The 55,495-nt window shown below is 59.8% G+C and carries 61 protein-coding genes and 2 rRNA genes (1 of these 63 cut by a window edge); 29 read left to right on the top strand and 34 right to left on the bottom strand.

The genetic code is table 11. From position 1 onward, the window contains the following. The 3 genes in view from A3709_RS08165 to A3709_RS08155 are tightly spaced (at most 40 nt apart) and all read right to left on the bottom strand, a layout consistent with a single transcriptional unit that may run on beyond the window. Positions 1 to 465, bottom strand: the beginning of a protein-coding gene (locus A3709_RS08165) for an N-acetylmuramoyl-L-alanine amidase (RefSeq protein ID WP_066052828.1). 855 nt of this gene lie to the left of the window's left edge; the window shows 465 of its 1,320 coding nt (coding positions 1-465); it begins with the start codon at positions 463 to 465; its stop codon lies beyond the left edge, outside the window. A 40-nt stretch (positions 466 to 505) separates the two neighbouring features. Further along, complete coding sequence (tsaE, locus tag A3709_RS08160) at positions 506 to 979, bottom strand: tRNA (adenosine(37)-N6)-threonylcarbamoyltransferase complex ATPase subunit type 1 TsaE (protein ID WP_082849988.1); 474 nt, start codon at positions 977 to 979, stop codon at positions 506 to 508. Continuing rightward, on the bottom strand, positions 976 to 2,457 hold the full coding sequence (locus A3709_RS08155) for a bifunctional ADP-dependent NAD(P)H-hydrate dehydratase/NAD(P)H-hydrate epimerase (protein ID WP_066052825.1): 1,482 nt from the start codon (positions 2,455 to 2,457) through the stop codon (positions 976 to 978). Before A3709_RS08155 ends, tsaE begins: the two co-directional genes overlap by 4 nt. A gap of 40 nt (positions 2,458 to 2,497) precedes the next feature. Between A3709_RS08155 and queG the strand changes: the two genes are divergently transcribed. Further along, complete coding sequence (queG, locus tag A3709_RS08150; protein ID WP_066052822.1) at positions 2,498 to 3,556, top strand: tRNA epoxyqueuosine(34) reductase QueG; 1,059 nt, start codon at positions 2,498 to 2,500, stop codon at positions 3,554 to 3,556. 149 nt (positions 3,557 to 3,705) lie between these two features. After that, positions 3,706 to 4,545 carry a transposase gene (locus tag A3709_RS08145; protein ID WP_066052819.1) on the top strand — a complete coding sequence of 280 codons (840 nt, stop codon included), beginning with the start codon at positions 3,706 to 3,708 and terminating at the stop codon, positions 4,543 to 4,545. A 20-nt stretch (positions 4,546 to 4,565) separates the two neighbouring features. Here the strand turns inward: A3709_RS08145 and orn are convergent, their stop codons facing one another. After that, positions 4,566 to 5,129, bottom strand: coding sequence for an oligoribonuclease (gene orn / locus A3709_RS08140; protein WP_066052815.1), 564 nt, complete (start codon positions 5,127 to 5,129; stop codon positions 4,566 to 4,568). 131 nt (positions 5,130 to 5,260) lie between these two features. Between orn and rsgA the strand changes: the two genes are divergently transcribed. Continuing rightward, entirely contained in the window at positions 5,261 to 6,271 is a 1,011-nt protein-coding gene (gene rsgA, locus A3709_RS08135) for a small ribosomal subunit biogenesis GTPase RsgA (RefSeq protein ID WP_066052813.1), read from the top strand. Position 6,272: 1 nt separating this feature from the next. Here rsgA and asd read toward each other — a convergent pair whose 3' ends face one another. Beyond that, positions 6,273 to 7,124: an archaetidylserine decarboxylase gene (gene asd, locus A3709_RS08130; protein ID WP_066052808.1), complete on the bottom strand. Its 852-nt coding sequence runs from the start codon at positions 7,122 to 7,124 to the stop codon at positions 6,273 to 6,275. A 46-nt stretch (positions 7,125 to 7,170) separates the two neighbouring features. Between asd and A3709_RS08125 the strand changes: the two genes are divergently transcribed. Then, complete coding sequence (locus A3709_RS08125) at positions 7,171 to 8,193, top strand: hypothetical protein (protein WP_156507620.1); 1,023 nt, start codon at positions 7,171 to 7,173, stop codon at positions 8,191 to 8,193. A 30-nt stretch (positions 8,194 to 8,223) separates the two neighbouring features. On the opposite strand, the gene A3709_RS08120 is transcribed toward A3709_RS08125, so the two are convergent. Continuing rightward, positions 8,224 to 9,669 carry a PhoH family protein gene (locus tag A3709_RS08120; RefSeq protein ID WP_066052802.1) on the bottom strand — a complete coding sequence of 482 codons (1,446 nt, stop codon included), beginning with the start codon at positions 9,667 to 9,669 and terminating at the stop codon, positions 8,224 to 8,226. Between the two features lie 511 nt (positions 9,670 to 10,180). Between A3709_RS08120 and A3709_RS08115 the strand changes: the two genes are divergently transcribed. After that, the gene (locus A3709_RS08115; RefSeq protein ID WP_066052799.1) at positions 10,181 to 12,175 is read left to right on the top strand and encodes a ribonuclease R family protein; all 1,995 of its coding nucleotides are present in this window, start codon (positions 10,181 to 10,183) and stop codon (positions 12,173 to 12,175) included. A gap of 4 nt (positions 12,176 to 12,179) precedes the next feature. Here A3709_RS08115 and A3709_RS08110 read toward each other — a convergent pair whose 3' ends face one another. The 4 genes from A3709_RS08110 to A3709_RS08095 all read right to left on the bottom strand — a co-directional run bounded on the left by A3709_RS08110 (position 12,180) and on the right by A3709_RS08095 (position 15,691). Next, on the bottom strand, positions 12,180 to 12,506 hold the full coding sequence (locus A3709_RS08110; protein ID WP_156507619.1) for a hypothetical protein: 327 nt from the start codon (positions 12,504 to 12,506) through the stop codon (positions 12,180 to 12,182). Positions 12,507 to 12,650: 144 nt separating this feature from the next. Continuing rightward, a complete protein-coding gene (gene asnS, locus A3709_RS08105) occupies positions 12,651 to 14,048 on the bottom strand; it encodes an asparagine--tRNA ligase (protein ID WP_066052794.1) in 1,398 nt (465 codons plus the stop codon). 139 nt (positions 14,049 to 14,187) lie between these two features. Next, positions 14,188 to 14,730 carry a YSC84-related protein gene (locus A3709_RS08100; RefSeq protein WP_066052791.1) on the bottom strand — a complete coding sequence of 181 codons (543 nt, stop codon included), beginning with the start codon at positions 14,728 to 14,730 and terminating at the stop codon, positions 14,188 to 14,190. A 13-nt stretch (positions 14,731 to 14,743) separates the two neighbouring features. Beyond that, complete coding sequence (locus A3709_RS08095) at positions 14,744 to 15,691, bottom strand: SDR family NAD(P)-dependent oxidoreductase (protein WP_066052789.1); 948 nt, start codon at positions 15,689 to 15,691, stop codon at positions 14,744 to 14,746. Positions 15,692 to 15,804: 113 nt separating this feature from the next. Between A3709_RS08095 and A3709_RS08090 the strand changes: the two genes are divergently transcribed. Then, positions 15,805 to 16,194, top strand: a complete 390-nt coding sequence (locus A3709_RS08090; RefSeq protein WP_066052787.1) for a PPOX class F420-dependent oxidoreductase — start codon at positions 15,805 to 15,807, stop codon at positions 16,192 to 16,194. Here A3709_RS08090 and A3709_RS08085 read toward each other — a convergent pair. Then, positions 16,188 to 17,225 carry a tetratricopeptide repeat protein gene (locus A3709_RS08085; protein ID WP_231871141.1) on the bottom strand — a complete coding sequence of 346 codons (1,038 nt, stop codon included), beginning with the start codon at positions 17,223 to 17,225 and terminating at the stop codon, positions 16,188 to 16,190. The genes A3709_RS08090 and A3709_RS08085 overlap by 7 nt on opposite strands. Before the next feature lie 281 nt (positions 17,226 to 17,506). Here A3709_RS08085 and A3709_RS24810 point away from each other — a divergent pair, with 281 nt between their 5' ends. Further along, positions 17,507 to 17,638, top strand: a complete 132-nt coding sequence (locus A3709_RS24810; RefSeq protein ID WP_255359728.1) for a hypothetical protein — start codon at positions 17,507 to 17,509, stop codon at positions 17,636 to 17,638. 17 nt (positions 17,639 to 17,655) lie between these two features. Here the strand turns inward: A3709_RS24810 and A3709_RS08080 are convergent, their stop codons facing one another. The 3 genes from A3709_RS08080 to A3709_RS08070 all read right to left on the bottom strand — a co-directional run bounded on the left by A3709_RS08080 (position 17,656) and on the right by A3709_RS08070 (position 19,989). Further along, entirely contained in the window at positions 17,656 to 18,285 is a 630-nt protein-coding gene (locus A3709_RS08080; RefSeq protein WP_231871139.1) for a phosphoadenosine phosphosulfate reductase family protein, read from the bottom strand. A gap of 134 nt (positions 18,286 to 18,419) precedes the next feature. Continuing rightward, positions 18,420 to 19,220 (bottom strand): ParA family protein, encoded by an 801-nt coding sequence (locus tag A3709_RS08075; protein WP_066052784.1) that lies wholly within the window; start codon positions 19,218 to 19,220, stop codon positions 18,420 to 18,422. A gap of 139 nt (positions 19,221 to 19,359) precedes the next feature. After that, on the bottom strand, positions 19,360 to 19,989 hold the full coding sequence (locus A3709_RS08070) for an FKBP-type peptidyl-prolyl cis-trans isomerase (RefSeq protein WP_066052781.1): 630 nt from the start codon (positions 19,987 to 19,989) through the stop codon (positions 19,360 to 19,362). 81 nt (positions 19,990 to 20,070) lie between these two features. Between A3709_RS08070 and A3709_RS08065 the strand changes: the two genes are divergently transcribed. Beyond that, positions 20,071 to 20,661 carry a DUF924 family protein gene (locus tag A3709_RS08065; protein ID WP_066052778.1) on the top strand — a complete coding sequence of 197 codons (591 nt, stop codon included), beginning with the start codon at positions 20,071 to 20,073 and terminating at the stop codon, positions 20,659 to 20,661. Further along, positions 20,661 to 20,981 carry a hypothetical protein gene (locus A3709_RS08060; RefSeq protein WP_066052775.1) on the top strand — a complete coding sequence of 107 codons (321 nt, stop codon included), beginning with the start codon at positions 20,661 to 20,663 and terminating at the stop codon, positions 20,979 to 20,981. The genes A3709_RS08065 and A3709_RS08060 overlap by 1 nt, the downstream gene beginning before the upstream one ends. A 270-nt stretch (positions 20,982 to 21,251) precedes the next feature. Here the strand turns inward: A3709_RS08060 and A3709_RS08055 are convergent, their stop codons facing one another. Continuing rightward, on the bottom strand, positions 21,252 to 21,836 hold the full coding sequence (locus A3709_RS08055; protein ID WP_156507618.1) for an NUDIX domain-containing protein: 585 nt from the start codon (positions 21,834 to 21,836) through the stop codon (positions 21,252 to 21,254). 108 nt (positions 21,837 to 21,944) lie between these two features. Here A3709_RS08055 and A3709_RS08050 point away from each other — a divergent pair, with 108 nt between their 5' ends. After that, complete coding sequence (locus A3709_RS08050) at positions 21,945 to 23,240, top strand: CinA family nicotinamide mononucleotide deamidase-related protein (RefSeq protein ID WP_066052768.1); 1,296 nt, start codon at positions 21,945 to 21,947, stop codon at positions 23,238 to 23,240. A gap of 35 nt (positions 23,241 to 23,275) precedes the next feature. On the opposite strand, the gene A3709_RS08045 is transcribed toward A3709_RS08050, so the two are convergent. Both A3709_RS08045 and pdxH read right to left on the bottom strand, forming a co-directional pair. Further along, on the bottom strand, positions 23,276 to 23,740 hold the full coding sequence (locus tag A3709_RS08045; RefSeq protein ID WP_066052765.1) for a lipocalin-like domain-containing protein: 465 nt from the start codon (positions 23,738 to 23,740) through the stop codon (positions 23,276 to 23,278). Between the two features lie 11 nt (positions 23,741 to 23,751). Then, a complete protein-coding gene (pdxH, locus tag A3709_RS08040) occupies positions 23,752 to 24,387 on the bottom strand; it encodes a pyridoxamine 5'-phosphate oxidase (RefSeq protein ID WP_082849986.1) in 636 nt (211 codons plus the stop codon). Positions 24,388 to 24,481: 94 nt separating this feature from the next. Between pdxH and A3709_RS08035 the strand changes: the two genes are divergently transcribed. Next, on the top strand, positions 24,482 to 25,114 hold the full coding sequence (locus A3709_RS08035; protein WP_066052763.1) for an N-acetyltransferase: 633 nt from the start codon (positions 24,482 to 24,484) through the stop codon (positions 25,112 to 25,114). Here A3709_RS08035 and A3709_RS08030 read toward each other — a convergent pair. Beyond that, a complete protein-coding gene (locus tag A3709_RS08030) occupies positions 25,086 to 25,649 on the bottom strand; it encodes a DUF4136 domain-containing protein (RefSeq protein WP_066052760.1) in 564 nt (187 codons plus the stop codon). The two genes, A3709_RS08035 and A3709_RS08030, sit on opposite strands and share 29 nt — an antisense overlap. 33 nt (positions 25,650 to 25,682) lie before the next feature. After that, positions 25,683 to 25,982, bottom strand: coding sequence for a hypothetical protein (locus A3709_RS08025; RefSeq protein WP_156507617.1), 300 nt, complete (start codon positions 25,980 to 25,982; stop codon positions 25,683 to 25,685). 103 nt (positions 25,983 to 26,085) lie between these two features. On the opposite strand from A3709_RS08025, the gene A3709_RS08020 reads away from it, so the two are divergent. Next, a complete protein-coding gene (locus tag A3709_RS08020; RefSeq protein ID WP_066052754.1) occupies positions 26,086 to 27,333 on the top strand; it encodes a hypothetical protein in 1,248 nt (415 codons plus the stop codon). Here the strand turns inward: A3709_RS08020 and A3709_RS23105 are convergent. Further along, positions 27,235 to 27,702: a hypothetical protein gene (locus A3709_RS23105; RefSeq protein WP_156507616.1), complete on the bottom strand. Its 468-nt coding sequence runs from the start codon at positions 27,700 to 27,702 to the stop codon at positions 27,235 to 27,237. The two genes, A3709_RS08020 and A3709_RS23105, sit on opposite strands and share 99 nt — an antisense overlap. Further along, positions 27,671 to 28,153, bottom strand: coding sequence for a hypothetical protein (locus A3709_RS23100; protein WP_156507615.1), 483 nt, complete (start codon positions 28,151 to 28,153; stop codon positions 27,671 to 27,673). Before A3709_RS23100 ends, A3709_RS23105 begins: the two co-directional genes overlap by 32 nt. Here A3709_RS23100 and A3709_RS23095 point away from each other — a divergent pair, their 5' ends adjacent. The 10 genes from A3709_RS23095 to A3709_RS07960 all read left to right on the top strand — a co-directional run bounded on the left by A3709_RS23095 (position 28,154) and on the right by A3709_RS07960 (position 40,551). Continuing rightward, positions 28,154 to 28,570 carry a hypothetical protein gene (locus tag A3709_RS23095; RefSeq protein ID WP_156507614.1) on the top strand — a complete coding sequence of 139 codons (417 nt, stop codon included), beginning with the start codon at positions 28,154 to 28,156 and terminating at the stop codon, positions 28,568 to 28,570. Continuing rightward, positions 28,567 to 29,793: a hypothetical protein gene (locus A3709_RS08010; RefSeq protein WP_231871133.1), complete on the top strand. Its 1,227-nt coding sequence runs from the start codon at positions 28,567 to 28,569 to the stop codon at positions 29,791 to 29,793. Before A3709_RS23095 ends, A3709_RS08010 begins: the two co-directional genes overlap by 4 nt. Positions 29,794 to 31,327: 1,534 nt before the next feature. Continuing rightward, positions 31,328 to 33,403 carry a PEGA domain-containing protein gene (locus A3709_RS08000; protein ID WP_066052744.1) on the top strand — a complete coding sequence of 692 codons (2,076 nt, stop codon included), beginning with the start codon at positions 31,328 to 31,330 and terminating at the stop codon, positions 33,401 to 33,403. A 40-nt stretch (positions 33,404 to 33,443) separates the two neighbouring features. After that, the gene (locus tag A3709_RS07995) at positions 33,444 to 33,653 is read left to right on the top strand and encodes a hypothetical protein (RefSeq protein ID WP_156507613.1); all 210 of its coding nucleotides are present in this window, start codon (positions 33,444 to 33,446) and stop codon (positions 33,651 to 33,653) included. A 9-nt stretch (positions 33,654 to 33,662) separates the two neighbouring features. Continuing rightward, a complete protein-coding gene (locus A3709_RS07990) occupies positions 33,663 to 34,457 on the top strand; it encodes a MotA/TolQ/ExbB proton channel family protein (RefSeq protein ID WP_066052738.1) in 795 nt (264 codons plus the stop codon). A 1,327-nt stretch (positions 34,458 to 35,784) separates the two neighbouring features. Next, positions 35,785 to 36,876 (top strand): VWA domain-containing protein, encoded by a 1,092-nt coding sequence (locus tag A3709_RS07980; RefSeq protein ID WP_066052732.1) that lies wholly within the window; start codon positions 35,785 to 35,787, stop codon positions 36,874 to 36,876. Beyond that, complete coding sequence (locus A3709_RS07975; RefSeq protein WP_066052730.1) at positions 36,876 to 37,874, top strand: hypothetical protein; 999 nt, start codon at positions 36,876 to 36,878, stop codon at positions 37,872 to 37,874. The genes A3709_RS07980 and A3709_RS07975 overlap by 1 nt, the downstream gene beginning before the upstream one ends. After that, on the top strand, positions 37,846 to 38,505 hold the full coding sequence (locus A3709_RS07970) for a hypothetical protein (RefSeq protein WP_231871132.1): 660 nt from the start codon (positions 37,846 to 37,848) through the stop codon (positions 38,503 to 38,505). Before A3709_RS07975 ends, A3709_RS07970 begins: the two co-directional genes overlap by 29 nt. Before the next feature lie 86 nt (positions 38,506 to 38,591). After that, complete coding sequence (locus A3709_RS07965; protein ID WP_229801909.1) at positions 38,592 to 39,176, top strand: hypothetical protein; 585 nt, start codon at positions 38,592 to 38,594, stop codon at positions 39,174 to 39,176. Between the two features lie 4 nt (positions 39,177 to 39,180). Then, the gene (locus tag A3709_RS07960; RefSeq protein WP_066052719.1) at positions 39,181 to 40,551 is read left to right on the top strand and encodes a M48 family metalloprotease; all 1,371 of its coding nucleotides are present in this window, start codon (positions 39,181 to 39,183) and stop codon (positions 40,549 to 40,551) included. A 46-nt stretch (positions 40,552 to 40,597) separates the two neighbouring features. Here the strand turns inward: A3709_RS07960 and A3709_RS07955 are convergent, their stop codons facing one another. The 5 genes from A3709_RS07955 to A3709_RS07935 all read right to left on the bottom strand — a co-directional run bounded on the left by A3709_RS07955 (position 40,598) and on the right by A3709_RS07935 (position 43,756). Next, positions 40,598 to 40,939 carry a DUF2288 domain-containing protein gene (locus A3709_RS07955; protein ID WP_066052716.1) on the bottom strand — a complete coding sequence of 114 codons (342 nt, stop codon included), beginning with the start codon at positions 40,937 to 40,939 and terminating at the stop codon, positions 40,598 to 40,600. Beyond that, positions 40,932 to 41,582 carry an MBL fold metallo-hydrolase gene (locus A3709_RS07950; protein ID WP_066052857.1) on the bottom strand — a complete coding sequence of 217 codons (651 nt, stop codon included), beginning with the start codon at positions 41,580 to 41,582 and terminating at the stop codon, positions 40,932 to 40,934. Before A3709_RS07950 ends, A3709_RS07955 begins: the two co-directional genes overlap by 8 nt. Positions 41,583 to 41,654: 72 nt before the next feature. Further along, positions 41,655 to 42,959, bottom strand: a complete 1,305-nt coding sequence (locus A3709_RS07945) for a dicarboxylate/amino acid:cation symporter (protein ID WP_066052712.1) — start codon at positions 42,957 to 42,959, stop codon at positions 41,655 to 41,657. After that, positions 42,956 to 43,192, bottom strand: coding sequence for a hypothetical protein (locus tag A3709_RS07940; protein ID WP_066052710.1), 237 nt, complete (start codon positions 43,190 to 43,192; stop codon positions 42,956 to 42,958). Before A3709_RS07940 ends, A3709_RS07945 begins: the two co-directional genes overlap by 4 nt. Positions 43,193 to 43,252: 60 nt before the next feature. Further along, complete coding sequence (locus A3709_RS07935) at positions 43,253 to 43,756, bottom strand: histidine phosphatase family protein (protein WP_066052709.1); 504 nt, start codon at positions 43,754 to 43,756, stop codon at positions 43,253 to 43,255. A gap of 68 nt (positions 43,757 to 43,824) precedes the next feature. Between A3709_RS07935 and A3709_RS07930 the strand changes: the two genes are divergently transcribed. Beyond that, positions 43,825 to 44,226, top strand: coding sequence for a CBS domain-containing protein (locus A3709_RS07930; RefSeq protein WP_066052706.1), 402 nt, complete (start codon positions 43,825 to 43,827; stop codon positions 44,224 to 44,226). 99 nt (positions 44,227 to 44,325) lie between these two features. After that, positions 44,326 to 46,638 (top strand): Tex family protein, encoded by a 2,313-nt coding sequence (locus tag A3709_RS07925; RefSeq protein WP_197484121.1) that lies wholly within the window; start codon positions 44,326 to 44,328, stop codon positions 46,636 to 46,638. A 37-nt stretch (positions 46,639 to 46,675) separates the two neighbouring features. Here A3709_RS07925 and A3709_RS07920 read toward each other — a convergent pair whose 3' ends face one another. Genes A3709_RS07920 through A3709_RS07910 form a run of 3 tightly spaced genes read right to left on the bottom strand, consistent with a single transcriptional unit; the run spans position 46,676 to position 48,716 of the window. Further along, positions 46,676 to 47,341 (bottom strand): TIGR00730 family Rossman fold protein, encoded by a 666-nt coding sequence (locus tag A3709_RS07920; RefSeq protein ID WP_066052705.1) that lies wholly within the window; start codon positions 47,339 to 47,341, stop codon positions 46,676 to 46,678. Between the two features lie 51 nt (positions 47,342 to 47,392). Beyond that, positions 47,393 to 48,334, bottom strand: a complete 942-nt coding sequence (locus A3709_RS07915) for a hypothetical protein (protein WP_066052702.1) — start codon at positions 48,332 to 48,334, stop codon at positions 47,393 to 47,395. Positions 48,335 to 48,344: 10 nt separating this feature from the next. Beyond that, positions 48,345 to 48,716, bottom strand: a complete 372-nt coding sequence (locus tag A3709_RS07910) for a VOC family protein (RefSeq protein WP_066052698.1) — start codon at positions 48,714 to 48,716, stop codon at positions 48,345 to 48,347. A gap of 155 nt (positions 48,717 to 48,871) precedes the next feature. On the opposite strand from A3709_RS07910, the gene A3709_RS07905 reads away from it, so the two are divergent. From A3709_RS07905 to A3709_RS07890, 5 genes are all read left to right on the top strand, one after another. After that, complete coding sequence (locus tag A3709_RS07905) at positions 48,872 to 49,123, top strand: hypothetical protein (RefSeq protein WP_066052693.1); 252 nt, start codon at positions 48,872 to 48,874, stop codon at positions 49,121 to 49,123. A 353-nt stretch (positions 49,124 to 49,476) separates the two neighbouring features. Next, positions 49,477 to 49,740, top strand: coding sequence for a hypothetical protein (locus tag A3709_RS23630; RefSeq protein WP_197484120.1), 264 nt, complete (start codon positions 49,477 to 49,479; stop codon positions 49,738 to 49,740). Between the two features lie 6 nt (positions 49,741 to 49,746). Further along, entirely contained in the window at positions 49,747 to 50,148 is a 402-nt protein-coding gene (locus tag A3709_RS23625) for a Fe2+-dependent dioxygenase (protein ID WP_197484119.1), read from the top strand. 103 nt (positions 50,149 to 50,251) lie between these two features. Next, positions 50,252 to 52,507 carry a patatin-like phospholipase family protein gene (locus tag A3709_RS07895; protein WP_066052690.1) on the top strand — a complete coding sequence of 752 codons (2,256 nt, stop codon included), beginning with the start codon at positions 50,252 to 50,254 and terminating at the stop codon, positions 52,505 to 52,507. Positions 52,508 to 52,620: 113 nt separating this feature from the next. Next, the gene (locus tag A3709_RS07890; RefSeq protein WP_066052688.1) at positions 52,621 to 52,830 is read left to right on the top strand and encodes a hypothetical protein; all 210 of its coding nucleotides are present in this window, start codon (positions 52,621 to 52,623) and stop codon (positions 52,828 to 52,830) included. A 79-nt stretch (positions 52,831 to 52,909) separates the two neighbouring features. Here the strand turns inward: A3709_RS07890 and A3709_RS07885 are convergent, their stop codons facing one another. From A3709_RS07885 to A3709_RS07865, 5 genes are all read right to left on the bottom strand, one after another. Further along, positions 52,910 to 53,224, bottom strand: a complete 315-nt coding sequence (locus A3709_RS07885; protein WP_066052685.1) for a hypothetical protein — start codon at positions 53,222 to 53,224, stop codon at positions 52,910 to 52,912. Continuing rightward, positions 53,215 to 53,607 carry a succinate dehydrogenase, cytochrome b556 subunit gene (gene sdhC / locus A3709_RS07880; RefSeq protein WP_066052683.1) on the bottom strand — a complete coding sequence of 131 codons (393 nt, stop codon included), beginning with the start codon at positions 53,605 to 53,607 and terminating at the stop codon, positions 53,215 to 53,217. Before sdhC ends, A3709_RS07885 begins: the two co-directional genes overlap by 10 nt. Before the next feature lie 219 nt (positions 53,608 to 53,826). Further along, positions 53,827 to 54,294 (bottom strand): RNA polymerase-binding protein DksA, encoded by a 468-nt coding sequence (gene dksA, locus A3709_RS07875; protein ID WP_066052680.1) that lies wholly within the window; start codon positions 54,292 to 54,294, stop codon positions 53,827 to 53,829. Positions 54,295 to 54,869: 575 nt separating this feature from the next. Beyond that, positions 54,870 to 54,985 (bottom strand): 5S ribosomal RNA (gene rrf / locus A3709_RS07870). A 170-nt stretch (positions 54,986 to 55,155) separates the two neighbouring features. Continuing rightward, a 23S ribosomal RNA gene (locus A3709_RS07865) occupies positions 55,156 to 55,495 on the bottom strand; the annotation flags it as partial.

Genomic DNA, 55,495 nt, shown 5'->3' with positions numbered 1-55,495 from the left:
GATAATGTCGCGCTTGCCCGCCGCCGTGGCGGATTTTTTCACCACGGGTTTGCTGACCTGTGTGCCTTTATCGTAGAGATCGAGGACGAGGCGGTCGCCGGCCTGGTCATTGGCTTTAAGCGCAAAGCTGCGGGGATCTACTGCAGCGCTGATATCGAGCACGACGCGCAGGTCGTCGCCGTCACGCACGCCGGAGCGCACCTGGCGGATGGGTGTGTTATCGAGCTTGAGGTCGGAGAAATCGGTGCGCAGGCGAGTGTCTTCCACATCCAGCACAATACGCGAGGGGTTACTCAGCACCATGAGCTTGTGATCGGCCGGGCCGGTTAGGTCGAATACCACACGGGTATGATCTGGCGCGCGCCACAGGCGCACGTCCTTGACGTCAGCCGCACTTGCCGTCGATACCGCAAGCGTTGCCGCTACCAGAAAACTTAGGGTCGCCCCGATCCACGCCCTGTCCATGTCACTCCCGCACCTTGAGGTACTTGTTATGTCCCGTGGCTCAAAGAGCCAGACGCAGTCTTTCCAACACCCTGTTGCCCTGATCGGTATTGGAGTGCACCTGCAGTTGCCTGCCGGCACCGTCACGGTCTATGTTAATCACTAAATCTGCCGGGGGCAAAACACCTGCGCCGCGCTCTGGCCATTCCACCAGGCAAATGCTGTCGCGGGTGAAGTAATCACGAATCCCCATAAACTCGAGCTCTTCGGGATCCCCCAGACGATATAGATCGAAGTGGTAGAGATTTAGTTCCCCGAAATTGTAAGGTTCGACGATCGTGTAGGTGGGGCTCTTTACCGCGCCCTTGTGGCCGTGCGCCTGCACGATGCCGCGGCTGAGGGTGGTTTTGCCCATACCCAGATCACCCACCAGGTGTACGACGGTGCCGGGCTCGATCGCGCGCGCCAGCAGCTTGCCGCACTGCACCATGGCGTCTTCATCGGGGGCTTCAAGCTGCAGATAAGGCTCACTCACTCGAGCAATTCCCGCAGCCAGGGCATGAGGTCAGAAGCGAGTAAGCCGTGCATGCCGTCCTCGGCAGCCAGATCCGCTGCGGCGCCATGCAGGCACACACCGAGGGCCGCAGCTTCATCAAATTCCAAACCCTGGGCAACGAACGAGCCGATGACGCCACTGAGCACATCACCCATACCACCACTGGCCATGCCAGGGTTACCGTAATCTGACAGCATGATGGGACCCGTGCCGGTAATCAGGGTGCCGTTACCTTTAAGCACAACCACGCCGCCCAGCTTTTCCTGCAAGGCGCGGGCGGAGGCAAATCTATCGTGCTGCACTTCGGCATTGGCGCAGTCCAAAAGCCGCGCAGCCTCCCCGGGGTGCGGGGTGAGGATATGGTCGGTGCCGATTAATGTGAGCTCACCGGCAGCGAGTAAATTCAGTACATCGGCATCGAGCACCAGCGGCTTGCCACTGGCGAGCGCCGCCTGGGCGAGAATCCGGGACCAGTCCGATTGACCCAAGCCTGGGCCCACCACAATCACGTCAGCGGCGGCGAGCATGGGCGCCAGATTATCGCCCGACTCCACTCCTATGGGCATTACTTCGGGCGCGCGCGCCACCAGAGCAGACACGTGCTCTGGCCGAGTTGCCACCTGCACCAACCCAGCCCCGCAGCGCAGTGCGGCCTCTGCAGCCAGTGCTGCAGCGCCAGCCATGCCGTAGTCACCGCCCACGACCAACACCGTGCCGTACATGCCCTTATGGGCATTGGCCGGCCGGTGCGGCAAAGTCTCCAGCAGTTCTGCAACGTCGAGGCCGAACACGCCGGCATCCACCTGCAGATAGATCTCAGGGGGCACCATCAGGTCGTCAAACTGTAGCTCACCGACATAGTCAGGCGCCGCGGCGGTGAACAGGCCGCGTTTCATGCCAATGAATGTCACCGTGAGATCCGCCACTACCGCACAGCCCAGCACGCGGCCGGTATCAGCGCAGAGCCCTGAGGGGATATCGACGGCCACTACGGGGACGCCCACCGCGTTCACTGTTTCGATTGCCTCGACATAGGGGCCACGCACATCGCCTCCGAGGCCGGTGCCCAGCATGGCGTCTACGACAATGCCCAATGGGATGAGCTGGGTATCCTCAAAGGGCTGAATATCCACGCCATTGGCCTCGGCCTGCTGGCGCGCCAGTAATGCATCACCACTGATTTTGGCAGCGTCACCCAATTGATAGACGACGACAGGAATACCTCGCTTGAGGGCTAGATCAGCAATCAGGAAACCGTCGCCGCCGTTGTTCCCCGTGCCGCACAGCACCTGTACCTGTTCCGGCTCTGGCCAGAGGTCGAGCATGGCATCAAACGTGGCATGGGCCGCCCGCGACATCAGTGTAATGCCGGGAACGCGATGGCCATCTATCGCACTGCGGTCGAGGGCGCGAGTTTGCTCGGCGGTGTAGAGCCTGTCGGCGTAGCTTAAATCCAACGGTGTTGTCCTCACTGAGTTGTGGGAGAATTATACCCACATGTCTGATCAGCCTTCACAACTTCTCGCCGATATCCGCGCCCACGCGGCGCAACTGGGTTTCCAGCAATTGGGCGTGACAGACGTGAATCTGGCGGAGCACGAAGCCTATCTGCAAAAGTGGCTCGATGCCGGGTACCACGGCAGCATGGATTATATGGCCAAGCACGGCACGAAACGTTCACGGCCCGACGAATTGGTGCCCGGCACCTGCCGGGTGCTGTCGCTGCGCATGGATTACCACGTACCGGAGGCCGGCGCCGAAGACGTGCTGGCCAGTAGCGAAAAGGCCTATATATCCCGCTATACGCTAGGGCGTGATTATCACAAGTTGATTCGCAAGCGTCTGTCGCAGCTGGCGAAATATATCCAGGAGAAAGCGGGTGGCGGCCACTACCGCGCGTTTGTAGACAGCGCCCCGGTGCTGGAGCGGGCCATCGCCGAGCAGGCGGGGCTGGGATGGATTGCCAAAAACACGATGCTGATCAATTCCGACGCTGGCTCCTGGTTCTTCCTCGGTGAGATATACACCGATCTGCCATTGCCGGCCGACCCGCCGCAACCCAGCAAACACTGCGGCACTTGTACAGCGTGCCTGGAAGCCTGTCCCACGGACGCCTTCGTGGGCCCCTTCGAGCTCGACGCCCGCAAGTGTATTTCCTATCTCACCATTGAACACCACGGCTCGATTGACGAAGCGCTGCGGCCGCTCATGGGCAACCGCGTGTTCGGCTGTGACGACTGCCAGTTGGTGTGCCCTTGGAACAAATTCGCTCAACCCACAGACAAGGACGATTTCAAACCGCGCCACGGTCTGGAATCAGCCGACCTGGTGACGTTGTTCGAATGGGATGAAGAGACGTTCCTCACTCGCACCGAAGGCTCGGCGATCCGCCGAATCGGCTACGAGCGCTGGCTGCGCAACCTGGCCATTGGCCTGGGCAACGGCCCTGCCAGCCCAGCCGCCATCAGCGCCCTGAAACACCGCAGCGACCACCCCTCCCCCCTCGTCCGCGAGCACATCGCCTGGGCCCTCAAAACCCTGGGGTCAGGTCTCTAACTTCTCAGACAACCCTGGGGTCAGGTCTTATTTTTCTCAGACAAGCCTGAGGCCGGGTCTGGAGCATCTTGATGAAATTTGGCTGGATGTGACGTGGCGCGAGCATCTCACGTCAGGCTAGGGTATATGAAAAACTAGGCTAAACGCTTATGGCCAGACCGCTTAGAATCGAATTTCCCGGTGCGCTCTATCACGTCACCTCCCGCGGTGACCGCAAGCAGTCAATCTTCGAGGACGATCGCGACCGACATATTTTCCTCAACACGCTGGGAGATGCCGCTGACACCTACCAATGGCAAGTGTTCGCCTATTGTTTGATGGGTAACCACTACCATTTGCTGGTCAGGACGCCTGACGCAAACTTGTCGCGCGGGATGCGGCATCTCAATGGCGTATTTACCCAAGCTACCAACAGACGCCACGAGCGGGTTGGGCATGTGTTTCAAGGGCGGTACAAATCGATTCTCGTCGACGGTCAGGCTTACCTACTGGAAGTCGCGCGATACATCCTGCTCAACCCTGTGCGAGCGGGGCTGATTGCGCACCCGGCGCGGTGGTCATGGAGCAGCTATCAGGCCACGTTTGGCACGGCGCCCGCACCCCACTGGCTGCACCAGGAGGCGCTGCTAGGCAGGTTCGAAGGAAACAACAGTGCGTTTGAACAGTTCGTGCTCCGCGGAATCGAGCACCCTATCTGGGACAAGCTGAACCAACAGATTTACCTAGGGGATGACGCATTTATTGCCCAGATGCAACGCTGTGCCCCACACCATGAAGCCAGTGTGCCCAAGGTGCAGTGTCGCCCCCCGGCACCAACAATACCCAAGGTAGAAAGAAATACATCCGGCAGGAATGACGCTATTCGAAAGGCACACGCGTCAGGCGCGTACACTTATCGGCAACTTGCCGCACGCTTTGGGCTACACCCATCAACCATTGGGTACATCGTGACGCGCAAAACGTCACCGAATCATACAAATCAGACCTGAACCCAGGGTTGTCTGAGAAATTAGAGACCGGACCCCGAGGTGGTGAGCTGCAGGAAGTGCTCGCGGTAGTAGCGCATTTCGTCGATTGACTCGCGAATGTCATCTAGCGCCAGGTGGGTGGCGGTTTTGCGAAAGCCGCCTTCCAGATCCGGGCGCCAGCGCTGCATGAGAATTTTCAGCGTGCTCACATCTAGGTTGCGGTAATGGAAGTAGGCTTCCAGACGCGGCATATGGCGCGCCATAAAGCGGCGATCCTGGCAGATGGTGTTGCCGCACATGGGGGACGCATTCTCAGGCACCCATTCCTGCAGGAAGGCGATGGTTTCATCCGTCGCGCCATCGGCATCGTGGACGCTGGCACGAACCCGGTCCACCAGCCCTGAGCGGGTGTGGTGCGTGGTATTCCACTCGTCCATGGCATCCAGGCGCTTATCACTGGTGTGAATGGCTATCACCGGGCCCTCAGCGAGGGTGTTCAGGTCACTGTCAGTCACAATCGTGGCAATTTCGATCACCACATCATTGTCGGGGTCCAGCCCGGTCATTTCCAGATCGACCCAAATCAGATTATTCGCGTCCGGCATGCGCTTGCCTTTGTTGCTTGTCTGAGAAATTTGAGACCTGACCCCATGGTTGTCTTAGAAATTTGAGACCTGATCCCGTGGTTGGGAGTTTATCACTTGTAGGGAGGGGGCGGGGGCTCAATAATGGCGGAATGTCCAAGCGTAAACTCAGCCGGCAACAGGCCTGGCGGGTCGAGAAAATTCAGCAGGAGCGGGCCAAGCGGGCTGCGCGGCGTGCCGAGGTGGCGGAAGAGTCACTGGCGGGCGGTGAACTGGGGCCTGAACAGGAAGGCACAGTGATCGCTCATTACGGCACGCAGGTGGCTGTGGAGTCCGGTGTGGGCGCGGTGCAGCGCTGCCATATTCGCGCCAATATCGAGGGGCTGGTCACTGGCGACCGAGTGGTCTGGTGCGAAGGTGAGCCCACCGGTGTGGTGGTGGCGCAACTGGAGCGCGACAGCGTGCTGTCGCGGCCCGACCCTCACGGGAAGCTGAAAGCGGTGGCGGCCAATATTGACCAGATCCTGATTGTAATAGCGCCCTACCCTGAGCCCCATGCCAACCTGGTGGACCGCTACCTGGTAGCAAGCGAAGTGGTGGGCATTGAACCGGTGCTGGTGGTGAACAAGACAGACCTGTTGGCCAAGGACCCGGCCCAACAGACGCTCATGGACATGTTGCTGGAGGGTTATCCGGAGCTCGGCTACCGCATTCTGCATACCTCGAGTAAAGAAGGTGGCCTGGAGCAGCTACAGGATGCGCTGCGCGAGCGAACCAGTGTTTTTGTCGGACAGTCCGGCGTGGGCAAGTCGTCGCTGGTGAACACGCTGCTGCCGGAGGCCGACTTACGCGTCGGTGCGCTGTCGGAGAACACCCTCAAGGGCACGCATACCACCACAACGGCCCAGCTGTTTCACCTCGATTGCGGCGGTAGCCTGATCGATTCACCTGGCATCCGCGAGTTCGGCCTGTGGCATATGAGCCGCGAGGAAGTTGAGCAGGGGTTTCGGGAGTTTCGGCCTTGGCTGGGTACATGCAAGTTTCGCGATTGCCAGCACGAGTCAGAGCCGGGCTGCGCAATTCTGGAAGCGCTGGAGCAAGGCGCCATCAGCGATGAGCGCCTGCACAGCTACCGGCACATTGTGGCCAGCCTGAACCAGTAGATCAGTCGACGGCGCTCGCCAAAGCCTGGCCCAGCGTGGTCGATGTACCTGACTGGTATTGCTCATCCCATTCCACACTGTTTTCCGGGAACAGCAAGATGACCGTCGAGCCCAGCTTGAAGCGGCCCATTTCATCCCCGCGCGCCAGCTCAACCGGATCTACCTGGCCGTCGAAGCGCTGTGATTGCGGTGTCTTCGGCGGCGGTGCGACCTGGCCGCCCCACACGGTTTCAATGCCAGCTACGACCATCGCACCCACCAGAATCATGGCCATAGGGCCAAAGCCGGTTTCGAAATAGCACACCAATCGCTCGTTGCGGGCGAACAAGCGATCAACATTTTCTGCGGTGGTGCCATTTACCGAAAATAAATCGCCGGGCACATAAGTGGTGGCCAGCAGTCGCCCTGCCACCGGCATGTGCACGCGGTGATAGTCACGGGGCGAAAGGTAGATGGTGGCAAATTTGCCGCCGGCAAAGCGCTCCGCCCATTCGGCATCGCCACCGAGGAGTTCAAAAGCTGAATAGTCCTGGCCTTTGGCCTGAAAGATTCGCCCGCCAACGATATCCCCCAGTTGGCTAATCGCGCCGTCGGCCGGGCAGACGACATCCGCCGATGCCAGCGGCCGCGCACCCTCCAGCAACGGCCGGGTGAAGAACGCATTGAAATTGGGATATTTCTCGTGGTCGGGCTCGGCGGCCTCTAACATATCCACCTTGAAATGGTTAATAAACAGGCCGATGACCCAGTTCTTGAGCCAGACCGGGTGTTCAAGTTCCGCCAGCCAGCCGGTCATCCGCGACAGGAGATGCTGGGGCACGATGTACTGCAAAAAGATGAAAATTTTGTCCATGAGGCGTAGTGTATCGCTTATCAGGGGAAACGCGGTATTCAATGGCGTGAAGATTTGGCTTGCATTGCTGGTAATGTTGCCCACAGTGGCAATGGCCCAGGCACCTGCTGTCGACAGCCCCGATCCTGACAAAACCGCCTCGCCCGAGGCGATTCCAGAGCTCAGCGACACCCCCGTTCCCACGGCAACCACCGACGGGGGCGAACCGCCTGCCAACTGGATTGACAGCTCTCACACCGCGGCCGCTGAATCTGCTCAGGCGCTGGTGGAATGGATGGACGATTTTTTTGGCGATTCGAACTACGACCTGGAGAAGGCAGAATCCTTCCTGCGGCTGGAGTTTGAAAACGAGTGGGACCAGGAAGACGGCAACGATTTTGGCGTTCGCCTGCGCGGTAAGGTTCAGCTGCCCAAAATCAGCCAGCGCGTAAACCTGCTGTTCAGCGACGACGACACCGCCGACGGCGACCGCGAAGAACGCGGCGATCAAGACAAAATCTCACTCAACGTGAACGTGCGCGAGAGTAGACGATCGCGCCTGGACGGCACTTTGAGCTGGTCCTCTGGCGCGCCCAAACCCGGCATTCGCTTTCGAAACGAGGGTGATATTCGCGAAGGCCGCAGCTATCGCTACGTACAGCGCGTGCAGTGGGATAACGACGAGCAGTTTTTCACCCTCGGCCAGCTGGATTTGTACCAGGCACTGGAAAACGAGGACGTAATCCGCTGGAGCAACCGCTACAAGTGGGGTGAGGAAACCGACGGCGTTGAGTGGCGCACCCGGTTGTCGTTGTTCCAGCGCTTCTGGCCCGACACCGAACGTCCGCTGGCGATGAATCACTTCGTCACCGTGCGCGGCGAGACAAAGCCGAAATCCTATGTACAAAATTACACCATTGGCACACTCTGGCGCCGCCAGGTGTACCGGGATTTCCTGTTTTTTGAAGTAGAGCCCACGCTGAACTACCGCCAGCCGGAATACGAGGAAGACCGCGAGGTCGCCTGGCAAATCATGCTGCGCCTGGAAATTCACCTGGCGCGCGACTTCTCCAAGAAGAAGCGGGACTAGGCCGCAGCCCAGCCCCACTTCACACCCTGACTAGAGATTCTCCTCCGCAAACGCCGCCAGGCGCGAGCGCACGATGCCGTTCACGTGCATGATGCCTGCATGCGGGTAGCGCTTACTCTTTTCCACCAGGTAGGTGAGCCCCGAGGTGAGCGGTGAAATGTACTTGTTGTCAATCTGGGCGAGGTTTCCCAGTACCACAATTTTGGAATCGGCGCCCACGCGGCTGATCACGCTCTTGAGCTGGAACTGGGTCAGACCCTGGCTCTCGTCAATAATGATGTAGGCGTTATTGAAGGAGCGGCCGCGCATGAAGTTGAGCGATTTGAACTGTATGTTTGCCCGCTCTTTCACGTAGTCGATACTGCCGTGGCAGGATTCGTCGGTGCCGTGGAGAATCTCCAGGTTGTCATCAAAGGCCGCCAGCCAGGGAGCCATTTTCTCTTCCTCGGTGCCGGGCAAAAAGCCGATTTCCTCGGCAATCGGTGGCGTGGAACGGGCCACAATCAGCTTGGAATATTTCTTCTGCTCGAGAATGGCGTGGAGGCCGTAGGCCAGGGCCAGCAACGTTTTGCCAGAGCCGGCGGGGCCGGTCATCACGGTCATATCCACGCTGTCGTCATCGAGCAGCGACATCGCCATGGCCTGCTCGAGATTGCGCGGCGCCAGGCCCCAGAAGCGCTTGTGCATCAGGTTGTCGCGGCTGTCGCAGCGTAGGTACACGTACTCCTTGTCGACCCGTTTCACGAATGCCATGAAGTCCTGATCATCGTGCAGGAACATATTGGGGTAGGCATAGGGGATGGATTCGCGGGGAATGCGGTGCAGAGTCATATCGCCCTCACGCAGGGTATCAACCTCGCTAATGTTGGACCAGAAATCCCCCTCAATGTGCTCGTAGCCCTTGGCCAGCAGGTCGATATCGTCGAGCACCCGGTCGCGGCGATAATCTTCCACATGCATCAGGCCCGACCCCTTGGCCTTGATGCGCATGTTGATGTCCTTGGTGATCAGGCAGACCGTTTCGCCAGGGTTGTCCGCCTGCAACTTGAGGGCCACGTTGATGATGCGGTTGTCGTTGGCCTGATCCTGGGTGCCATCCAGGAAGGGAATATCAGAGGTATCGGTAATGAGCTGGTCTGGGTAAATGGCCAGGGTGCCAGAGCCCAACCCCTCGAGCTCGGACCCTGGCACCTCAACGCCCTCCTGAATTTCCTGTGGCGACGCGGCGTCCACCACTTTGTCGATCATTTGTATCGCTATTCGCGCCTCGCGGCTGACCGTTTTGTCGCGGCGGTCCTTGATATGGTCGAGTTCTTCGAGAACGGTCATAGGAATGACCACGTGATTGTGCTTAAAAGCCGTGACCGCAGTGGGGTCGTGGAGCAGGACGTTGGTGTCCAGAACATACGTTTTTTTAACGACGGGCTTGAGTTGAGTGGGTGTCTTTTCTACGCGCAGGGTGTAGCCTGAATCCATATAGGAATCCTCACGAGGTGTTCACTGGGTAATGGTCGGAAGTCTTGCGATAGATGCGCACGGGAAGGGCCAGTGCGCGGCACTGCTGATTGTGGTGTTTCCGTGAGAGTGGCCGACTTCTGCGTTCGGCGAGGGTTGTGATACTGGGTGAGAGAAGTGGCTATCTGAAAGCGCGAAGAAGGCCGGAGCTCGGAGGGCTCAGTGGCAGCGCTGGTGCGCTTGTTGATCGACGCGTATGGGCTCAAATGTTCAACTGCCCTGCGTCCCGGAGTCATTCAAAATACACATCCAACCGGGAGGTTTTTTCTACAGCCTTGGTACCGATTACAAACCGGAATCCCCACGCTGTCAACACCTGCGGGGCCCTGCCTCAGGTTTCTCAGAAATTTGAGACCTGACCCCGGGGCTGTCTGAGAAATTTGAGACCTGACCCCAGGGTTATTTCCTGACAGGGAGGCGGTTTTCAGCTACGATAGGCGGCTTGATTTATTGATTTTAAGAACCCCTCTGAATGCTTAACCAGGACTCTCTCGCCCAGCTCAAAGGCCTCAAAACCCAGATGGAGGCTGAAAAGGAGCGCGCCGAGGCCGTGGTAAAGGGCACCCAGGCCCGCTACGGGTTTGCCATTCTGGATGACGGCCGGGAAGTCTTTATTCCCCCCGATGAGATGCTCAAAGCCTTCCCGGACGACCGGGTAAGGGTGTGCATCCGCCCGGCCAAGGACAACAAGACCATTGCCGACATCGAGAAGCTGATCGACAGCCCCCTCGGTGACTTTACCGGCCGCTGTGTGCGCAAGGGCAAGGCAATGTTCGTCGAACCCGATCTGCCGCAGCTGCGCCGCTGGCTGTTTATTCCGCCTCACGCCCGCAACGGCGTGAAAGAAGGCGACTACGTGCGCTGTGCCATTTTGCGTCACCCAATTCGCGACGGTAAGCCGCAGGCGAAGATTCTGGGCGTGGTGGGCAACGAAGACACCCCCGGCATTGAAAACCTGTATAGCATGGCCAAGTACCACTTGTCGGCCGAGTGGGGCAGCAGCAGCCGCAAGGATCTCGAAAAGCAGCTGGCCGAGTGCAAGCCGCTGGATGATGAGCGGCGCCGCGACCTGACGGACCTGGAGTTCGTGTCGATCGACGCCGCCAAAACCCAGGACATCGACGACGCGCTCTACGCCGAAGTGGTCGACAACGGCTGGAATCTGTTCGTGGCCATTGCCGATCCGACGTCGTATATCGATACCGACTCCAGCCTGTACCGTGACATCGCCTCGCGCGGCACCTCGGTGTATTTTCACGGCGACGTGCTGCCGATGCTGCCTGAAGAGCTCTCGCAGGACACCTGCGCGCTGTCCGAAGGCGCCGATCGCCCTGCGCTGGTGTGCAAGATCCACGTGGGCGACGATGGCGAAGTCGGCGAATACGAATTCATGGAAGCGACTATCCGCTCCCGGGCCAAGCTGTCGTACTACAACGTCGACCGCTACCTCACTGGCCAGGACGACGAGTTGATGTCGCACGCCACACCGCTAGAAGCGCTGTACCAGCTATATCGCGCGCTACGCACGCACCGCGAAGAGAACCACCTGGTGATGGAAGACCGGCGCGAGTACCGCTGGATCATGGGTGACAACAAGCAGATTGATCACATCGAGCCCTTCGAGAAGATGCTGTCGCAGAAGCTCGTGGAAGAATGCATGATCGCCACTAATCGCTGTGCGGCGCGTTTTCTCGCAGAGAAAGGCGCGAGCGGGCCATTTGTGACCCACCCTGGCTTTCGCGGCGACCGGATCGAGGAAACCCAGAAGTTTCTCGAGATGCATGTACCAGACACCACTGCACTGGACCCCAAAGAAGTCACCGGTTACCGGGACATCATGCGCACCCTCTCCAAACCGGACCAGAGCTTGCCACTGCGTGGCATGGTGAACCGCCTGCTCACCCGTGCCCAGTTTACGACCGAACCAGGTCCACACATGGGCATGGCGCTGGAGCACTACAGCAATTGCACCTCGCCGCTGCGCAAGTACGCAGATTTCCTGGTGCACCTGCAGATCAAGGCGCTATTGCACGGCGAGGAAGGCAACCTGGTAGAACAGGCCACTCTGGACAAGTTGGGTGAACGCTTAACCATTGCTCGCTCCGCCACACTCGAAGCCGAGCGCTGGCTGGCAGGCAAGCACCTGGCCCGACAGTGTGAAGGCGAGACCAAGCCCAACTTCAAGGCCCAGATCACCCACGTGAACAGCTCCGGCTTTAACGTGCGGCTGCTCGATTCCGGGCTGGATGGGTTTGTGGATTTACGCAAAGATCCAGAGAAGTTCAGCTACGACAAGTGGACAGCCAGCCTGACCAGCACCACTCGCCGCTTCGCGCTGGATCACGAAGTGGAAGTGAACTTTGACGGAGTAGACCCGGCCAATCAGTACCAGGCAAGCTTTTCGTTGGTGGAAGGTTGCGGCCTGAAACCGCCAAAGGAATCGAAAGAGAAAAAAGCCGAGGACTAGGCGGCTAGTGCACCTGGCGCCCGAGGGCGCCATCACCGGACTGGTTCATCACACCCGCTTCGGGGACCACCGGCTCGTCATTGGCGAGCCATTGCTGCACCCGGGCAACCAGTCGAATCATTTCCTGCACACCCAGCGCGCGTAGATAAGCACCCATATCGCGGTGTGAGTCAAGCACCACATTCGTATCTACCGATCGAAACGCCTGAATAATGCGCAGCTCCCGATGGGAGTAGCGGTCTTCCTCACCAAAAATCAGCTTGGTAAAGGTGTCGACAATGGCCATTTCGGATATTCCGCTGCCATCCATATTCCTATGCGAATGCTTCATGCCTGCCTCGCCCATGGCGTTTCATGGTTCGTTTATTTGATTATGGTCGAATTCCAGAGCCCAATTGATCAAATATTAGGCAATATTTCACATTAAGCGATCATTTTTTAACCATCCGTCACGCAACAGCCGACAAAAACTTGGTCAGAAATGCGCATTTCCCGGTGTGCGAGGGTAGGGGATGGCGTCACGCACATTCTCCATGCCGGTCACATAGTTGAGCAGACGCTCAAACCCGAGACCAAAGCCCGCGTGTGGCACGGTGCCATAGCGGCGCAGGTCGCGATACCACCATAATTCTTCCTTGAGCTCGGCGTCCATGCGCGATTCGAGCACATCCAGGCGCTCTTCGCGCTGGCTGCCGCCGATGATCTCGCCGATTCCCGGAGCCAGGACGTCCATGGCCGCGACGGTTTTCTCATCGTCATTGAGGCGCATGTAGAAGGCCTTGATGTCTTTGGGGTAGTTCATCAGTACCACGGGGCGGCCCACGTGCTCCTCGGCGAGGTAGCGCTCGTGCTCGGAGGCGAGATCAATGCCCCACTCCACGGGGAACTCGAACTTCTTGCCGCAGTTCTGGAGAATTTCGATCGCATCGGTGTAGTTCATGCGTTCGAAACTGTTGTCGATCACAGCGCGAAGCCGGTCGATAACCGTCTTGTCGATACGCTGCTGGAAAAAGGCCATGTCATCCTCGCGCTCTTCGAGCACGCGAGTGAACACATGCTTGAGCAGGTCTTCGGCGAGGTCGGCGTCGTCATCGAGATCAGCAAACGCAATTTCCGGCTCCACCATCCAGAACTCGGCCAGGTGGCGGCTGGTGTTGGAGTTCTCGGCGCGGAAGGTGGGACCGAAGGTGTACACCTTGCTCATGGCCAGGCAGTAGGCTTCCACTTCCAATTGGCCCGATACAGTGAGGAACGCCTCGCTACCGAAAAAGTCCTGGCCGTAATCCACACCGCCCTGCTCGGCTCTGGGCAGGTTAGCCATATCCAGGGTGCTCACGCGAAACAGTTCACCGGCGCCTTCACAGTCGCTGCTGGTGATGATGGGCGTGTTAATCCAATTGAATTCGTTACTGTGGAAGTAGTTGTGAATGGCGTTGGCCAGGGTGGTGCGCACCCGGGTAATGGCACCAAAAGTGTTGGTGCGCGGGCGCAGATGCGCCTGGGTGCGCAGGTACTCAAAGGTATGGCGCTTTTTGGCAATGGGGTAGCTTTCCGCGTCATCCACCCAACCGACCACTTCCACCGCCGAGGCCTGAATTTCCACGGACTGGCCCTTGCCCTGGGACTCAACCAGTTCACCGCTGATCACTACGGAACACCCTGTGCCGGTTTTCAGTACTTCGTTCTCATAATTGTCGAGCGTGCTGGGTACCACCGCCTGAATGGCGTCAAAGGCGGTGCCGTCGTGCACGGCCAGAAATGAAATACCGGCCTTGGAATCGCGCTTACTGCGCAGCCAGCCCTTTACCGTCACCTGGGTGCCGGTGGCAATTTCGCCCTTGAGGGCGGCAGCAACTGTAGTGAATGTAGACATGGCGGATTCTCCGAGGCTCTAAAGCCGCGGAGCATACTAGAAACCCCCCAGCCAAACCATGGGGTCAGGTCTCGAATTTCTCAGACAAGCGGTGGCTGACCCCGGGGTTGTCTGAGAAATTCGAGACCTGACCCCAGGGTTAGCGGGCAAGGCGGGTGATTTTGGCGCCTTCGAGGGAGAGGTCGGCCATGAGGCCTTCGCTGGAGAAGATAAAGCCGACGACCGGGGATTGCACGGTGCGGCTGTCGACACGGGTGCCGGCGCCGGCCTTGAACAGGGTGACGGTGCCGTCGACGCCCACCTCCCAACCGCGGCTGCCGCGAAATTGCTGCAGCGCCGCGTCTGTCATGAACAGAATCACTTCTGACTTGGTGACGCCCCCCAGCTGAAGGCCGAAAGACGCACCGGCGGTGGCGTAGTAGTCGGTGGGCTTACCGTCGATAAACAGGGCCCCCTCACCGTACTGGCCGCCAACGCCAAAACCGAGTTTAACTATATCCGGAAACACCAGGACGCCAACGGCCTCCTGCAGCAAGTCTCCTGCCCCTTCCACTGAATCGCGTAACACGACCAGCGCATTTATGCTCTTGGCGTTGATTTCTTCTACCGAATCCGCGCGCAGCGGGGCGCTCAGGCAGATGAGAATGACGAACAGCGTGGTCAGCAGATGGGCGTGCTTCACAAGACCTCCAGGATCAGCCGGTGGCGAACGCCTCGCCGATCAATTCCTCAGTCAGCGACCAGAGTTGATCGGCGGCTTGCGCGTCCAGTGCGTAGGATTCTACACCACAGCGAGAATCACCGGCAGCCGGCTCGGCTATATGACAATCTTCGAGGTAGAGCCCGCCCCGCCCTGCCAGTTCAGGTGAGGTGGCGGCCCAGACGCTAGTGGCCGCACCGGCAGGAATGGATTTGTAGGGCATGTCTGCGGGATCGGTGTCGCCTGCAATCATTTCAAAATCTACCTGGTCCATGTGGCGGCCCAGTTCCGTGGCAATCATCCCCGGGTGTACCGCAAGAGCGTGGACACCGCGCGCGCCAAAGCGCTGTTCCAGTCCCACGCTGAACAACACGTTAGCTGTTTTGGATTCGCCGTAGGATTGCCACTTCTGATAGTCGCGTTGCTGGTAGTTGGGGTCTTCGAGATTCACGGGGGCAAACTTATGTGCCGCCGAGCTGAGATTGACAACGCGCGCCGGGGCGCCCTGCAACAACGCCGGCATCAGCAGCGACGTCAGCAGGAAGTGGCCCACGTGATTGGTGCCAAACTGCATCTCAAACCCCTGAGCGGTGCGCAGCAGAGGGCAGGCCATGACGCCAGCGTTGTTCACCAGAATATCGATTTGCGGCGCATGCGCCAGAATCGCTGCTGCGCCGGTACGCACGCTGTCGAGGTCGGCAAGGTCGGCTATGGCGGCATCAAATGTTGCGCCGGGCACCGCTTCCTGCAAACCCGCCAGGGCGGTTGCCAGTTTACCCTGATCACGAGCCACCAACGTAACCGCCGCTCCTGCAGCTGCCATCACCCGTGCTGTTTCAACACCCAGCCCCGAGGAGGCACCTGTTACGACAACCCGCTTCCCGTGCAGATTAATACCGGCGATAACGTCATTCGTGGTGGAAGTGTGGTCGAACTGGCTCATGGACTGTCTCCTCCGGGGTGAACCAATGATTGTCGCCCCGGCACAATGGCGCTTTAATGGTCGCTTGGGCCAATTACTTTTGTCCGAAAACAAACTCCTAACAAGGGAAGAACGTGAGTAAAGAACAAATCAAACAACTGGAGGCAGGCAAATACGTGAGCTTTGCCACCCTGAAACGCTCCGGTGACTACGTGGCCACGCCCGTATGGTTTGCGCCGCTGAATGGCTACTACTACCTGTTCTCCGCCGAGGATGCCGGCAAGGTGAAACGGCTCCGCAATTTCAGCGAAGCGCGTCTGGCACCGTGTACTGTCTCAGGCAAACTCAAGGGCGAATTTATGGACACGCAGGCGTACCTGCTGGAGTCACCGGAAGATATCGACACGGCACTAAACGCCCTGCACAAAAAGTACGGCCTGAGCATGAAGATTACTGATTTCCTGTCGGGCCTGATGGGTAAGAAAGACAAGCGCGCCTATATACGCGTTGAGATCCCTCAGTAAACGGCCATTTGCGCCCGGTTGAGCTCATCGAGCTTAACCCGATAGAGCTCGCGTTCGCGCATGATTGACGACTTGTCCAGGGCCAGCTGCACATAGCGCATAGCGGCCTTGGGCTCGCTCAGCTTCTCATAGATCAGTCCCAGGCCAAATAACAGGTTGGCGTCTTCTGGCTGCAGCCCGACGGCGTACTGGTAGTGGTCACTGGCCTGCCGCCAGTCGCCCTCCTCCGCCGCCATATCGCCCAGCCAGGCGTGATAGTAGGGGTTGCGGTCGCGATACAGGTCCACCCGCTTTTCCCAATGCGCGCGCTTATCGGTATCGCCGGTGATCTGGTGCAGCACCAAGAGGTTATTCATCGCCGAACGCTCGGTGCTGTCGAGCTCCAGCGCCTGTAAATACGCCGCCTCCGCGGCATCGTATTGGCCGGCACGTCGATAGACTGCGCCAATATTCACCCACAGCTGGGGCATTTTCGGGGCCAGCTGCAGCGCACGCACGGCTTCAGCCCAGGCCATTTCCAACTCATCCCGATAGAGCGCATCCATGGCGATGTTGTTGTGATAGAGCGCCGCCGCATCCTGATCAGTCATTTCCTGAGAGCCGGCAAAGTCGCGCGAGGGAAGCGGGTCGATGTCCACCATGTAGCGCTCGTCACGGTTAATCTTCACCACGACATTCACATGCATGCGAACTGCAATGCGCTCGCCCATACGTGTCCATTGCGGCCTGACTTCCACCCACTGGTAGTTGGCATCCAGCCCCGCCTCGCGGGCCAGGGCCACGAACATGTTGGCATAAGACAGGCAGTTGGCGGTCTCGCGGTGGAACACCTCAATGGCGGTGCCTTCGGCAGCGGGGTCGTACTCCATACCGAGAATGGCAGGGCCGGATACCGCGCGGTGTAATGAGCGCAGCCGTTGGCGCCTGCCCATATCATCACCGGCATAGGTGGCCACAAACTCGCGCATGTCGTCATCGAGCGCCAGTAGATCCGGGGTCACCGCTGAGGAGACAGCCTCATCGACTGTCATCAAAGTGCCGGTGAGCTGGATAGGTTCCAGCTGCGATAATGACGGAGGGGCGGTCGTGCAGGCGGCTAGCAGGCTGGCACCAACTGCAAGAAACAGCCTTTTCCACCCTCTCGCGGGCGATAGCAGCCGAGTGTATTCATGCAGTGTTGGGCGCATACCAACCTCCACCGTCAGTATAGCGCAGCCGACTCCAGGGCATAGTTTTCTCGACAGCGGCGCCAAGCGCTGCTATCTCTATAGTTAGTCAACTCTTAGACAACAAAACCAACAGGAGTGAGAGCATGACCCAACACCTACTCGAAGATGACACTCAGGCGGATCGCCAGGCCCTGCGCACGCTAGGCATCATCATGATTGGCTTTACGATTGCCACCATCGTGCTGATCGTCGGCGTGAGAATGTTTGTGGTTTAAGCCCCGACTAAGCGCGATTACGCCGCGGTGTGCAAACCGCACTCGCGGCCGTCGTGTACCTTGGTGGGATCGAAGTAGTGACGACAGGTGGGCAGCTCTAAACGCTCCATGTAATCCTCTACATCGTCATCTGACCAGTTGAAAATAGGGGCCACCTTGATGATGCCCCGGTTGTCTATCGACACAATGTCGAGGGTTTTTCTGTGCTCGGTTTCTTCGCGGCGGATGCCTGTGAGCCAGATCTCTGGCTTGAAAGTGTCTAGCGCCCGGGCAAACGGCTCGAGTTTCACCTGACGGGTGAATTCCTGATGACGCTCTTCCTCATCCACTGTGGGTACGCCGCCCATAATGGCGTTGCGGCGCTCTGAGGTCATGAGCGGCGAAAACACATGCATGTTGAGATCGAGCTGCTGAATCAGGCGCTCGGCCACCACGTAGGTGTCGCGCAGGTTGTACCCGGAGTCTACCCAGACCACCGGCACATTCTTGTCCTGTTCACTAACCAGATGCAGCATCACCGCGGCGTTCTTACCCATGCTGGTGGTGGAGATGGTGGGCACCTGTAAATCCAGCGCCCAGCGCACAATCTCCGCGGCGCTCTTGTCGCGCAGGGAAGCGTTTACACTGTCCAGATCCAGATCCAACACGGGGAATTCGCTCGAAATAGTCGAGGGAAAGAACTTTAAAGAATCAATACGGCGCTTACAAATAACCGAAATTTATATACATATTCCCCAACCCCATGGGGTCCGGTCTTATTTTTCTCAGACAGGCGACCTGCTCAGGCAGCAGCCACCGAGGGGGAGTTCTCAAGCTCGGCGTGTAAATCCAGAAACTGGCCCGTGAGCTTGTGGCTGGGCGCAAGATCGATCAGCGGCCGGTGTTCGCGGTGTGACTCTTTCATTTTCACTGAGGTGTTGAGGTAGGTGTCAAATACCGGATAACCCTCGTCCTCAAGCTCAGCCACCAGCTCGCCTGGCAGGCGAGCTTGGGAGTTGAACTGATTGATCACAATGCCTTCAACTACCAGCTCGGGATTGTGGTCCTCCTGCAGCTCGGCCATGTTGTCCATAAGCGAGTACAGAGATTGCCGGGCAAAGCTGTCGCAATCGAAAGGCACCAGCACAGAATCTGCCGCGATCAGTGCGGACTTCGAGTAAAAGTTGAAATTGGGCGGCGTGTCGATATAAATCCGGTCGTACTCATCCACCAGCTTGTCCAAGGCGTCGCGCAGCTTGTAAATTTTGTAGCGCGATTCCAGCTCCTTCTCCATGTCGGAAAGCACCGGACTAGAGGGCATCAGGAATAGATTTTCGTACGGAGTTTCCCAGACGAACGAATCCGGGTTTTTCTGCATGCGCCGCGAGCCCACGGTTTGCTTGAACAGCCCTGCAACGCCCTGCGCTTCCGCGGGGAAAGCCTCAGCGTCAATTTCGCCCACCAGGTAGTGGGTGGTGTTGCCTTGAACGTCGAGGTCCAGCACCAGCGTGCGATAGCCCATGTTGGCACTGATGGCCGCGAGATTACAGGTAATGCTGGTCTTGCCGACCCCGCCTTTCTGGTTAAAAACAACGCGTCGCATGGCTGGAAACCGCTCTCTGGTCACACTGGTAAGAAGAGACCAGTGTAAGCGAAACCACGGGGTCAGGTCTCTAATTTCTGAGAAATTTAAGACCTGACCCCAGGGTTGTCTGAGAAAAACGAGACCTGACCCCGTGGGGTTATTTGATGTCGATGAGGTGGATTTCGAAGACAAGGGCGCTGTTGGGGGGGATGGAGCCGCCGGCGCCGGCTTCGCCGTAGGCGAGCTTGGGGGGGCAGGCGATGCGCCACTTGTCGCCCACAGACATCATTTGCAGGGCTTCGGTCCAGCCGGGGATGACCTGGTTGACGCCGAATTCGGCGGGCTCGCCACGCTCTACGGAGCTGTCGAACACGCGGCCATCAGGGAAGGTGCCGTGGTAGTGGGTGACAACCGTCGCCGCAGCGCTGGGCTTGGCGCCGCTGCCGGTTTCCAGTACTTCCCACTGCAGGCCGCTGTCGGTAACGCTGACTTCGTCGCGCTCGGCGTTGCGCTTGAGGAATTCCTCGGCCAGGGCCAGGTGCTTGCTGGCCTGCTCGGCTTCAGCGGCCTTGGCCTTGTCCTGGATGCGCTGGAACGCGGGGTTCAGTTCGGCGTCGCTCATGGCGGTTTCGCCGTTCACGTACCAGTGACGGATGGCCGCACATACGGCGTCCACGTCCAGGCCTTCAAAGGCGTTGCGCTTGAGCTGGTCGCCAAACTGCAGGCCAAAACCGTAACTTACTTTCTGCTCATCGGTGGCCAGTTCCACCTCGGGTTGTAATGCCATGGGAAATTTCCGCTATGCTGTTCAAAAAAAGGACGCGCAATTTACCACATCAGACCCGCCGCGTCTGGCAGGAGCAGCGCTATGACTGACAGCATCGAAGCGATCCACCAGTACTGGTTTGGCGACCTCGACGAATACGGCATGGCCGATGCCAGCCGCAACAAGTTGTGGTTTCAATCCACCCCCGAGGATGACGAGCGCTGCCGCGCGCTGTTTGGCGAACTGGTGGAGACTGCACTGGAAGGCGGGCTAAGCGAATGGGAAAGCTCCGACCGGGGCGTGATTGCGCTGATCCTGCTGCTGGACCAATTCACCCGCACCTTCTTTCGCGGCGACGCCCGGGCTTTTGCCGGCGATGCACGCGCCCTGGCCCTGGCCCAGCACCAGATCGCCCACGGCCACCATCAACGCATGCCTGCGGCCCATCAGGTGTTTCTGTTCCTGCCGCTGGAGCACAGCGAGGATCTGGACTTACAGGAAGAGTGCGTGGAGCTCTTTGCCGAGCTGGAAGCCATTACCGGCATGGAGGCCATGGCCGGCTACAGCCGCTTCGCGGTGGCACACCGGGATGTGATTGCCCGTTTCGGCCGTTTCCCACACCGCAACGCTGTGCTCGGCCGGGAATCCACCCCCGAGGAGCAGGCACACATGAACACCCACGGAGGCTTTTAATGAGCCTCTTGCTCGCCCTGCTGGCCCTCACAGCCAGCTCCGCGGCAGCCCAGCCCAAACCGCTGGATTACGAGGCCTCGGCCGCCCACCGCCAATTCGATTTCTGGGTGGGGCACTGGGAGATTAAAAACGCCATAGGCCAACTGGCCGGCCATAACCGAATTGAAAAGGTGCAGAAAGACTGTGCTTTGCGCGAGTACTGGTCTAGCGCCGGTGGCGGCAGCGGCGAAAGCCTCAACTACTACCACCCGGAACGGGTCAAAGGCACCAGCTATGGCTGGACGCCGGCTACAGCATCATCGATATCAGTGGTGGGCTGATCGAGGACAGCATGGTGCTGGAAGGCACGATCTTTTATCTCGAAGCCGAGCAACGCCACCCCTTCCGCGGGCGCTGGACGCCACTGTAGGACGGCGGGGTGCGGCAATTTTGTGAGCAGCAGGATGACAGCGGTCAGTGGCAGCCGTGGTTTGAGGGTTTCTACCAGAAAGTAGCGCTAGGGGCCGAGTCAGAGTAGCCGGAGTTAGCGCCACCACGGCGGCAGCTGTAAGCACACTGCGGGCCGGCGAGCCGGGCGCTAAACCTTAGGCTCAGCGCCCGGACTGCGACACCGACCAGAAGTCATATCGCCCCTCGGTCATCTCCGCCTGCCAGACATCGAAGCGGCCGCTATCGAGGTCGTCATAGGCCTGAACGATGGAGTCATTCACCTCGGGGTAGGCCACCTCGCTCCAGGGACAGTCGCGCCGCGAGAAGAATGCGCAGGCCTCGGATTCAGGGCCCGGCGCACAATAATCAGTATCCACCCGGGCACGAAACGCCACGAACACCTGGTTGATAAAGGTGATAGTGCCGGTCATGTAGAGCTGTAGCTGATCGGCGGGCAACAACACGCCAGACTCCTCGTGCAGTTCGCGCGCGGCGGCACCGGCGAGGGTTTCACGCTGTTCCATGAACCCGCCGGGAATCGCCCAGCGCCCAAGCTGGGGTTCAATGCCGCGCTGCACCCATAGCAGGCGGTCCTCGTAGGCGACAAACGCCGTCACCACAATCATCGGGTAGTCATAGTGGCGCTGGCCACAACCGGTGCACTTCCAATGGTTGCGCTGCTCTCCACCGACCACATTGCGGGCAAGGCTTGCGCCGCAGCTGGGGCAGTATCGGTTGCCGGGCAAAACCAGATCTCGCTGTGTTCAATAGACGTCACATCAAAATAGCACTTTGCCCCGATGAAAGCATTGGCGCTATGCTTGCCCCGCAAACGATTAGCCAGGTATTTCAATATGACAAACCAGCCTCCCCGCGTGCAGTTGCTGCTCACCGGCAACGAGATCATGAGCGGCGATACGGTGGATTCCAATTCAGCCATGATCGCCCAGCGGCTGGCGACGCTCGCCATGAGCGTGTATCGCAAAGTCACCGTCGGCGACGACGTCGCCCTGCTCAAAGGCGAACTGGCCTATATGACTGAGCACGCTGATCTGGTCATCGTCAACGGCGGCCTGGGCCCCACTGTGGATGACCTGACCGCGGAGATCCTCGCCGATGTTGCCGGCGTGCCCATCGCTGAACACCCGACGGCCGTGGCCCACCTCGAACAATGGTGCGCAGGCCGCAACCTGGCGCTGAATACCGCCAACCTGAAACAAGCCATGCTGCCGGCCGGCTGTGAGATCGTCGACAATCCCATCGGCAGCGCCGTCGGCTTTGCACTGGAGATCAACGGTTGCCGGGTCATCTGCACGCCGGGCGTGCCCAGTGAACTCGCAGCGATGATGGACATCATCCTCGACCAGCTCGCGGCTGCGCAGGACACACCGGTGGAGCACGACATTCTGCGCCTGCAGACCTTCGGCCTGGGCGAATCCTCGGCCCAACAAATCATTGCCGACAACATCCCGGACTGGCCCGCCGAGGTAGAGCTGGGGTTTCGGGCCGGCGCACCGCAAATGGAAATCAAGCTCACGGTGAGCCGCAGCACTGACCTGCCCGCCCGCCAACGATGTCGCGAGCAGCTGGAAAGCCTGTTCGGTGAGCACATTATCGGCGAGGGCGACACCCTGCTGGCGGAGCGGGTATTGGAATTGCTGGCAGATCGCGGCCAGACCCTGACCACGGCCGAATCCTGCACTGGCGGCCTGATCGCCTCGATGCTCACCAGGATTCCCGGATCGTCAGCGGGCTTTCACGCCGGGTTTGTCACTTACGCCAACGACATCAAGGCATCGGTGCTTGGGGTGGATGAAGCAACGCTGGCGACAAAAGGCGCCGTCAGTGAAGCAGTCGTGAGAGACATGGCCAAAGGCGCGCTGGCGCGCAGCGGCGCCAACTACGCCATTGCCGTGTCCGGCATCGCCGGCCCCGATGGGGGCAGCGAGGAAAAACCGGTAGGCACGGTGTGGCTGGCCTGGGGACGCGAAGATAACATCCGCACCCGCTGCCTGTGCTGGCCGGTGGAGCGCACCCTGTTTCAAACCATGGTAGCCGCCGCGGGCCTGGATATGATTCGGCGCATGCTGCTGGGCATCGACAGTGAACCGCGATACTTCCGTCAGCGCAGCACCAAAGCCCAGGCCTAGCGCTCAACCAGGGGGCTATCTCTCCCGCGGGGGCGCTATCCCTCCAGCGGGGGCGCTTCCGCGGTGGGCACCGTGCGGTGCCACACCAGAGAGTGGAAGCGAACGACGTCACCCACCTGGTCTTTGCCCGACAGCACCAGGGTCTGACCATCGAGCTCGGCGTGGCGCAGCTGCTCCGTACCGGGAAAGTCGGGATTGAGACTCTGGGTCACGTAGTGAATCACATCGCCATCGCGCACCCGGTAACGTCCCGCATAGTGAAAATACGAGGAGAACGCTTCCGCCTTGAGGGCGTCGGGAATCTTCCGGTAGGGCACATCTTCTGGCAGTCCGTCGCGCTCGTGGCGGGCAATGGATGCGCTCATCCAACCATCATTGGCGTATACCAGCAGGCCTCGGGGCTCTTCGCCGTAGGGATAGCTGAAGACATCCCGGTCGGAATAACCAATCGTCCAAGACTCAAGCTCCCAGGTGCCTATCAGGTCGTCTCTACTAATCATGGTGTCTGCCCTCAGGGCTGCAATTGTTCAATAGACCAGCCGTCGCCGTCGCGGCTGTACAGGAAGCGGTCGTGGAGGCGGTGCTCCCCGCCCTGCCAGAACTCGATGCGCTCGGGGACAATCCGGTAGCCACCCCAGAAATCGGGCACGGGTATTTCGCCACTGGCGAACTTATCCTTGAGCACCTGCACCTGCTTTTCCAGCATGGCCCGGGCCGACACCGGCCGGCTTTGGCGCGATGCCCAGGCTGCGATCTGGCTCTCCCGGGGTCGGCTCATAAAATACGCGGCAGATTCAGCCACGGTTATTTTTTCAGCGGTGCCGGTGGCGATGACCTGCCGATCAATTTCATTCCAGGGGAACAACAGCGACACGCGAGGGTTGGCAGCTATGGCCTGGGCCTTGTTACTGCCGTAATTGGTGTAGAACACAAAGCCGCCCCGGGACAGCCCCTTGAGCAGCACAATCCGCTGCCAGGGCATGCCCTTGGCATCAATGGTGGACAACACCATGGCCGTGGGGTCTTCAAGTTCGGCACGCACCGACTGCTCCAGCCACTGCTCAAACTGCTTGATCGGACAGGCATTGAGCATGTCGCGGCTCAGCCCACCCGCGGTGTATTCCCGCCTGTAATCCTCGTAATGCAATGGAGATTCCTGCTACGCTGCGTCCAGTAAATAAAGGCCCCGAATCGGGGCCAACATAGTAGCCCCACAATCCCGCAGAGGCAAAGCACCCGCTATGGTCAGCGCACCGCATATTATCGACGGCACCGCCGGCGAACAGGCCCGCATGGCCGACGCCCTGGCCGACTCCTTCAGCACCGACCCGGTGATGAACTGGGTCATGCCCGCCCCCGATATCTACCCCGGATTTTTCCGCCGGATTATCCAGGACATCTTTCTGCCCAGGGGGATCTGTCACCTCGACGACGCCGACCGCGGTGCGGGTTTGTGGCTACCGCCTGGAGAAAAATTCGACCTGAAACCCAGCGCGGGGCTTGTCGCGCTGGTTGCGAAACTGTTACTGAAGTCAGGCCTGGCGCCCATACGCCGCATTCCCCAGCAGGCCGCCGTGTTCGACAAATACCACCCCAAGGCACCGCATTATCATTTGCTCTTCGTCGGCGCACGGCAAAACTGCCAGGGCCAGGGTGTGGGTTCAGCACTGATCAAACAGGGCCTGCGCATTGTCGATGATGCGGGCATGCCGGCGTATCTGGAAAGCTCTAACGAACGCAATGTGCCGCTCTATGAACGACACGGATTTGAAGTGATTGGTGAGGAAAGCCTGCCCGGGGATGGACCCCGGGTCTGGTTTATGTGGCGCGAGGCGCGCCCGGTAACTACTTCGGCGGGAACTCCGCGAGGATAGCCTGAGCTGCTTCGGCACGACGCGCGGCAGACTCAGCGGAAGCCGGATCCGGGTTGGACTGCAGCCGAGATTCGAGCACCGAGCGCCACACCGAGCGGCTGCGTTCGGGATCGATCATGTCGACGATAAACGTACCCTGGGTGTACTGGCGCACACTCACATCGGACACGCTGGGGCCGCAACGCCAACAATTGTAGTAACTCATGCTGTTATAGGTACGCACATCGGTGCGCTCCTCGGTGACAAGATGCCAGGTCAGGTACAAGTCCGCGTCAGCGTTGTCATCCACTACCTTGAAACCGCGGCGGGTCAATTCATCCGCGAGAGCGCCGTCGATGCGCGACACCTGCATATCGCTGATATTGATCGCGCCCAGACCGACCCGGTCTACGGGCTGAGGGGCAATGCTCTTCGCATCACTGAAATCGAAGTTGTCATCGAAATCCATGGTGGGTTCGAAGGCGGTGGTACTACAGGCACTGACAAGGGCGAGTACGGTCAGAGCGCCCAGCGTTCGCAGACTGCGTTTGATCATAGGTTCATCCTCAAAGTTGGAGGAGCATTATAGTCAATCACTCGTACTGGGGACCACCGGCGCCCGGCCCATGTAAAGTGGCAACTGTGGAAACGGATAAAAACTGCGCCAGTCGGCGCCGAGCTCATCGGCCAGGCTGCTCCCCCGGGTCGCTTGACTGGTCGTCTCCAGCAGCGCATCCAGGGCAACAGGATCTGCGGCGCCTACCAGCACAGCGGCTTCCATCATACCCTCCGCGCGCAACCGGGCGGATGGCGCGACATCTTCGCCGCGCGCCAGCGCGGTGAACAGCTGTTGCCAGCGCTGCTGCAACTCCTCGAGCAAATTGTCCACGTTTCCCTCCATGCCGAGCCTTCCGAAGGCGTCTATAGTATATATACTTGCTTGAAGTTTAATAAGAGATCCACACGGCGCGAACTCGCCGTAAACAACGTTTATGTACCCAGCGCCAATCACTGCGGTCCTGTTGCGCGCCCTGCTGCTGGCTCCGCTGGCCAGTGGCATGTCCCTGGTGGCAACAGCGTCGCCCGAAGCAGTGTCGGCCACAGCCGAACCGGTTAGTGGTGAGCCGGTGCTGCGCGTCAGCCGCGCCAGCGGAGAGAACTTCCGTGCAGCCATTGCCGCCCTGGAATCTGCCGGTGGCGCCTACGCCTCGGAACTCCCCGAACAACTTCTCAGCCTGGGACTCACTCTGCAACAGCAAGGCGATCACGCCGATGCTGTCGAGGTATTCCGCCGCGGCGTACATCTGAACCGGATCAACAACGGTCTCTACAGCGGTGCCCAGGTGGCGCTACTGCAACAGGAAATTATCAGCCTGATGGCCATGGGAGACTATGCCAAGGCCGATGAGCGCCAGCACTACATGTATCGGGTGCAGATGCGCAGCATGGACAAGGGCCTGGATCGCTCGCAGGCTTTCATTCAGCAGGCACAGTGGCAATACAATGCCTATCAGCTGGAGCTGGGCGATGTGCCGTACCTGCGCATCATGAGTATGTGGGACTTGTACCGCCTGGCCCTGAACGACATTATCAAGGTACAGGGCCAGCAGTCGGCAGCGCTGCTGGAACCCCTGGAAGGCATGTTGTTGGCCCAGTATCTGATTAGCGGGACCCAGACCGGCAGCAACTCCCAATCCCAGGACCTGAATATCAAACAGCAATACGCCAGCAACCGTTTTTACCGCTACCAGCGAGAGAGCTACAAGCGCGGTCGCGCCGTCATCCAGGCCATTTACGACTTGCAGTTGTCTCTCTATGGAGAAGACAGCCCGCAAGTGACCAAGACCCAGGTAATGATGGGCGACTGGATGCTCTGGAACGGTGAAAAGGAAGCCGCGTGGCAAACTTACCAGGAGGTCACCGCGGAACTTGTTGCTCAGGGCGCTGACCAAGCCAATATAGAAGCGGCGTTTGCAGAGCCCGTAGCGCTGCCCAACTACGAGGGCGTACACCCCCTTCCGCCGACAGTGCCGGCTGGGGAAAGTGCGGTAGAACTGGCCTTCACAGTGACGGCGGACGGCAAGGTACGCAACCTTGAGCGCGTAGACAGCAACGAGCTCAACAACGCACGCGCCAATAAATTAATGCGCAAATTGCGCAAAACCCGGTTCCGCCCACAATTGGCCATGGGTGAGCCTATCGACACACAAAGGGTGCTGCGATCCTATGACATTCAGTGACGCATCAGGGAACACCCGCAACGCACTGCACCGCGCCAGCCTGTGTGCTGCCGTGACGGCCGCCTGTTTGATGCTGGCTGGCTGCCCCAGTGCCAGCACCCCCACTACACCTTCCGGCAGTCCTAGTTCCAGCTCCAGTTCGAGTAGCAGTTCCAGCTCAAGTTCCAGTAGCAATTCCAGCTCAAGCAGCAGTTCCAGCTCAAGTTCAAGCTCCAGCAGCAGTTCCGGAAGCTCCGGCTCCAGCGGGTCCAACGCAAGCAGTGCGAGCGCTCCCGGCAGTAGCAGCCCGGGTGGCGCAAGCGGCGCTTCGTCCTCTTCCGGTAACAGTGCCAGCCGTTCAGGCAGTGGCAGTACGAGCAGCAACGGCACGTCTGGCGGCGCCAACGGCGGCGATGGCAGCGAATCGGGTGATGGCGGTGAATGGTGGGGCAGAGGCACTGGCGGCGGTGACAACGGCCTCGAGGGGCAGGCGGGCAGCGTCGGCGAGAACGGCGGCCAGACGGGCGGCAGTGGTGCCGAGCCGGGCTTTGAAAATGGTGACGGTGCCGGGCTGCCAAGTATGGAAGACGTGCCCAGCATGGAAGACAGTGTCGCCAGCGGCAATGCTGCCGGCAACGGCGGCCAGGGCCAGCAGGTCGGCCGCGAAGGACAAGGCGAAGGCCAGGGCAATGGCAGCGGCGGAAGCAATCCCGGCCAGGGTCAGGGCGGCGGCACCGCAGGCAGTGCTGGCGCCATCCCAGGCGTGATCCCAGGAGTGATCCCCGGTGTTATTCCGGGCACGGGTGCAGGCACCGGTGGCCCGATAACGCCTGCTGAGCAAGTGGCTATTCTCGACGCCCAACTGGAAGCAGGTACCGGTGACTTCGACGCCATGATTCTGGAAGAGCAGGATCGGCAACGCTCCGCCACGCGCAGCAGCACGCCAACCAGCACCACTGATGCCAGCGAACAAAGCGCCGGCGGCAGCGGCGGCTACGGCGGCCTGGACACGCGCTACCCTGGTGGCGAAGTGGCCGATGCATCCAGCACCTACGGCGGCGGCATGGGTGGTATTGGCGGCGGACAACCCATGCCAGAGAATACCGCTCGCTTCCCACCGCCAGAGGACATCCCCTCGGGCGATGACGACGACGTGGTTGCTCGCCAGTTACGCGAGGCCGCAATGCGTGAAGCCGACCCCGCAGTGCGCGAAAAACTTTGGGACGAGTACCGCAAGTACAAGGGCATTTCACAGTGAGTGACAAATGCATCTGGCGCTGCAGCCCCACCGTCGTCCTGCTGACCAGTGTGTGCCTGCTCGCCGCCGGCTGCGTCAGCCAGACGGTGAAGAGCACCTCGGTTCCGCCGATTAATTCGCCCACCGAAACCGTCGCAGACGCGTTGCTGCTGGACGTGGGTATTGCGGTGTTTGACCCGGGCCTTGACGAAGTACCCGACGACGACGAGCAACCGGTCTACACCGAAGTGCGCAAGGCGGAAGCCCGCTTCATGCCTAACCAGGTGGCGCAAGCCATGCAACAAAGTGGTGCCTGGGGCGCGGTACGCGTGGTTCCAGACCCTGAGCGCGTATCCGATCTCTCGGTGCACGGTACAATTCTGCACTCCGACGGCGAACGGATTGAGCTGCAAATTCAGGCGATAGACTCACGGGGCTATGAGTGGCTCGACAAACGCTACGAGTCCCACGCCAGCAGTTACGCTTACCGCACCACCACGCGCAGCACCAATGATCCTTTTCAGGCGGTGTACAACACCATCGCCAACGACCTGTTACAGGCACTGCAAGAGTTACGCGACATCGACCGCCAGAACGTGCGCCTGGTCAGTGAGCTGCTGTTTGCCCAGGACTTTTCCCCAGAGGCCTTTGAGGGCTATCTGGCGCGCAATCCCAAGGATGTTTATCTGGTCATGCGCCTGCCCGCCGACAACGACCCGATGCTGGAACGAGTGCGCACGATTCGCGAGCGAGACCACATGTACATCGACACTATGCAGGCCTACTACGACAGCTTTGGCGAGGAGATGCTCGGCCCCTACGACGAGTGGCGCCGCCTCAGCTATGAGGAAGTCATCGCCATGCAGGAACTGCGCGCCGAGAGCCGCCGGCGTCTGATCGCCGGCGCGGTCGCAGTGGCCGCTGGTATTGCCGGCGCTGCCAACTCCGACAGTTATGAGCAGGCCGCAGCCAGTAACGTCGCCATTATCGGTGGCGGTTACCTGCTCAAGAGCGGTCTGGAAAAACGTAACGAAGCGCAAATCCACGTGCAGGCCCTGGAAGAAGTGGGCATGTCACTGGAATCGGAAATCACCCCCCAGGTGATTGAACTAGAGGACCGTAGCATCACACTGCAGGGCAGTGTGGACGACCAGTACGCCCAGTGGCGCTCGCTGCTGGCAGAAATTTACGCCACAGAGATTGGCAACCTGGAACAACCCGAAGCGTCAGCTGATACACTCTAGTTTTTCGACTGTCTCACTGAATGTCTGCGAATAACGAGCAACTCAAGCCCACTCCCTTTGACGTCGCCCCCACGGCGACGCCGGACAGCGCGCCGAAGACGACCACCCCGAGCTGGATGCTACCTGCATTGGGAGGGTTATTGCTGCTCGCCACGATTGTGGTGTTCTGGTTACCCAGTGCAATCACCCCCACCGCCCCGGAGCCACTGCCCACTCAGGAAACACCCGCCCGCACGGCCACCAGCGGCCCCGTCCCCGCGGATACCTCCGGCGACCCGCCGCCCTCGCCCTGGTCCGATGCTCAGGATGCGAAACTGCGCAAGGCCGCCCAGGATGTGCTCGCCGAATTACTGGATATTCAGTTCGAGCTCGAGGAGCGCGGTGTGGCCCAATGGGCCGGAGAGGAATTCGCTGCCGCCAACGCCACGGCACTGGAGGGTGACGAGCTTTACCGGCAGCGCGAGTATGAGCAGGCGACCGCTCGCTATCAGCAGGGGTTGGAGCAGCTGCAAGCCATCAACAACGGTATTGGCGAGCGCGTCGATGCGCTACTGGCCCAGACAGAGGAGGCGCTGCAANCCGGCACCGCCGATGACGTCGACACCGCACTAGCGCTGGCAACCCTGATTGAACCGGAGAACGCCGCCCTGCCGGTACTGGCACAGCGGGCCGCCAATTACCCCGAGCTATTGCAACACCTGGCCACGGCGGCGGAGGCCGAAGCCAACGGCGATCTCGCACTGGCTCAGGCGAGCCTCAGCCAGGCCAACAACCTGGACGCCGCCCACTTGCGGGCAGAAGCCGAACTGGCCCGGGTCACCGAGGCGTTCACCACCGAGCAATTCAATGCCGCCATGAGTGAGGGCTACGCGGCGCTCGACAGCGCCAAATTCAAGCGCGCAAGGGACCGTTTCCGGCAGGCCGCCCAGCTACGACCGGGCTCCAGCGAAGCCAGCAGTGCCCTGCAGGAATTAGCCGGCGCGGAGCAAAGCGCATCGCTGGTGCAACTGCAGCGTGACGGCGCGCGCTTCGAAGCAAACGAAAACTGGCAACAGGCCCTGGCCAGTTATCAGCGCGCCCTTGGCATCGACAGCAACGTCAGCTATGCCAGCGAAGGTGCCAGCCGCGCCGCCGCCCGAGCCGAGCTGGACAAGCAACTCAGCGCCGTCATCGATGCGCCGGAGCGGCTCGCCGATATTGCCGTGGCCAGGGACAGCGCCGTGCTGCTCGAAGACGCCCGCGCCGCAACGCCGCAGGGGCCGGTGCTCGAGCAACAAATCGCTACGCTCGACAAACTACTGCGCCTGGCCAATACAGAAGTGGATGTCACACTGACCTCCGACGGCGAGACCGAGGTAATTGTTTACAAGGTGGCGCGGCTGGGCAAATTTCAGCAACAACAGCTCACGCTGCGCCCCGGTACGTATACCATCAGAGGCAGTCGCAATGGCTTTCGCGACGTTCTGGAAAAAATCACCATTACCCCCGATGGCCCTGAAGGAACCATTCTCATTGCCTGTCAGGAGCCCATTCTTTGAGCGAGCGCAACGACCCCATTCAACCGGCCAGCATCACACCGAGTGCGTTTGAACCCCTCGATGCCGCCGCACCCGCTGCACCCACCGAGCGCAATACCCGGCGCTGGATTCTGGGTGGGGCGGCGCTGCTGTTCGGTCTGCCCATGGCGTTTCTGTTCAGTTCACGCTCACTGGAAGTGGTGGTTGAAGCACAAGTGCCGGCCGAGGTGAGCGTCTCCGGCCTGGCCGTTCCCTTTGGCGACCGCTATCTGTTGCGCCCCGGCCAGCACCAGGTATCGGCCACCGCCCCCGGATACCACCCCCTAACCACCAAGATCACCGTGGGCGACGAGGCCAGCCAGCGCACAACGCTGGTACTCGCCCCGCTCCCCGGGCTGGTTACGATCACCACCCAACCGCCCGGCGCCACTGTCATCCTCGATGGTGAGCCCCTCGGGATAACACCGCTCGAAGCGCTACCGATCGAAGCCGGACCACACCAACTGCTGTTCGAAGCCCCCCGCTATTTGCCGGTAACCCGTGACCTTGAAGTGAACGGCCGCAATAACGCTCAGCAGCTCAGCGTTGCCCTCGCACCGGCCTGGGCGACATACCACGTCAACTCTGAACCACCTGGAGCTGACATTTTGGTCGACGGCGAGGCCCAGGGGCAGACCCCGGCCACAGTGGAGATTATTCAGGGCCAGCGGGAAATCACCCTGCAAAAACCCGCCTTTGCACCCTGGCGCCAGGCGCTGGAGGTCACGGCGGAGGCAGACAAGGATCTTGGCACTATTACCCTGACACCCGCCGCAGGCATTCTCAGCCTCAACAGCACGCCCAGTGGCGCCAATGTCACCATGAACGGCGAATTCCAGGGTCAGACGCCACTGGAGCTGACGATTGCCCCGGGCCGCAGCCATCGAATTGCCCTGTCCAAGCCCGGCTATGGGCGCAGCACTGAGACCATTGAGCTGGCTGCCGCGCAAACCGAATCGCGCACCGTCGTGCTCAAGGCGAAGACTGGCGATGTGAAGTTCAGCATCGCTCCGGCGTCGGCCGAACTGCGCGTCAATGGACGGCTCGTCGGCAAGGGGAGCCGCACGCTGGCTCTGCCGGCCGTGGCCCATCGCATTGAAGTCTCGCTGCCGGGCTATGCCGCACAAAGCCAACAGGTCACGCCCCGCCCCGGGCTGCTGCAGAAAGTGGCGATCACCCTGCAAACTGAGCAACAGGCGAGACTGTCGCGCAACAAACCCGAACTGGAAAACTCCGTGGGCCAGACCTTGCTGTTATTCGATCCGCAGGCATCGGCCATGGGTGACTTCACCATGGGGGCATCGCGGCGCGAAGCGGGCCGGCGAGCCAATGAGGTATTGCACCCGGTATCACTGCAGCGCATGTTTTATCTGCAAACCACCGAGGTCACCAACGCCCAGTTCCGCGAATACCAGGCCGATCACAAATCCGGCCAGATCGAGGGCAACAGCCTCAACCGCAACGATCAACCCGCCGTGGCCCTGAGCTGGCAACAGGCTGCCTCGTTCTGTAACTGGTTGAGTAAACGTGAAGGCCTGCCGCCCTTTTACCGCGAGAACCAGGGCATTATCACCGGCTTTAACCCCTCCTCTACCGGCTATCGCCTGCCCACCGAAGCGGAGTGGTCCTGGGCGGCACGCACCTACAAAGGTACACTGCTGAAGTTCCCCTGGGGCGATGCCTTTCCGCCGCCTGCCACCGCCGAGAACTACGCGGACAACACCTCAGCCTATGTCACGGGGCGGATCCTCAATGGCTATAAGGATGGCTTTGTGGTGAGCGCGCCGGTGGGTTCCTTCAAACCCAACCATCGCGGCCTGTACGATCTGGGTGGCAATGTGGCGGAATGGGTCCACGATGTGTACAGCATTCCCAGCGCCGATGGCGCGACCAGCACCGATCCGCTGGGGGCACAGACCGGTGACAACTACGTAATTCGCGGCGCCAGCTGGTCGCACAGCCGCATCGGCGAACTGCGTTTATCTTATCGCGACTACGGCGCCGGTGGGCGTGACGATGTGGGCTTCAGGGTGGCGCGCTATGCGGATGAGTAGCGCACGTTTTACACTGCGGGCTGTCATACTGGGGTGGGCGGTGTTGCTGAGTACAGCTGCAGTGATTGCGCAGGAGAGTGATACTGATCAGCAAGAAGAAACGTCAAACGTTTCCGAGACCGAGTCTGCGCCAGCGAGTGAAGCCAGCGACACGAATGATAGTGAACGTGGCTCGGGGTCGCCGTTTGACTACGAGGCCTCGGAACAGATTTCAGAAGACTTGTCCGTATCCTTTCCGGTGGACATATAGGACCTGCATATGAAGCAACGGATGTCATCCGAGTTTATCTACCAGCTATTCGCGCTGCTGATCGCGGTGATCGTGGTGCACGCCGCTTACGTCGGCGCCATCCGCCCGGCGGCGCAGGCCCAGATAGAGCAACAGCAGGCCTTACAGGCCAGCGGCGAGGATTACGTGCCCCAGCGCACCCTGGCGGTAGTGATTCGCGACTTGGAGCAGGAGGCCTGTTTTATCCTGCTGATCTGGGCTCTGGCCATCATGGGCTACAAGGGCCGCCGCACCATGGCTGAGCAGGCGCTGGTCGAGCAGCGCCTGCTGGACATTCCCGAAGGGACCAGCGTCCTGCCGGAAGACGCCCGGGAGTACAGCCGTTCCCTGGAGGCCCTGCCTGAGCAGGAACAGGATTACCTGTTGCCGCGCACGTTGCTCGCCGCGCTGCAGCGCTTTGCCACTACCGGCAATATTCAGGCGGTATCCGATACCGTTAAAGAGAGCTGCGAGATTGAGGCCGACCGCCTCGACTCAGAGCTATCCATGGTCCGGTACATCGCCTGGGCCATTCCGTCGATCGGCTTTATCGGCACCGTGCGCGGTATTGGCGACGCCCTCGGCCAGGCCTACAAGGCCGTTGAAGGCGATATCTCCGGCGTGACCGTGAGCCTGGGCGTTGCCTTTAACAGCACCTTCGTGGCGCTGGTGCTGTCGATCATCATCATGTTCTGCCTGCACCAGCTGCAGCTCTCCCAGGAGCGCCTGGTACTGGATTGCCAGCGCTACGCCGACAAACGCCTGCTGCGCCACCTGGTGAACTGATATGTCACTGGCACTGCTGGACATAAACGACTGCAACCTGCGTCTGTGGCACGGCAATTCCCCGCAGCCCAGCCCGGGCTACGCCCTGCTGCAGGGCAAAAACTATCGCTACGGTGCCGACGCCCGGGCAGCGGCCAGGCTGGAGCCGCGCAAAGTGAATACGCGCTACTGGTGGCAACTGAACACCGANCCTTTGCAGCCGCCGCTGGGGCCGGCGCGCCACACCGCTGACCTGGTACACGGCCATTTACTGGCCCTGCACCAACAGGCTGGCGCTCCAGGCGAGCTGGTGATTGCAGCCCCCGCCACCATGGGCCGGGAGCAATTATCCCTGCTGCTGGGCATCGCCCAGCAGTGCCCCTTCGAGGTGGTAGGACTGGTTAACCGCAGCACCCTGCTGGCCAGCGCCCATGCCCCACTGGAAGCGAGCTACCACCTGGAAATCCAACTGCACCAGGCGGTGCTGTGCACCGTGCAGGACGATGGCGGACACGTGCAGGTCGGCCGCAGCCAGGCCCTGCCGGGGTGCGGACTGCTGCAGCTGCAGGAACGGATTGTCGAGGTTGTGGCCGCCCAATTTATTCACCAGACCCGTTTCGACCCGCGCCGCAAGGCAGCCAGTGAGCAACGACTCTACAATGCTATCCCCGAACTGCTGCGCACCTTGGCCGGCACGGCTGAAAGTAACCTTGAAATCCAGGGTTACCAGGCGCGCATTGGCCGCGACGACCTCAATGCCTGTGGTGAAAAACTGTTTGCGACAGCCAGCGCTGCGCTGGGAAACCAGGGCGCTGGCGCCACCGTCCTGGTGGAGCCCCTGCTGGCGCTTTTACCGGCTGCAGCCGAGCATCTACCTGGCCTGAGCACAACCGACGGCGACAGCTGCTGGCAGGCCGCGCTCAGCCACGGCGACGTATTGCGTGCGGGCAGCACAGGCCTCAGTTTCGTGGACCGCCTGCCCCGCTTGGCAACCAACCGTCCCGCGCCAGCGAGCACGCCGGAGCCAGCCCCGACCACCCCCTCGGCCGATACCCAACCGGCCGTGGAAGAGGTGCGCAGCGAACCGGAATCCGCGCCCGCAGACGGTCCCAGCCATTTACTCATCGGCAGCACGGCTACCCCCCTGGACCCGGCCGGCACCCCCATCGGTCCTGAGGCGACGCTGTATGTACGCGGCGGCCAGTGGCTGGTCCGCTCTCCCGCACCGGTCAAAGTCAACGGTGACACCTGGCGCACCGGCCGGGGTCTGGTGATTGGCGACGAGCTGCACACGGCCGACGGGCAGCGGCTGTTGCTCATTGAAGTACGGTCCGCCGGAGCGTAAACCGTGGCCAGGCGCAAGCGTCAGTTCAACACCTTCAACCTGAGTTTTCTGGACATCATGTCCTGTGGCTTCGGCGCGGTGGTGCTGGTGTTCCTGATTATCGATCACTCAATCGAGGTGCAATCGGACGAGCTGAACCAGGACCTGCTTTCGGAGGTGAACTTTCTGGAAGAAGAGGTCACCGAGGGCCAGGAAGGTCTGGTGCGCCTGCGTAACACGCTGTCGGATATTGACCTGCAAATGGTAGAAGCCCAGGGACTGGCGACCCGGATTATCGAGGAAATCGAGGAGTACGAGGCGCTGATTGAATCTCTGCGCGCCGAGGGCTTTGACGACGATGAGGATATTGAATCCCTCAAAGCCGAGATTCTGGCGCTGGAATCAGAGCTCAAAAAGCTGCAGTCGGCGGCCGAACAGGACGGCGGTCGCAGTGCCCGCTCCTACCTGGGCGAAGGCAACCGCCAGTACCTGACCGGGCTCAACCTCGGCGGCCGCAATATCGCTATTTTGCTGGACACGTCCGCCAGTATGCTCGCTGATCGACTGGTAAATATCATCCGCCTGCGCAATATGGACCCGGTGCTGCAGCGCGAGGCAGACAAGTGGACACGCGCGGTAAACACCGTGAACTGGCTGACGGCGCAGCTACCAGTGAATGCCGACTACCAGATCATCACGTTTAATACCGAGCCCAGTTGGGCGGTGCCGGATACAGCCGGCCAGTGGCTGGAGGTAGCCGACCAGGCCCGTTTGGAAGATATTTCCGAACGCCTGGCCAAGATTACCCCCGCTGGTGGCACCAGCCTGGAGAACGCGTTTCTGGCGCTGCAGAAACTGTCTCCGGCGCCGGACAACATTTTCCTGATTACCGATGGCCTGCCCACCCAGGGCCGCGCCGCACCGCGAGGCAGCAAGGTCAGCGGCCGCGACCGGCTGGGCCACTACCAGCGGGCCATTCAACAGCTACCGGCCGGCGTGCCCGTGAACGTGATTCTCGCACCCATGGAAGGTGACCCGGCCGCCGCATCGGCCTTCTGGCAGCTCGCCCAGAATACCCGCGGCTCTTTCCTGAGCCCTTCCAAGGACTGGCCCTGATGGCCCGCCGCAGAGCCACCGAAGAGTTCTCGCTGTCGTTCCTCGACGTGATCTGTTGTGGATTCGGCGCGGTGATTCTGCTGCTGATGATTACCAAAACCGTGCAGCCACAGATCATCGAGGCGTCCACCGTAAATCTTGAGGGCAAGCTGGCTGAGTTACAGGAGCAGGTCCACGAAATTCGCGGTGAGACCGTTATCCTCAATCGCGACCTCAACGCCAAGCAGGAACAACTCTCGGAACGGGACGAACGCATCGCCATTTTGCGCGGCAAGCTCGCCGCCACCCGCTCGCGCTACGACAGCCTGCAAACCGAAACCAGCAGCAACGAAATCATTACCGACCAGTTGGCGGTGGCGCGCCAGCAACTCAGCGATGAAATGGAGCGCTTGCTGGGCCGACAATACCAATCCAAGAACAACCTGATTGGCGGCATCCCAGTCGACAGCGAATACATTATTTTCATTATCGACACCTCCGGCTCGATGTTCTCATTTGCCTGGGAACGCATGGTGCGCGAGGTGGAGGCTACCTTGAGTATTTACCCGGAGGTAAAGGGCATTCAGGTGATGAACGACATGGGCCAGTACATGTTCAGCCGCTATCGGGGCCAGTGGATTCCAGACACACCGGGGCGCCGCCAGGTCATTATGCAGAACTTGCGCAACTGGAATGTGTTTAGCAATTCCAGCCCGGTCGAGGGCATCACTGCGGCGATCCGCACGTTCTATGATCCCGGCAAGAAGATCAGCCTGTACGTGTTCGGCGACGAATTCACCGGCCAGTCGATTGCCGAGGTGGTGGAGACAGTCGATCGCATTAATCGTGAGGACGCCAACGGCAACCGCCTGGTGCGAATCCACGGCGTTGGATTTCCCGTACAATTTATCCGGGCACCACATTTGCAGACGACAGGCATACGCTTCGCTACACTCATGAGGGAACTGGCTTATCGCAATGGAGGAACCTTTGTCGCGCTCAACGATTTCCGCCCCTGACCTGCGCTGGTTACTGGGGGCCGTGTTCGGTCTGCTGCTGGCTGGCTGTGGCCCGGCCAAAGTCATTGTTGAAGGCAACTTTCCCTCGCCGCTAATGGCGCCGCTGCCCATGAAACTCGGTATCTGGTATCCCGAGGATTTCAGCGGCCACGAGTTCTTCGACCAGGCCAAGAGTCGCTCCGATTCAGACTGGCTTGTGCAAACCGGCGCCGCCCAGGTGCAGATGTGGGACACCCTGTTGGCGGGCATGTTCGTTGAAACCGTGCACATGAAAGGCGAGCCCGGCCCGGGGCAGATGAATCAGCTGGTCGATGCCGTACTGATACCCGAGGTCGACGAACTGCAGTACGCCATTCCCGCCCACACCAACGTCAAGGTCTACGAGATCTGGATGCGCTATCGCTTCCGTCTGGTGACAACCGGTGGTGACCCGATTACCGACTGGACCATGACCGCTTACGGCAAGACGCCCACTGCCTTCCTTCAGAGTGACGCGGCGGCGGTAAACCTGGCGGCGGTCATGGCCCTGCGGGATGCCGGAGCCAATTTTGCCACCAACTTTGCAAGGGTACCGGGGGTGAAAACCTTCCTCGATGAACTGCATGTCGAACCACTGGAGACCGGATTGTGAGTGTTGTTAAACAGCTCTGGCGCAGCGCTGCCATCGGCCTGATCGTCATTGCCACCAGTGGCTGTGTCACCTCTACGGTGGACGAAATGGTGTTTAACGAGCCAGTGGAAGGCATCGGCGATTCCACTGTGGTCATTCTCGGTCGCCGCCACGCGGCAGACTACGAAACCGAGCCGGATTTCATTCGCTGCGTTGGCAAACATATTTCCAGCCGCGACCCGAGCATTACCGTGGTAGGCGAGCTGGATTTCGTCAATTCGCTCTACCCCTGGTTTGAGCCGCGCACGGCGCCATTGCATCCCCAGGACATCAACCGGCTGCTGGAGCAGGAGCCGGTTGCCGAGCGCATGGCAGAACTGAAAACCGAGTATATGATCTGGATCGACGGGCGCACCGAGCGCGGCGATTCAGCGGGTTCCATGACCTGCGGTATCGGCCCCGGCGGTGCGGGCTGCTTTGGCTTTGGCACCTGGAGCGACGACTCCAACTACGAGGCGGTGATCTGGGACTTTACCGACCAGGCGGAAGTGGGACGGGTTAATACCACCGCCAGCGGCCAGTCCTACATGCCCGCCGTGGTGGTGCCCATACCGATTATCGCGCCGGTGCAGGGCACCGCCTGTGATGGCATTGGCGACCAGTTACTGGAATTCCTCTCCAGCGAGTACTGAGGCGATGCGTTTTCTGGCCTGTTGCACACTCCTGCTGACCCTCGCGCTCACCGCCCAGGCCGCCAGCAAATACGACGAGGCGCACCAGAAGATCGTCGACGCCGGGCAACTCTATGACGACCCCGAGCTGCAGGCCTATATCGATCGCATAGGCCAGCGCCTGGTTGCCCACAGCGACGAGCCCGACGGCAAGTTCACCTTCAGCGTGCTGGACACCGATGTGATCAACGCCTTTGCCGCCCAGGGTGGGTATATCTATATCAGCCGCGGCCTGCTGCCCTACCTCGAAAATGAGGACGAGCTGGCAGGGGTCATCGGCCACGAAATCGGCCACATCACCGGCAATCATCACGGCCGACGCAAAACCGCTGATGTCACCAGCAAAATCATCTCCACCGCGGCGTATATCTTTACCGGCAGCGGCGATCTTGCGGACGCTTCGAGCATGTACGGCGCCGAGCTGATCAGCGGCTTTGGTCGGGAAATGGAGCTGGAGGCCGACGGCCTGGGTGCAGAGTATATGTATCGCGCCGGCTACGACCCGCAGGCGTTGCTGCAGGTCATTGGCGTACTCAAGGACCACGAACAGTTTCAGCGCACCGCCGCCCGGGCCAGCGGCAGACCCGGTGGCACCTACCACGGGGTGTATGCCACCCACCCGCGCAATGACAAACGCCTGCAAACGGTCATTGGCGCAGCCTCAGAACTGGATGACGGCACCTATATCGAGAGCCCGGAAATTCCCGGTGAGTTCAAGCAGCGCACCGAAGGCCTGGTGTGGGGTGAAAGCGTCCAGAGCGAGCGCGACGACAACCGCTTCTACCACAACAAGCTCGAATTCACCTTCGAACCGCCCGAGGGGTGGACGGTGCAGACCACAGGACAGGCGGTGGTGGCCAGCGCCCCGGATCGCAGTGCGTCACTGACGATTTCCCTGCGCCGTCGCGATGCCAACGCCTCGACGCAACAGGTTCTGGAAGACAATGCCAAGGGCGACCTCAGCGCCGGCGAAGCCCTGGAACAGGCAGGCCTCAAGGGCTATACCGCCATCGCCAGCGGCGCCGGCAGTGCCCGCCGACTGGCGGTGATCGATTACAAGTATAGCTATCTGCTTGAGGGCCAAGCGGACGATTTCGCCGCCGCCGACCCGGCCCTGCTGGCCAGTATCAAGAGCTTCCGCCCCACGCATCCCAAGGAGCGGGCCGCCGGCGCAGGCCAGTATCTGCGCTATATCCGGGTACCGCGGGGCGCAACGGTGGCGAGCATTGCCGCAGACATGAACATTCCCCAGGCCGAGGCGCAGCTGCGCCTGATCAATGGTCTCTACCCACGCGGCGAGCCGCGCACAGGGGATTGGTTCAAAGTCGTTCGCTGAAGAACCCGAGTATTCATGACGCCAGGCACAGGCCTGGCTCTTGTTGCTATTGCTCGCGCTGTTGCACTAGCACCCAGGGTGCAGCTACCACCGCCCACAGTTCCTGATTGGTCTCGTACCAGGCCAGCGCCTCCGATTCCTTCACCGCGGCCACTGCGCCACTGGTAATCCACTGCTGGAACTGCTCGGTGTTATCCAGGCCCAACTGCACGGCCACCTCCACGAGATCGAGTTCGCTGCTCACTCGAACGACAGCGCCGCGGGCATAGTAGGTCTGCAATTCATGCCATTGGATGCGGGCGGTCTGGCCGTGGTATTCACGGCGCAGCAAGGTCTGGCGGTCTTCCGGCAGGGCATCGTCCGCAGGCGTCTGGGGGGTATCAGCCATATTTCTCATCCGCCACAAAGGGATTGGTGCGTCGCTCTTGGCCGAAGGTGCTGGTGGGACCATGGCCAGGGATAAACGTAATGTCATCGCCGAGGGGGAACAGCTTGTCGCGAATCGAGCTCACCAGTTCTTCATGGTTGCCGCGCGGGAAATCAGTGCGTCCAATCGACCCCTGGAACAACACATCACCAACCCAGGCGACCTGCTGGGGCCGATACAGAAACACCACATGACCAGGCGTATGACCAGGGCAGTGAAACACCTGCAGGGTCTGCTCACCCACGGTGACAGTGTCGCCGTCGTCCAGCCAGCGGTCCGGCTCAAAGGCATCCGCGTGGGGAAAGCCCGCCATCTTGCACCACTCCGGAAGCTTCTCGAGCCAGAAATTGTCCTCGACATGAGGGCCTTCAATTTTTACACCCAGTTGCTGGCGCAGCAAATCGCCGGCAGCGCAGTGGTCCATATGCGCATGTGTGAGAATAATCTTTTCGACGGTAGCACCCATTTTTTCGACCGCTTCAAGAATGCGCTCGACGTCACCGCCCGGGTCGACAATAGCCGCCTTGTTCGTGGACTGGCACTTGATGATGGAACAGTTCTGCTGGTACGGCGTCACCGGCACAATGGTGCACTGAATGGACATGGATAGGCCCTGCTGTTGATCGGGCGGCAAGGATACCACAGCCCGGTCCCGGGCTGTGGCATTCAAAGGCTATCAGGCCCGGGCGGGTACCGCCGCGTCGTCGGCTTCCTGATCGGCTTTCGGGTCGTCGTAAACGCCCTGTTCGAACTGATTTTCGGACTTGCCGACAATCACCGAAATCGTCGCATCGCCGGTCACATTGACCGCAGTGCGCACCATATCAAGCAAACGGTCGACACCAATGATCAGGGCAATGCCTTCGACCGGCAAACCGGCCTGCTCCAACACCAGAGCGAGAGTAATCAAGCCCACGCCCGGCACGGCCGCGGTACCGATAGAGGCCAAGGTCGCGGTCAGGATAACGGTGATGAAATCACCCATGGACAAGTCGACACCGTAAACCTGGGCGATAAACACCGTGGCCACACCCTGCATGATCGCCGTGCCATCCATGTTGATCGTGGCACCCAGCGGCACGGTAAAGCCGGCCACGGAGTTGTGTACGCCAAGGCGTTTTTCTACCGTGCGCAGGGTAATCGGCAAGGTGGCACCTGAAGAAGCTGTACTGAATGCAAAGGCCCAGATGGGGCGCATTTTCTTCAGCAGTATGCGCGGCGACAGACCGGTCATGCTCTTGAGCAGCAAGGTATACACCCCCAGGGCATGCAACAACAGCACACCGATGACCGTAAACACGTAGGTGGCCAGATCGAGGATCGCGCTAATACCGAGATTGGAAAAGAGCTTGGACAACAGCGCAAACACGCCGTAAGGCGCGAGGGTCATGAGAATTTCCACCATCTTCATGATGATGGCATCCATGTCGCGGAAGAAGCTGGCCATGCGCCGGCCGGGCTCGCCCGCGTGGGAAATGGCATAGCCAAACAACAGTGCAAACACGATGATCTGCAGCATCTTGCCGTCAGCCATGGCACGCACGGGGTTGGAAGGGAAGATATCGACCAGCACATCGCCCAGCGGCGGCGCTGGGCGCGGCTCGAAGGCGGCGGCGCCAGCCATTTCGACGCCGGAGCCGGGGCTGATCAGGGCCGCGAAAACCAGGGCCAGGGTAATCGCAATGGCGGTGGTTGCCAGGTAAAAGCCCAGTGTTTTGACCGCAATCGGCCCCATACGTGCACTGTCACCCAGTGACGATGAACCACAGATCAAGGACACTAGCACCAACGGCACCACCAGCAGCTTCAGCGATGCAACGAAGATGCGACCAATTACGTCAAACAGACCGCCCACCAGATAGCCGTCGATAATCTGCTTAATGCCGTCGCCGATACCGGCGCTATGCATAATCAGATTAATCACTGAGCCGGTGACGATACCCGCCACCATAGCAATCAGGATGCGATTGGTGAGACTCATTCGGGACACTCCCCAAGCTCGTAACCCGTCACGGCATCGTCGGCACAGGCGTTACAGGGGGAGGCATAGGTTTTCTGACCACCGGCCGCCAGATCAGCGCACACAGGGTTGTACTCCATGGTACAGACCTGGGGGCGCTCACCACTACATTGGTTGGCCTGTGAAGGCGTGGGCTGCGAACTCTGGCAGCCAGCGAGTGACAGCAACAGCAAAATACCCAGGGCGGTGCGCATGGGGGAAGCTCCAGTAAAGGCGTTATTTGTGCGCAAGCCTAACACTGGCTGGCAATTGTGTCAGCCGTCTTGGAGGGTACGTGGCAACAGGGTAAGTGCCAACTCACCGCAGCCCGGGCGCAGTTCAGACCAGCGCTCAAGGCCCAGTGACAGGCGGGCATAACCGGCGGTTGGCAAGTTATCGAGTGCATGGCGCCCGGTGAGCTCATTCACCAGTTCTGTCAGCGCCGGATTGTGGCCGATCACAAACACTTCAACGAGGCTGTCATCCAGCCGCTGTAGCCAGCGATACAGGACGTCTACAGAGAAGGTGTACAGGGCTTCGTCGGTGATATGCGGCAAGTCCGCCAGTGCCGGCCAGCCCTGACAAAGCCCCTCGCGGGTCAGCTGGGCACGCCGGGCCGGGCTGACCCTCATCACCAATGGAGCCAGATCCCTGGCCAATGCGGCACCCATACGGGGCGCGTCGCGCCGACCGCGTTTATTCAGGCCGCGCTCTGGATCCGCAAGCCCGGGCTCGCTCCAGGAGGATTTGGCATGGCGCAACAGGTGAAGTGTTTTCATGGGCATTCCCGGCAGAGGCCACGAAATAGAGTCTATACTTGGTTAGCTGTCTACGCGAGGAACCAACAATGGCCCATTCGGTGAAGCTCCGCGACTACCTCATCCCCAACCCGGCCACGGTCAAACCCGGTGACAGCGTGCTGGATGCCATGCAAATTATCATCAATAACAAGATCTCCGGCGTCTGCGTGGTGGACGACCAACACAATCTGGTGGGTATTCTCTCGGAGCTCGACTGCCTCAATGCCTCACTGGGCTCGCTTTATAACGACAGCGGCATCGGCCTGGTGCGGGATCACATGGCCGACAGCGGCCTGATCGTGGCACACCCGGAAGAAGACATTATCGATGTTGCCCAGGATATGCTCGCCAAAACCAAACGCCGCCGCCCGGTCGTGGAAAACGGCCGCCTGATTGGCCAGGTCACCTGCCGCCAGTTACTAAAGGCCATTGCCCAGTTCCAACGCTAAGGGCTTTTAACGAAATACCCTATTCTCATGTGAGCGGCCGTGCCGCATAATGCAGCTCTACGCAGTATTCTCCACCGGTAACAGCAAGAACAATATCCAATGATTCAATCGATTCCCCAGCGTATTGCTGAAGAACTGAGCGTGCGTGAAGCACAGGTTAACGCCGCCATCGGCCTGCTCGACGAGGGCGCCACTGTTCCGTTTATCGCCCGCTACCGTAAAGAAGTCACCGGCGCCCTGGACGACACCCAGATGCGCAACCTGGAAGAGCGCCTGCACTATCTGCGGGACATGGAAGAGCGTCGAGAAACCATCCTCGCCTCCATCGATGAACAGGGCAAGCTAACCCCTGAACTGAAGAAATCTCTGCTCGAGGCAGACACCAAGAATCGCCTCGAAGACCTGTACCTGCCCTACAAACCCAAGCGCCGCACCAAGGCCCAGATCGCTCGCGAGGCGGGCCTGGAACCGCTGGCGGACGCACTGCTGGACGACCCCACCCAGGACCCGGAAGCACTCGCTCCGGCCTACTGCAACAAGGAAGCGGGTATCGAGGATAACAAGGCTGTTCTGGACGGCGCTCGCCAGATCCTCATGGAGCGTTTTGCCGAAGACGCTGACCTGCTGGCCAAACTGCGCCAGTTCCTCACCGACAATGCCCTGCTGGCGTCGCGCCTGATGGAAGGCAAAGAGAACGAAGGCGCCAAGTTCCGCGATTACTTTGAGCATACCGAAGCACTCGCCAAGGTGCCCTCACACCGGGCACTGGCCATGTTCCGCGGCCGCAACGAGAGCATTCTCAACCTCAACCTGGTAATGGATGCCGACGAGAAACCCACCGACGCACACCCCTGTGAAGCCATGGTGGCCGACCACTGGAAGATCGAAGATCACGGCCGCCCCGCCGACCGCTGGCTGCGCGAAGCCGTGCGCTGGACCTGGCGGGTCAAGTTGCTCACGCACCTGCAGACCGACCTGCTGGGGCAATTGCGTGAGCGCGCTGAGGCAGAGGCGATCGAGGTGTTCGCCCACAACCTCAAAGACCTGCTGCTGGCCGCGCCCGCTGGACAAAAAGCCACCATTGGCCTGGACCCCGGCCTGCGTACCGGCGTCAAAGTCGCGGTCATCGATGCCACCGGCAAAGTGCTGGACCACGGGGCCATATTCCCCAATCCGCCGCAGAAAAAACTGCAGGAGGCGGAAGCTACCCTGTTGCATATGATTCGCCAGCACAATGTGGAACTGATCGCCATCGGCAACGGCACCGCCAGCCGTGAAACCGACAAGTTTGTCGGCGACCTGTTCAAGGCCAACCCGGATCTCAACGTACGCAAAGTCATGGTGAACGAGGCCGGCGCCTCTATCTACTCCGCATCAGAATTCGCTGCGCGCGAATTCCCGGATCTGGATGTGACCATTCGCGGCGCCATTTCCATTGCCCGCCGCCTCCAGGACCCGCTGGCAGAGCTGGTGAAGATCGAGCCCAAGTCGATCGGTGTCGGCCAGTACCAGCACGATGTCAGCCAGGTGCAACTGGCACGCCAGCTGGATGCCGTAGTAGAAGACTGTGTAAACGCCGTGGGCGTGGACGTGAATACCGCGTCGGCCCCCCTGCTGGCACGGGTCTCCGGGCTCAACCAGAGTATTGCCACCAATATCGTCAGCCTGCGCGACGCCCAGGGCAAATTTGCCAACCGCAAGGCCCTGATGGATGTGTCGCGCTTTGGCGAAAAAACCTTTGAGCAGGCCGCGGGCTTTTTGCGCGTCAGCGGTGGTGACAACCCGCTGGACGCCTCGGCGGTACACCCGGAATCCTACGGTGTCGTGGAGGACATCGCCGCCCAGAAGCAACGCGAAGTGCGCGGCATCATCGGCGACAGCAGCTTCCTCAAGGATCTGAACCCGGCAGATTACACCAGTGACCAGGTCGGCCTGCCCACGGTCCGCGACATTATTGCCGAACTGGATAAGCCCGGCCGCGACCCGCGCCCGGAATTCAAAATGGCCGAGTTCCAGGACGGGGTGGAGAAAATCTCCGACTTGCGCCCGGACATGATCCTGGAAGGCACGGTGACCAACGTGACCAACTTTGGCGCCTTTGTGGATATCGGTGTCCACCAGGATGGTCTGGTGCACATCTCCGCGCTGGCGGACAAGTTTGTCAAAGACCCGCGGGACGTCGTCAAGGCCGGTGATATTGTGCGTGTCAAAGTCATGGAAGTGGACGAGGCGCGCAAGCGCATCGGCCTGTCCATGCGCATGGGCGACAAGGCCGGCGAACAGGAGCAGCGCGGCGGCGGCCAGCGCCGCGACAAGCGCGGTGGTCAGCGCAACTTCAAGCAGCGCCAGGAAAAGCCAGCGGCCAATAACGCCTTTGCCGCCGCGTTTGCCAACGCCAAGCAGCGCAAGTAAACCGCCGGCCGCTGCCTAGGCGCAGTGTTCGCGGTACCTAAGCGCAGCGCTCACGGTAATAACCGAGCAGGATTTGCGCCGCCTCATCTGGCGTGTCTACCAAGTCGACAATGTTCAGGTCGTCGTCACTGATAAAGTGATTGGCCTGAACCTTGTTGACCACCCAATCGTGCAGCCCCGCCCAGTAATCGCGCCCCACCAACACAATCGGACGCTGTTCCAACTTGCCTGTTTGAACAAGGGTGAGTAACTCAAACAGTTCGTCGACGGTGCCAAAGCCGCCCGGGAAAATCGCGAACCCGATGGCGTAGCGAATGAGCATGAATTTGCGGGTGAAGAAGTAGCGAAAATCGATGTCGATATCCAGATATGGATTCGCCAGCTGCTCATGCGGCAACTCGATGTTGAGGCCCACTGACTGCCCGGGCTCACCGTAGGCGCCGAGATTGCCTGCCTCCATAACGCCGGGGCCACCGCCGGTAATCACGGTAATGCCCTCGGCGGCAAGCTGGCGGGCCAGTTCGCGGGCGGCCTGGTATTCCCAGTCTTCAGGTTTGGAACGGGCGCTGCCAAATATACTTACCGCCGCGCCAATATCCGAGAGGCTGGAGATGCCGTCGCGCAATTCATCCTCAATCCGCGCGATACGCGCCTGCTCCTCGGGGCTCAGGCCGACACCCGGGGGTAACCCTTTGTCAGTCATAGCACTCTCCTTAGATAAGCTCTTTCACTATTGGACACGCCCAGCCCGAAATCATTCCCAACCGAGTTCGGCGGCATGTAGATGCAGAGGCGAAGCACCCTCACGCCGGTGGCGCTGCTGCAACCAGGGAGCGAGCTGCCCCAGCAATGCCGGAGTGCTATAGACCAGCGGCAAGGTCAGCAGCAGGGAATCGCCGGCACTGTTTAATAAGATCAGATGCTCAGGCCGCTGTGGCGTGGGCAAAATCTCCAGTGCGTCCCAGTCTACTGCGACGCTATGGCGCTGCTGCCAGGCCAGTTCCGTCGCCAGCTCTTCAGCCTCCTGCATCAACTGCTCACATAAACTGCGCTGCAAACCGAGCTGACCACCCGCCCGGAACGTCAGCGACAGGCCCGCATGGCTGCACACCGGGCCAGCGGCGCTGAACTCCCAGCGCGGGCTGACACTGGCTGCCGACATCGGAATGGGCGCTTCAGCGACCAGCGTGCGAGTGAGTTCGTTACACCGGGTGCCGGTACAGAAGCGGGTGAGGACAGCTTGTTCATAACCGGGCTGCTGATCCTTACGTGGATGCGCCAGCAGAATGGTCCGCCCCGCTACCGACACAGCCGGTACCTCGTGCGCGTGGCTGCGCAGTTCCACCGGCAATCCCAGCTCGATATCATCGCGCACCAGCATCAGCTGCCCGGCGTACTGCTCCACTGCCCGCGACCATCCCAGCAAGCGCCCTGCCCGGTCGGATTCACGGGCTTCGCCCCGGGCGAGATCCGCCTCGGCCAGGTAGATCTCCGCCAGTTCCAGCAGGGCAATGGTGGCGAAGCGACGCCGCTCGGTTTCCTCACCGGTGACCAGGGCACTCACAGTGCGCTGATAGCGGGACGCCGTGTCGTCGGCGGGCTCGTCCTGGGCAACGCCAGGGGAGGAGCCGGCCAGGATCATTACCAATACCAGGCCATTGGCGAACCGCGCCGCGAAACGACCTGGGCCAACCACGGTTTACGCCTTAGCCAAAGACGTAGAAGACCAGCTTGTTGCCGTCGGGGTCGCGCACATAGGCGCCGTAAAACATGTCGGGGATACGCTGCCCCGGCTCACCCTCACAGCTACCACCCAGGGCGATCGCCTTGTGGTAGAGCTCGGCGGCCTTCTCCTTGCTGGGCGCAGTAATCGCCACCATGTTGCCATTGCCCGGCTGCGGATCATTCTCGTCGTAGGGAATACACACCGACAGCATGGGTGCATCCATGCCTGAACCGATAAACGCAATCCGGCCAATGTCCATCAACACAGTGGCACCAAGATCAGCCAGCAGTTCGGTGTAAAAGGCCTTGGCCTTGTCCATGTCGTTAACGCCAATGGTTACGTAACCAATCATGATGAGATTCTCCTTAAGGTAAGTGATGCTGCTATGCTGCAGCGAGTATAACCATAATTCAGACCGTGCATGACAAAACGAGTGGTAATCACCGGAGCGACCAGTGGTCTGGGCAAACAACCGCACTGGCCCAGGCCGGCGCAGGCACAAGGCTGGTGATATGTTCCGAAAATTCTGCGGCCCTGGAAGCCACTCTCAGTGAAATGGGTGGCGATAGCGATCGCTTATGCGGACTGGTCTTCGATGTCACCGACCCGGACATGGTTGAGTCAACCGCCAAGCGCGAGGGGCGCATTATCAATCTCACTGGCCGCGGCGAGAACGGGCCGGTGAAAGACGCTGCTTTACAGCGCAAGCAAATCCTGGGGGCGGACTCTTACCCTGTCTCTAGCCAAAGAGGAAAGTGAACACGGGATCGAGCTGGCAACGCTTAATCCCGGGCTGACCCTGACCGGCCTTACAGCAACACCGCTGGTGCTGGCTGGCAAGCAACAGGCGCAAATGAAAGGATTACGCAAGGTGATGCCGCTACTGGGTGACCCGGCGAGCAAACCGGCAGCCTCGCTGGCAAAAGTTCGCACTGCAAGACGCTCCCCTGAAACCGGAGTGTTGTCATCGGCGCCTGCTACCCCATGTTCTAAAGCGCCTGCTGACAGGCCAGCGTGCTGACATTGATGTCGATGCGATTACGCCGCGGGTTGTCGAGCCGGAACATTCCCGCTAGATTGACCCTCGTTAACAGCCCACCACGGAACTGCCTATGATCCTGACCTTCAACGACGTCATCACCGAAGCGGAACACGCTCAAATTATGCAGGCCGTTTCCCAAGCTGAATTTATTGACGGCAAGGCCACCGCTGGCTGGGCTGCCAGGGAAGTCAAAAACAACACTCAGATCAAAAGCGGCACCGATGCCATCAAGACCGTCAACGAAATCGTTCTGAATGCACTGCGCAGACACGAAGAATTTCGCGCCGGCACCCAGCCGAAGCAATTGCACTCGGTATTGGTCAGCCGCTACTAGCCGGGCATGGAGTACGGCTTTCACGTCGACAACGCACTGATGGGGCGCGATGTACAGTGGCGCACCGACATATCCATGACCCTGTTTCTAAACGATCCCAACGACTACGATGGCGGCGAGTTGTGCTTTGAATCTGGCAGCGGCGACTTCCGCTTCAAACTCAAGCCGCGCTCCATTATTGCCTACCCTTCAAACACGCTGCATCGGGTTATGCCGGTGACCCGCGGCGAGCGGATTGTGGTGGTGGGCTGGATTCACAGCCTGGTACGCGACGCGGGCGTCCGCGAAATGCTGTACGACCTCAGCCAGGTGCGCAATGGCATCTTCAAGCGCAACGGCAAGTGTCGCGAGTTTGATCTGAGCTCTAAAACCTATACCAACCTGCTGCGCCAGTACGCCGAACCCTGAGCCTCACCCGCGGCCCCGCCCTGATGCGAGTGTGAATCCTGCTAGTTGCTAAAGCTTGGACTCGCCGGAGATAATTAACCTGAAGACAATCAGGTACTTATCTATGAAATCCTTGATCAGGATAGCCGCGCTGATACTCTGTGCCAGCACCGCCAGCACTGCCAGCACCGCCATCGCTAGCCAGGATGATGCAACCACTACCAATGCACTGGTATTGGCCGGCGGCGGCGCACGGGGCATTGCCCATGCCGGTGTTGTTGCCGCTCTCGAGGAGATGCAGATACCGGTGAACGCCATCGCGGGCACCAGCATGGGCGCATTGGTGGGCGGGCTATACGCCATTGGCATGACGCCGGAAGAGCTCAAGCTGGTGGTCGACAACATGGCCTGGGGCGACGCCTTCCAGGATTCGGTCGATCGAAGTAACCTGCCGCCGCGCCGTAAGAGCGACGACTACGACTACCCTACTTCGCTCTCGGTAGCGTTTAAAGACGGCCAGTTTTCCATCCCCCTGGGCATTGTGCAGGGCCAACAGGTCCGGCAAATCATCAAGGATCTGGTGATCCGGGCAGAACATATTCGCGATTTTGACGAACTCGCTATTCCCTACCGCGCGGTGGCTACTGACATCGAGAGCGGTGAACCCTACATCTTCTCCAAAGGCAATATGGTCACCGCCATGCGTGCCAGTATGTCCTTGCCGGCACTGCTGGCGCCGGTCGAACACGATGGGCGACTGCTGGTGGACGGTGGCCTCGCTATGAATATCCCGGTGGAAGTAGGCCGCCAGATAGGTGGCGAACGGCTTATCGTGGTCGACATTGGCACGCCGCTACGCACCCGCGAAGAGATTACCAGCATACTCGGCGTGACCGACCAGATGCTGAATTTCCTCACGCGCAAGAACTCGCTGGAACAGCTGTCGACCCTTGGTGACGACGATATTCTGATCAAGCCGGACCTCACCGGCATCGGCATGCTCGACTTCGAAGAAACCGAGGTGATTTTTCAGCGCGGCTACGACGCTGCCATGGCCATGCGCGACCAACTCCTATCCTTGGCTGTGTCCGATGCTGCGTGGGCAGACTACCTGGCACATCGAACCATTCCCTCTGCAACAGAACCGATGGTTGCCAGGATCGACATCGAGAACAACAGCAATGTCAGCGACGACCTGATACGCGCACGCCTGCATCAGCAAACCGACGCAGCACTGGACCGAGACCAGCTGGGTGAGGATATCGAAGAAATCTATGCACTGGGCCACTGGGAGATTATCGACTACGAGGTGATGCGAGAGCCGGAAGGGGATGTACTGGCCATTGATGCCCGTGCCAAATCCTGGGGTGACGACCAGCTCAAGCTCGGTATGAACCTGGCGAGCGACCTCGAGGGTGGCAGCGAAATAAACCTCGGCACCAGCTACCGCTGGACCGGTCTCACCGACCTGGGCGGAGAGCTTTACGCCCGCGGTCAGGTGGGTGACACGATCTTGTTCGGCGCCCAGTTCTACCAACCGCTGGATGTCATGTCGCGTTTTTTTGTGGTCCCTGAGATAAACTACCGGGACCACGATGCCACAACACTCGGGCCGGAATACAATCCTAATGAAGTCGTTGGCACCTGGCGCGTGCGGCGCCTTAGCGCCCAGCTCGATACTGGCGTCAACCTGTTCGACAGTATTCAGGGACGGCTAGGGGTTTTCCGCAACCGGGGCGATAACGCTTCCGACAAGGAAGTGTCCGGCCAGTTGCCCGAGGGATCGTTCGATGAAGGCGGAGTGATTGCCAGCATCCGCTACGACAACATGGACAACGTGTTCTTCCCCACCCAGGGGCAGTTCCTGTACGCCGACTACCAGGCATACAGCAAGGACCTCGGCTCGGACGCAAACTATGAGCGCTGGGAGGCACTGGGGCAGGCGGCCTTCACCCACCGCAGACACACCATGATTCTGACGGGCAAAACCGGCCAATCACTGGATGCGCCCAATCAGCCCAATAATTACTTCCAGTTGGGCGGCCTGTTTAACCTCTCCGGTCTCACCCAGAACTACTTCTCGGGGCGGCAGATGGCCTTTGCCATGGCACAGTACCAGTATCGTCTGTCTGAGCGTTCGGTACTGCCTTTTGATATGCCCGCTTACGTAGGCGCATCGATCGAGGGCGGACAACTCTGGTCAGAACGCTCTGAGGTAAGCAGTGGTGACTTCCAGAACGCGGGCAGCGTTTATGTGGCCCTGGACTCACCGATCGGGACGATCTACCTGGCCTATGGTCGGACTGAAGACAGTCTCGATGCCCTGTACGTGTCACTGGGCTGGCCGTTCCTGACCAATATGCATCGGCTCGGTCGGTGATTTAACCCTGTTGTGACATGACTCACGCCCGGCAAGATTTCGCTGTATAATTCGCAGCCTCGAAAAGCAGTTGTCTTGCCCTGGGGCACGACTCAACGACACGGAGTATCCACATGCAGGTTAAGTATTATCCCATCCGCGGCCGCGGCGAGCGCGGCGACAAATTTCAGCTGGCTCGTTTTGAAGATGAGAATGGCAACATGTACAAGGGTCTGTACGATCAGGAACGTCACTTTGGCTCTGAAGATGAAGCGCGCGAGCACATTGCCAGCGTCATGAATGTGCCTGCGGATACGCTCACGCTGGTAAAGTGGGATTTGTAATAAGAGTGTTGCCTGGCCGCGCACAGAACCGGCGCGGCCGGGCATGAAAGCTGGGTGCACAGCCGTGCACCCAACCTAGTTAGAACAGCAGCATCGCTCCAATCACGACGTAAACTGCGCTGACAATGGCAGTACCCCACACCATCAGGCCGTGGTTAATGCCAAACTTCTCAGCGTAATCACCGGCAATCTGCCAACCTGCCAGCACTGAATTCAGACCAGCAAACAACAGCGTCACCATGGCCCACACGCGGAATACTGTGGAGCNAAGCAGGCCAGCAAGCGCTTCCTGGGTGAAACCGCCACTGGTAATAACAGTGGCAATCAGCCACAGACCGAACGCGATAATCAGCAGGTTGCTGACGCGCTGGAAAATCCACTCATTTACGCCCATATCACGACTCCCATTACCACGCTCAGTACGATGCCGAGGCCAATCGCCAGCCAGGAGATTTTCTGGCCGCTTTCAAATTCTTCGAAATAGCCCATTTCCTGGATGATGTGCTTCAAGCCACCCATGCAGTAGTAGCCCAGTGCTGTCAGGAAACCCCAGGCAAAAAACTTAGCGAGGAAACTGTCTGCAAACATGGCGGCCACGGATGCATAGCCTTCGGGTGAAGCCTGGATGGTCCAGAGCAGGTAGAGCGCAAATGCGAAACCCACCCAGACGACGACGGCGCTGACCCGGTGCAGGATCGACGCAGTGGCCGTAATGGGGAATTTCATAGTCGCCAGATCAAGATTGACCGGGCGGTCAACAGGGCGAGAGTCAGTCATGATGAATACCTTGTGTCGTCATACTGTATGTGTGGATGTCCCAGTACTCGAGGGGGGCATATCATAGCGGGAAGTCGGGCTTTGCGCATCTCGATTTTGAGTGCGGCTGGTCAAAAAAGTACCACCGGACCACTTTTTGCCCGCCCTGTGTCAATAATTCGTCAGGGGGTTCGAAACCAGTGGACAAATTCGTCGAATTCCACCTTTAATCGGGGGGAGTTAGCTGCTACCGTAATGACGCTCGGTTGTCTCATAACGTTCCTGAGCCTCAACAGACATCGTTGCTATGGGCCGCGCTTCCAGCCTGCCAAGTCCAATCTCTTCACCTGTTTTTTCGCAAAAACCATAGGTGCCCTGGGCGATACGCTCGAGCGCCATGTCAATTTTACGAACCAATTTTCGTTCGCGATCACGAGCCTTCAACTCCAACCCAAAGTCTGCTTCGAGGCTGGCCCTGTCGTTGGCATCCGGTAAGTTTCCGGCTTCATGACGTAGGTGGTGAATTGTACGATCCACCTCTTGCATGAGTTCCTGTTTCCAATTCTCAAGAATGGTCCGGAAGTGGGCGAGCTGTGCGTCGCTCATATACTCTTCGTTGCGCTTAGGTTTGTAGGGCGTAACTCCATACACAAGCATATCGGTTCCATTGGTAGTGCTTTTGCGAGATCGCTGGGACTTCTCAGCCATGTCAATCCTCTTCGCTCGAGTGTTTGAGATTCGTAACGCCGGCCGACGTCTAAAGCTTGCCGCCATGCATTTAATGATACATTATATCATTAAATGCGAGCTTGAATGGATAACCGACACACGTGAATGGGAACATTCGATTCGATTGGCGGGGACAGACCACGATGAATCCCTGGCAAGCAGAGCAATCGGGGGCTGTCCCAAATAGTGTTTTAGGGATTAATCGTGGTCTGTCCCCTTTTCCGGGCTAACTCATCCCTAACCTCACCCGTGAGAGCAGGTTATCGCCCGGGTAATCTATTCTTCTATTCTCTGCGCGCATAAAAAAATCCCGCTAACGGGATTTTGGGTTAGAACGAGGGGCGCCTCCGCCACTGGCGATGACCTACATTGGGTTGCGAACGGTGCTCGCAATCGCTTCGCGATGCCTGCGGCAGCCCTTCACCGTTCACAGCTGGTGAACAGGCTGCGTCACATGGCAACCCTGCGGGTTGCTTAACGGGGCAGAGAATCAACCCATCCTAAAAAACAAAACCCCAGTAGCACAAGCGCTACTGGGGTTTTCTTTTTTAGAAGCCTGGCGATGACCTACTCTCACATGGGGAAGCCCCACACTACCATCGGCGATGCAACGTTTCACTTCTGAGTTCGGGATGGGGTCAGGTGGTTCCATTGCTCTATTGTCGCCAGGCAAACTGGCTTGCTGTCGTTGGCCTCACGCGCACTTTGCGCCGCCTCGTCTCAACAAATAGGGTGGTAAATCAAACTGTCTGTTCTTCGTGTTTCTCAACACCGGACTTGTCACAACATCCAACTGTCTTCTTTTGTCTCACCTGGCGGTGAGCAAATAACTTGGATTATATGGTCAAGCCTCACGGGCAATTAGTACTGGTTAGCTCAACGCCTCACAACGCTTCCACACCCAGCCTATCAACCTTGTAGTCTTCAAGGGCCCTTCAGGGGAATTAAATTCCCAGGGAGAACTTATCTTGGGAGGGGCTTCCCGCTTAGATGCTTTCAGCGGTTATCCTGTCCGAACATAGCTACCGGGCAATGCGTCTGGCGACACAACCCGAACACCAGAGGTTCGTCCACTCCGGTCCTCTCGTACTAGGAGCAGCTTCCCTCAATTCTCCAACGCCCACGGCAGATAGGGACCGAACTGTCTCACGACGTTCTAAACCCAGCTCGCGTACCACTT

Origin of the sequence: Halioglobus sp. HI00S01 (assembly GCF_001635445.1) — a bacterium.
Classification (GTDB): domain Bacteria; phylum Pseudomonadota; class Gammaproteobacteria; order Pseudomonadales; family Halieaceae; genus Halioglobus; species Halioglobus japonicus.
This window is presented reverse-complemented; position numbering and strand designations above follow the sequence as displayed.

Excerpts from the sequence above, each read along its gene's own strand:
- A3709_RS07930 (WP_066052706.1), top strand. The coding sequence starts at position 43,825 with ATGGCCCATTCGGTGAAGCTCCGCGACTACCTCATCCCCAACCCGGCC.
- A3709_RS08110 (WP_156507619.1), bottom strand. The coding sequence starts at position 12,506 with ATGAAGCATTCGCATAGGAATATGGATGGCAGCGGAATATCCGAAATG.
- A3709_RS23630 (WP_197484120.1), top strand. The coding sequence starts at position 49,477 with ATGATCCTGACCTTCAACGACGTCATCACCGAAGCGGAACACGCTCAA.
- asnS (WP_066052794.1), bottom strand. The coding sequence starts at position 14,048 with ATGTCTACATTCACTACAGTTGCTGCCGCCCTCAAGGGCGAAATTGCC.
- A3709_RS07940 (WP_066052710.1), bottom strand. The coding sequence starts at position 43,192 with ATGCGCACCGCCCTGGGTATTTTGCTGTTGCTGTCACTCGCTGGCTGC.
- orn (WP_066052815.1), bottom strand. The coding sequence starts at position 5,129 with ATGCCGGACGCGAATAATCTGATTTGGGTCGATCTGGAAATGACCGGG.
- A3709_RS07935 (WP_066052709.1), bottom strand. The coding sequence starts at position 43,756 with ATGAAAACACTTCACCTGTTGCGCCATGCCAAATCCTCCTGGAGCGAG.
- A3709_RS07920 (WP_066052705.1), bottom strand. The coding sequence starts at position 47,341 with ATGACTGACAAAGGGTTACCCCCGGGTGTCGGCCTGAGCCCCGAGGAG.
- A3709_RS08070 (WP_066052781.1), bottom strand. The coding sequence starts at position 19,989 with ATGGCATTACAACCCGAGGTGGAACTGGCCACCGATGAGCAGAAAGTA.
- A3709_RS07895 (WP_066052690.1), top strand. The coding sequence starts at position 50,252 with ATGAAATCCTTGATCAGGATAGCCGCGCTGATACTCTGTGCCAGCACC.
- rsgA (WP_066052813.1), top strand. The coding sequence starts at position 5,261 with ATGTCCAAGCGTAAACTCAGCCGGCAACAGGCCTGGCGGGTCGAGAAA.
- A3709_RS07950 (WP_066052857.1), bottom strand. The coding sequence starts at position 41,582 with ATGTCCATTCAGTGCACCATTGTGCCGGTGACGCCGTACCAGCAGAAC.
- queG (WP_066052822.1), top strand. The coding sequence starts at position 2,498 with ATGTCTGATCAGCCTTCACAACTTCTCGCCGATATCCGCGCCCACGCG.
- A3709_RS07975 (WP_066052730.1), top strand. The coding sequence starts at position 36,876 with ATGGCCCGCCGCAGAGCCACCGAAGAGTTCTCGCTGTCGTTCCTCGAC.
- A3709_RS08030 (WP_066052760.1), bottom strand. The coding sequence starts at position 25,649 with ATGATCAAACGCAGTCTGCGAACGCTGGGCGCTCTGACCGTACTCGCC.
- A3709_RS08065 (WP_066052778.1), top strand. The coding sequence starts at position 20,071 with ATGACTGACAGCATCGAAGCGATCCACCAGTACTGGTTTGGCGACCTC.
- A3709_RS07960 (WP_066052719.1), top strand. The coding sequence starts at position 39,181 with ATGCGTTTTCTGGCCTGTTGCACACTCCTGCTGACCCTCGCGCTCACC.
- A3709_RS08115 (WP_066052799.1), top strand. The coding sequence starts at position 10,181 with ATGCTTAACCAGGACTCTCTCGCCCAGCTCAAAGGCCTCAAAACCCAG.
- A3709_RS07890 (WP_066052688.1), top strand. The coding sequence starts at position 52,621 with ATGCAGGTTAAGTATTATCCCATCCGCGGCCGCGGCGAGCGCGGCGAC.
- A3709_RS07945 (WP_066052712.1), bottom strand. The coding sequence starts at position 42,959 with ATGAGTCTCACCAATCGCATCCTGATTGCTATGGTGGCGGGTATCGTC.
- A3709_RS07965 (WP_229801909.1), top strand. The coding sequence starts at position 38,592 with ATGGTGTTTAACGAGCCAGTGGAAGGCATCGGCGATTCCACTGTGGTC.
- A3709_RS08120 (WP_066052802.1), bottom strand. The coding sequence starts at position 9,669 with ATGGATTCAGGCTACACCCTGCGCGTAGAAAAGACACCCACTCAACTC.
- A3709_RS07925 (WP_197484121.1), top strand. The coding sequence starts at position 44,326 with ATGATTCAATCGATTCCCCAGCGTATTGCTGAAGAACTGAGCGTGCGT.
- A3709_RS23625 (WP_197484119.1), top strand. The coding sequence starts at position 49,747 with ATGGAGTACGGCTTTCACGTCGACAACGCACTGATGGGGCGCGATGTA.
- A3709_RS08095 (WP_066052789.1), bottom strand. The coding sequence starts at position 15,691 with ATGAGCCAGTTCGACCACACTTCCACCACGAATGACGTTATCGCCGGT.
- A3709_RS08145 (WP_066052819.1), top strand. The coding sequence starts at position 3,706 with ATGGCCAGACCGCTTAGAATCGAATTTCCCGGTGCGCTCTATCACGTC.
- asd (WP_066052808.1), bottom strand. The coding sequence starts at position 7,124 with ATGGACAAAATTTTCATCTTTTTGCAGTACATCGTGCCCCAGCATCTC.
- A3709_RS08035 (WP_066052763.1), top strand. The coding sequence starts at position 24,482 with ATGGTCAGCGCACCGCATATTATCGACGGCACCGCCGGCGAACAGGCC.
- A3709_RS08050 (WP_066052768.1), top strand. The coding sequence starts at position 21,945 with ATGACAAACCAGCCTCCCCGCGTGCAGTTGCTGCTCACCGGCAACGAG.
- A3709_RS08045 (WP_066052765.1), bottom strand. The coding sequence starts at position 23,740 with ATGATTAGTAGAGACGACCTGATAGGCACCTGGGAGCTTGAGTCTTGG.
- sdhC (WP_066052683.1), bottom strand. The coding sequence starts at position 53,607 with ATGACTGACTCTCGCCCTGTTGACCGCCCGGTCAATCTTGATCTGGCG.
- A3709_RS24810 (WP_255359728.1), top strand. The coding sequence starts at position 17,507 with ATGACCCAACACCTACTCGAAGATGACACTCAGGCGGATCGCCAGGCC.
- A3709_RS08085 (WP_231871141.1), bottom strand. The coding sequence starts at position 17,225 with ATGACAGTCGATGAGGCTGTCTCCTCAGCGGTGACCCCGGATCTACTG.
- A3709_RS08075 (WP_066052784.1), bottom strand. The coding sequence starts at position 19,220 with ATGCGACGCGTTGTTTTTAACCAGAAAGGCGGGGTCGGCAAGACCAGC.
- A3709_RS08060 (WP_066052775.1), top strand. The coding sequence starts at position 20,661 with ATGAGCCTCTTGCTCGCCCTGCTGGCCCTCACAGCCAGCTCCGCGGCA.
- A3709_RS07910 (WP_066052698.1), bottom strand. The coding sequence starts at position 48,716 with ATGATTGGTTACGTAACCATTGGCGTTAACGACATGGACAAGGCCAAG.
- A3709_RS08020 (WP_066052754.1), top strand. The coding sequence starts at position 26,086 with ATGTACCCAGCGCCAATCACTGCGGTCCTGTTGCGCGCCCTGCTGCTG.
- dksA (WP_066052680.1), bottom strand. The coding sequence starts at position 54,294 with ATGGCTGAGAAGTCCCAGCGATCTCGCAAAAGCACTACCAATGGAACC.
- A3709_RS07955 (WP_066052716.1), bottom strand. The coding sequence starts at position 40,939 with ATGGCTGATACCCCCCAGACGCCTGCGGACGATGCCCTGCCGGAAGAC.
- A3709_RS07990 (WP_066052738.1), top strand. The coding sequence starts at position 33,663 with ATGAAGCAACGGATGTCATCCGAGTTTATCTACCAGCTATTCGCGCTG.